The sequence below is a fragment of the Pseudoalteromonas sp. CO109Y genome (assembly GCF_004208935.1).
Taxonomy (GTDB): Bacteria; Pseudomonadota; Gammaproteobacteria; order Enterobacterales; family Alteromonadaceae; genus Pseudoalteromonas; species Pseudoalteromonas shioyasakiensis.
The window spans coordinates 57,672-115,342 of sequence record NZ_SGPD01000039.1; the positions used below are offsets into that span (position 1 = coordinate 57,672).

47 protein-coding genes and 1 pseudogene (1 of these 48 only partly in view) are annotated in these 57,671 nt (G+C 42.6%); 19 read left to right on the top strand and 29 right to left on the bottom strand.

All coding sequences use genetic code 11. The features are described 5' to 3' along the window. The first annotated feature begins 120 nt into the window (after nt 1-120). Nucleotides 121-381 (top strand): hypothetical protein, encoded by a 261-nt coding sequence (locus EXT43_RS16330; protein ID WP_130167452.1) that lies wholly within the window; start codon nt 121-123, stop codon nt 379-381. Between the two features lie 60 nt (nt 382-441). On the opposite strand, the gene EXT43_RS16335 is transcribed toward EXT43_RS16330, so the two are convergent. Continuing rightward, entirely contained in the window at nt 442-1,038 is a 597-nt protein-coding gene (locus EXT43_RS16335) for a class I SAM-dependent methyltransferase (RefSeq protein WP_130167453.1), read from the bottom strand. A gap of 398 nt (nt 1,039-1,436) precedes the next feature. Here EXT43_RS16335 and EXT43_RS16340 point away from each other — a divergent pair, with 398 nt between their 5' ends. The 4 genes from EXT43_RS16340 (at nt 1,437) to EXT43_RS16355 (ending at nt 7,474) form a co-directional block, all read left to right on the top strand. Next, nucleotides 1,437-2,207 carry an EAL domain-containing protein gene (locus EXT43_RS16340; RefSeq protein ID WP_054563209.1) on the top strand — a complete coding sequence of 257 codons (771 nt, stop codon included), beginning with the start codon at nt 1,437-1,439 and terminating at the stop codon, nt 2,205-2,207. A 287-nt stretch (nt 2,208-2,494) separates the two neighbouring features. Continuing rightward, nucleotides 2,495-3,496: an alpha/beta hydrolase gene (locus EXT43_RS16345; RefSeq protein WP_130167454.1), complete on the top strand. Its 1,002-nt coding sequence runs from the start codon at nt 2,495-2,497 to the stop codon at nt 3,494-3,496. Between the two features lie 315 nt (nt 3,497-3,811). Then, the gene (locus EXT43_RS16350; RefSeq protein WP_082710896.1) at nt 3,812-5,410 is read left to right on the top strand and encodes an ABC-F family ATPase; all 1,599 of its coding nucleotides are present in this window, start codon (nt 3,812-3,814) and stop codon (nt 5,408-5,410) included. Nucleotides 5,411-5,548: 138 nt separating this feature from the next. Further along, nucleotides 5,549-7,474, top strand: coding sequence for a hypothetical protein (locus tag EXT43_RS16355; RefSeq protein WP_130167455.1), 1,926 nt, complete (start codon nt 5,549-5,551; stop codon nt 7,472-7,474). 597 nt (nt 7,475-8,071) lie between these two features. Here the strand turns inward: EXT43_RS16355 and katG are convergent. Beyond that, the gene (gene katG / locus EXT43_RS16360; protein WP_130167456.1) at nt 8,072-10,249 is read right to left on the bottom strand and encodes a catalase/peroxidase HPI; all 2,178 of its coding nucleotides are present in this window, start codon (nt 10,247-10,249) and stop codon (nt 8,072-8,074) included. A gap of 263 nt (nt 10,250-10,512) precedes the next feature. On the opposite strand from katG, the gene EXT43_RS16365 reads away from it, so the two are divergent. Next, nucleotides 10,513-10,770: a hypothetical protein gene (locus tag EXT43_RS16365; RefSeq protein ID WP_058584436.1), complete on the top strand. Its 258-nt coding sequence runs from the start codon at nt 10,513-10,515 to the stop codon at nt 10,768-10,770. 63 nt (nt 10,771-10,833) lie between these two features. Here EXT43_RS16365 and EXT43_RS16370 read toward each other — a convergent pair whose 3' ends face one another. Then, the gene (locus EXT43_RS16370; RefSeq protein ID WP_130167457.1) at nt 10,834-12,207 is read right to left on the bottom strand and encodes a GAF domain-containing sensor histidine kinase; all 1,374 of its coding nucleotides are present in this window, start codon (nt 12,205-12,207) and stop codon (nt 10,834-10,836) included. 271 nt (nt 12,208-12,478) lie between these two features. Between EXT43_RS16370 and EXT43_RS16375 the strand changes: the two genes are divergently transcribed. Then, nucleotides 12,479-13,369: a tetratricopeptide repeat protein gene (locus EXT43_RS16375; protein WP_058584434.1), complete on the top strand. Its 891-nt coding sequence runs from the start codon at nt 12,479-12,481 to the stop codon at nt 13,367-13,369. Between the two features lie 567 nt (nt 13,370-13,936). Here the strand turns inward: EXT43_RS16375 and EXT43_RS16380 are convergent. The 4 genes from EXT43_RS16380 to EXT43_RS16395 form a co-directional block, all read right to left on the bottom strand. After that, nucleotides 13,937-14,755: a nuclear transport factor 2 family protein gene (locus EXT43_RS16380; RefSeq protein ID WP_130167458.1), complete on the bottom strand. Its 819-nt coding sequence runs from the start codon at nt 14,753-14,755 to the stop codon at nt 13,937-13,939. Between the two features lie 71 nt (nt 14,756-14,826). Further along, nucleotides 14,827-15,567, bottom strand: a complete 741-nt coding sequence (locus EXT43_RS16385; RefSeq protein ID WP_063529507.1) for a ferredoxin--NADP reductase — start codon at nt 15,565-15,567, stop codon at nt 14,827-14,829. A 210-nt stretch (nt 15,568-15,777) separates the two neighbouring features. After that, nucleotides 15,778-16,479: a purine-nucleoside phosphorylase gene (gene deoD, locus EXT43_RS16390; protein WP_036972525.1), complete on the bottom strand. Its 702-nt coding sequence runs from the start codon at nt 16,477-16,479 to the stop codon at nt 15,778-15,780. Beyond that, nucleotides 16,479-17,708, bottom strand: a complete 1,230-nt coding sequence (locus tag EXT43_RS16395) for a phosphopentomutase (protein WP_063528418.1) — start codon at nt 17,706-17,708, stop codon at nt 16,479-16,481. Before EXT43_RS16395 ends, deoD begins: the two co-directional genes overlap by 1 nt. Before the next feature lie 191 nt (nt 17,709-17,899). Between EXT43_RS16395 and udk the strand changes: the two genes are divergently transcribed. The 3 genes from udk (at nt 17,900) to EXT43_RS16410 (ending at nt 20,660) form a co-directional block, all read left to right on the top strand. Beyond that, nucleotides 17,900-18,529, top strand: a complete 630-nt coding sequence (gene udk / locus EXT43_RS16400) for a uridine kinase (RefSeq protein ID WP_054553619.1) — start codon at nt 17,900-17,902, stop codon at nt 18,527-18,529. An 18-nt stretch (nt 18,530-18,547) separates the two neighbouring features. Continuing rightward, nucleotides 18,548-19,771, top strand: coding sequence for a NupC/NupG family nucleoside CNT transporter (locus EXT43_RS16405; protein WP_054563193.1), 1,224 nt, complete (start codon nt 18,548-18,550; stop codon nt 19,769-19,771). Between the two features lie 157 nt (nt 19,772-19,928). Beyond that, a complete protein-coding gene (locus EXT43_RS16410) occupies nt 19,929-20,660 on the top strand; it encodes a transporter substrate-binding domain-containing protein (RefSeq protein ID WP_063528419.1) in 732 nt (243 codons plus the stop codon). Here the strand turns inward: EXT43_RS16410 and EXT43_RS16415 are convergent. The 15 genes and pseudogenes from EXT43_RS16415 to EXT43_RS16480 all read right to left on the bottom strand — a co-directional run bounded on the left by EXT43_RS16415 (nt 20,657) and on the right by EXT43_RS16480 (nt 34,609). Continuing rightward, entirely contained in the window at nt 20,657-21,352 is a 696-nt protein-coding gene (locus EXT43_RS16415; protein ID WP_240701523.1) for a transporter substrate-binding domain-containing protein, read from the bottom strand. The two genes, EXT43_RS16410 and EXT43_RS16415, sit on opposite strands and share 4 nt — an antisense overlap. A 172-nt stretch (nt 21,353-21,524) precedes the next feature. Continuing rightward, nucleotides 21,525-21,734 carry a cold-shock protein gene (locus EXT43_RS16420; protein ID WP_004587186.1) on the bottom strand — a complete coding sequence of 70 codons (210 nt, stop codon included), beginning with the start codon at nt 21,732-21,734 and terminating at the stop codon, nt 21,525-21,527. A 200-nt stretch (nt 21,735-21,934) separates the two neighbouring features. Then, on the bottom strand, nt 21,935-22,639 hold the full coding sequence (locus EXT43_RS16425) for a hypothetical protein (protein ID WP_130167460.1): 705 nt from the start codon (nt 22,637-22,639) through the stop codon (nt 21,935-21,937). Next, on the bottom strand, nt 22,627-23,376 hold the full coding sequence (locus tag EXT43_RS16430) for an iron transporter (protein WP_240701524.1): 750 nt from the start codon (nt 23,374-23,376) through the stop codon (nt 22,627-22,629). Before EXT43_RS16430 ends, EXT43_RS16425 begins: the two co-directional genes overlap by 13 nt. Further along, nucleotides 23,360-23,686, bottom strand: coding sequence for a cupredoxin domain-containing protein (locus EXT43_RS16435; RefSeq protein ID WP_341860358.1), 327 nt, complete (start codon nt 23,684-23,686; stop codon nt 23,360-23,362). Before EXT43_RS16435 ends, EXT43_RS16430 begins: the two co-directional genes overlap by 17 nt. Nucleotides 23,687-23,699: 13 nt before the next feature. After that, on the bottom strand, nt 23,700-25,010 hold the full coding sequence (locus tag EXT43_RS16440) for an ATP-binding protein (RefSeq protein ID WP_130167461.1): 1,311 nt from the start codon (nt 25,008-25,010) through the stop codon (nt 23,700-23,702). Further along, a complete protein-coding gene (locus tag EXT43_RS16445; RefSeq protein ID WP_063528423.1) occupies nt 25,010-25,669 on the bottom strand; it encodes a response regulator transcription factor in 660 nt (219 codons plus the stop codon). The genes EXT43_RS16440 and EXT43_RS16445 overlap by 1 nt, the downstream gene beginning before the upstream one ends. A gap of 3 nt (nt 25,670-25,672) precedes the next feature. Further along, on the bottom strand, nt 25,673-26,320 hold the full coding sequence (locus EXT43_RS16450; protein WP_062565412.1) for a hypothetical protein: 648 nt from the start codon (nt 26,318-26,320) through the stop codon (nt 25,673-25,675). Nucleotides 26,321-26,340: 20 nt separating this feature from the next. Beyond that, a complete protein-coding gene (locus EXT43_RS16455; RefSeq protein WP_130167462.1) occupies nt 26,341-27,117 on the bottom strand; it encodes an SDR family oxidoreductase in 777 nt (258 codons plus the stop codon). Next, a complete protein-coding gene (locus EXT43_RS20780) occupies nt 27,114-27,803 on the bottom strand; it encodes an iron-containing redox enzyme family protein (protein ID WP_205990968.1) in 690 nt (229 codons plus the stop codon). Before EXT43_RS20780 ends, EXT43_RS16455 begins: the two co-directional genes overlap by 4 nt. A 474-nt stretch (nt 27,804-28,277) precedes the next feature. After that, nucleotides 28,278-29,273 (bottom strand): annotated as a pseudogene (locus tag EXT43_RS16460) (AMP-binding protein); the annotation flags it as partial. Continuing rightward, the gene (locus EXT43_RS16465; RefSeq protein ID WP_062565413.1) at nt 29,270-29,911 is read right to left on the bottom strand and encodes a thermostable hemolysin; all 642 of its coding nucleotides are present in this window, start codon (nt 29,909-29,911) and stop codon (nt 29,270-29,272) included. The pseudogene EXT43_RS16460 and the gene EXT43_RS16465, both read right to left, overlap by 4 nt. 186 nt (nt 29,912-30,097) lie before the next feature. Continuing rightward, nucleotides 30,098-32,257, bottom strand: a complete 2,160-nt coding sequence (locus tag EXT43_RS16470; protein WP_130167464.1) for a S46 family peptidase — start codon at nt 32,255-32,257, stop codon at nt 30,098-30,100. A 124-nt stretch (nt 32,258-32,381) separates the two neighbouring features. Next, the gene (gene folE2, locus EXT43_RS16475; RefSeq protein WP_130167465.1) at nt 32,382-33,266 is read right to left on the bottom strand and encodes a GTP cyclohydrolase FolE2; all 885 of its coding nucleotides are present in this window, start codon (nt 33,264-33,266) and stop codon (nt 32,382-32,384) included. An 11-nt stretch (nt 33,267-33,277) separates the two neighbouring features. Further along, on the bottom strand, nt 33,278-34,609 hold the full coding sequence (locus EXT43_RS16480) for a dihydroorotase (protein WP_130167466.1): 1,332 nt from the start codon (nt 34,607-34,609) through the stop codon (nt 33,278-33,280). 439 nt (nt 34,610-35,048) lie between these two features. Between EXT43_RS16480 and EXT43_RS16485 the strand changes: the two genes are divergently transcribed. Then, nucleotides 35,049-37,214: a M3 family metallopeptidase gene (locus EXT43_RS16485; RefSeq protein ID WP_130167467.1), complete on the top strand. Its 2,166-nt coding sequence runs from the start codon at nt 35,049-35,051 to the stop codon at nt 37,212-37,214. A 354-nt stretch (nt 37,215-37,568) separates the two neighbouring features. On the opposite strand, the gene EXT43_RS16490 is transcribed toward EXT43_RS16485, so the two are convergent. Then, entirely contained in the window at nt 37,569-41,582 is a 4,014-nt protein-coding gene (locus tag EXT43_RS16490) for a rhombosortase-dependent M36 family metallopeptidase (RefSeq protein ID WP_130167468.1), read from the bottom strand. Between the two features lie 127 nt (nt 41,583-41,709). Between EXT43_RS16490 and EXT43_RS16495 the strand changes: the two genes are divergently transcribed. Further along, nucleotides 41,710-42,204: a hypothetical protein gene (locus EXT43_RS16495; RefSeq protein ID WP_130167469.1), complete on the top strand. Its 495-nt coding sequence runs from the start codon at nt 41,710-41,712 to the stop codon at nt 42,202-42,204. A gap of 324 nt (nt 42,205-42,528) precedes the next feature. Here EXT43_RS16495 and EXT43_RS16500 read toward each other — a convergent pair whose 3' ends face one another. Both EXT43_RS16500 and EXT43_RS16505 read right to left on the bottom strand, forming a co-directional pair. Beyond that, on the bottom strand, nt 42,529-43,230 hold the full coding sequence (locus tag EXT43_RS16500) for a M15 family metallopeptidase (RefSeq protein ID WP_130167470.1): 702 nt from the start codon (nt 43,228-43,230) through the stop codon (nt 42,529-42,531). A gap of 51 nt (nt 43,231-43,281) precedes the next feature. After that, nucleotides 43,282-44,937: a sensor domain-containing diguanylate cyclase gene (locus EXT43_RS16505; protein WP_130167471.1), complete on the bottom strand. Its 1,656-nt coding sequence runs from the start codon at nt 44,935-44,937 to the stop codon at nt 43,282-43,284. A gap of 330 nt (nt 44,938-45,267) precedes the next feature. Here EXT43_RS16505 and EXT43_RS16510 point away from each other — a divergent pair, with 330 nt between their 5' ends. Continuing rightward, entirely contained in the window at nt 45,268-46,455 is a 1,188-nt protein-coding gene (locus EXT43_RS16510; RefSeq protein WP_130167472.1) for a heparan-alpha-glucosaminide N-acetyltransferase domain-containing protein, read from the top strand. A gap of 57 nt (nt 46,456-46,512) precedes the next feature. Here EXT43_RS16510 and EXT43_RS16515 read toward each other — a convergent pair whose 3' ends face one another. Beyond that, on the bottom strand, nt 46,513-49,377 hold the full coding sequence (locus EXT43_RS16515; RefSeq protein WP_130167473.1) for an FAD-binding and (Fe-S)-binding domain-containing protein: 2,865 nt from the start codon (nt 49,375-49,377) through the stop codon (nt 46,513-46,515). Nucleotides 49,378-49,727: 350 nt separating this feature from the next. On the opposite strand from EXT43_RS16515, the gene EXT43_RS16520 reads away from it, so the two are divergent. Genes EXT43_RS16520 through EXT43_RS16540 form a run of 5 tightly spaced genes read left to right on the top strand, consistent with a single transcriptional unit; the run spans nt 49,728 to nt 54,828 of the window. Beyond that, nucleotides 49,728-51,536 carry a glycoside hydrolase family 3 protein gene (locus EXT43_RS16520; RefSeq protein ID WP_130167474.1) on the top strand — a complete coding sequence of 603 codons (1,809 nt, stop codon included), beginning with the start codon at nt 49,728-49,730 and terminating at the stop codon, nt 51,534-51,536. 48 nt (nt 51,537-51,584) lie between these two features. Then, a complete protein-coding gene (locus tag EXT43_RS16525) occupies nt 51,585-52,382 on the top strand; it encodes a putative hydro-lyase (protein ID WP_130167475.1) in 798 nt (265 codons plus the stop codon). Nucleotides 52,383-52,388: 6 nt separating this feature from the next. Then, complete coding sequence (locus EXT43_RS16530) at nt 52,389-53,120, top strand: 5-oxoprolinase subunit PxpA (RefSeq protein ID WP_130167482.1); 732 nt, start codon at nt 52,389-52,391, stop codon at nt 53,118-53,120. Continuing rightward, nucleotides 53,105-53,968 carry a glutamate cyclase domain-containing protein gene (locus EXT43_RS16535; protein WP_130167476.1) on the top strand — a complete coding sequence of 288 codons (864 nt, stop codon included), beginning with the start codon at nt 53,105-53,107 and terminating at the stop codon, nt 53,966-53,968. Before EXT43_RS16530 ends, EXT43_RS16535 begins: the two co-directional genes overlap by 16 nt. Before the next feature lie 2 nt (nt 53,969-53,970). Beyond that, a complete protein-coding gene (locus EXT43_RS16540) occupies nt 53,971-54,828 on the top strand; it encodes an aminotransferase class IV (RefSeq protein ID WP_062565426.1) in 858 nt (285 codons plus the stop codon). 56 nt (nt 54,829-54,884) lie between these two features. Here the strand turns inward: EXT43_RS16540 and EXT43_RS16545 are convergent, their stop codons facing one another. The 3 genes from EXT43_RS16545 to EXT43_RS16555 all read right to left on the bottom strand — a co-directional run bounded on the left by EXT43_RS16545 (nt 54,885) and on the right by EXT43_RS16555 (nt 57,218). Then, a complete protein-coding gene (locus tag EXT43_RS16545; protein ID WP_062565427.1) occupies nt 54,885-55,868 on the bottom strand; it encodes a WD40 repeat domain-containing protein in 984 nt (327 codons plus the stop codon). Nucleotides 55,869-56,255: 387 nt separating this feature from the next. Beyond that, nucleotides 56,256-56,570: a hypothetical protein gene (locus EXT43_RS16550; RefSeq protein WP_130167478.1), complete on the bottom strand. Its 315-nt coding sequence runs from the start codon at nt 56,568-56,570 to the stop codon at nt 56,256-56,258. 270 nt (nt 56,571-56,840) lie between these two features. Beyond that, nucleotides 56,841-57,218: a VOC family protein gene (locus EXT43_RS16555; protein WP_130167479.1), complete on the bottom strand. Its 378-nt coding sequence runs from the start codon at nt 57,216-57,218 to the stop codon at nt 56,841-56,843. Nucleotides 57,219-57,380: 162 nt separating this feature from the next. On the opposite strand from EXT43_RS16555, the gene EXT43_RS16560 reads away from it, so the two are divergent. Continuing rightward, nucleotides 57,381-57,671, top strand: the 5' portion of a protein-coding gene (locus EXT43_RS16560; protein ID WP_130167480.1) for a S9 family peptidase. It continues 1,731 nt past the right edge of the window; the window shows 291 of its 2,022 coding nt (coding positions 1-291); it begins with the start codon at nt 57,381-57,383; its stop codon lies off the right edge, out of view.

The window sequence follows — 57,671 nt, forward strand, 5'->3', positions numbered from 1 at the left end:
AACCAAGTGTTATTGAGCTTTTAAGGATATCAAGCTCTATGCAAATACCTAATATTGAATTTCATCTCCCGATTAGGCGGTTACTGGAAGCAGTAGCCACTTCCAACGTGGAGATAAAATATGAAAAAATCGCGCTCACTAAGGCGTCATCATTACGCTAGATTAAAAAATAAAGTTGTAAACCAAACTTACTTTGGTCATAGCAAAAACGATTGGCGTTGTGCACTTAAAAACAAAATTGGTTTTTATGCTAACACTGCAAAGTGCATTACTTCGACACTTAGCTCAAACCCAAGAAACAATAAATGGAATTCAAAAAGACATCAATTAACGCTGCAAGAACGCAGAAGTAAACTTGATGTAAAAGAGTTTAATTACTAAAGCTAAAAGGTCGGCAATTGCCGACCTTTTTGTTATTTGAACTTCGAAAACGCAGCCAAGCTACTTCATCGTTCTTCTGTGCAAAATGGCGTTTAGCCATGTTTCTGTGGCGCGCTCTGGGCGTTGGTCAGCGCTTTGCCAAGACTTGAGGATAAATAGGTCTGTGCCTTTAATAATGCTCTCAAGGGCTTGTTCGTTTAGGTCGGTAAATTCGCGACCGTTGTGTTCGCGCTCGCCGTCGCCGTATTTAAACGATACATACACGATGCCTTGTGGCTTTAATGCTCGGGCAAGGTTATTGAATGCTTCTGTTAAGTCGGTTTTTGCTACGTGAATAAGGCTCGCGCAGCACCAAATGCCGTCGTATTTGGCAACGTCGTTTAGCTCTAGAAAGATGCTTACTGCTACGTCTTGGTTTAAGTATTCTGACGCCAGCTTTGCCATAGCTGGGCTGATATCGAATGCATCTACGCTATAACCACGCTCTTTAAAGATGAAAGCATCGCGGCCAGAGCCACAACCGGCATCGAGTAAAGCGCCTTTTTTTGGGATCAGCGGTAAGAATTCGTCGTAAAGTTCATTAAGGTCTACATCGAGTGTGGCATCGACAAATGCTTGCGCATTTTGGTTGTAGTATTCGACGGTTTTGGATGCCATTTTACTTCCTTTATATTGGCAAGATTGCTTGGCGCTAAAATACCATTAAAGCTAGATAACGCAAAGGATGAAATGTGATTTTAGATGCTAAGAATCAACGATTTTAGAATGGATATTAGAAGTTAGTTGGAGGAAGGAAGAAGGTAGTAGTTACGAGGTGCGAGGGACGAGATGCGAGAGACGAGAGACGAGATGCGAGAGACGAGGTGCGAGAGACGAGATGCGAGAGACGAGAGACGAGGTGAGAGGGACGAGGTGAGAGGGACGAGGTGAGAGGGACGAGATGCGAGAGACGAGATGCGAGATGCGAGATTTTATACTTTTAACTCAACAACATTGCACAATTGGCAATTTACTAGCACTATTATGTATTAAGTAGACTTAAGTCTGAGGTAAGCATGCACGACAAGCAAACTCATTGCCAGCCAACAGGTTGTAATAACTGTAAAGACAAATTAGAACTTGGTTTTGATTTTACAATGGCTTTTCAGCCAATTATTGATTGCACCGATAAACATATTTTTGGCTATGAGGCATTAGTTAGAGGGCCCAATAATGAGTCGGCTTATTCTGTTATCTCACAAGTTAACGATGAGAACCGTTATACCTTCGACCAGCTTTGTCGTATTAAAGCTATTTCGCTTGCAGCTAAGCTGAAGCTTGATTCTATTTTGAGTATTAACTTTTTACCTAACGCGATTTACAAGCCTGAGCGCTGTATTAGAACAACCCTTGAAGCTGCTAAGCAATATGACTTTCCGGTAGAACAAATTATGTTTGAGTTTACCGAAGTTGAAAAGGTTGAAGACAGTACGCACATCAAACGTGTTGTTGAGTATTACCAATCACTCGGGTTTATTACCGCAACCGACGACTTTGGCTCTGGGTATTCTGGTTTAAATTTATTGGCTGATTTTCAGAGCAATATTATTAAGCTCGATATGGAGCTGATACGCGATATTCACCTAAATAAAGCACGCCAAATCATAGTGAACCATTGTATTGCTATGTTTGAAGAGCTCAACATTACCGCCCTTGCCGAAGGCATTGAAACAGTTGAAGAGTATCAATGGTTGCGCCAAGCCGGCGTAAGTTTAATGCAAGGGTATTTCTTCGCTCGCCCAGGGTTTGAGAGCCTACCAGAGGTTGATTTTAGTAAGTTGGGGTAAGTACGAGTAACGAGAATCGAGTTGCGACAAAACAAGAGCGGTCAGCTGTCAGCCGTAAGCCCTCAGACGCATGAAGACATTAGGTGCTAGGCGCTAGGACGCGATGTAAAATCGCTGCTACCTCGAATCTCGTAACTCGTTACTCGCACCTATACTCTTTCCCCTTGTAGCTTGAAACCTATAACTCGTACCTTGCTAACTTCTTCCAGTATTTAATCGTATTTGTATTATAAATTTTTATTTAGGATGCTAGGCTGAATATTCTTTAAGCATATTGAGAAAGGATAATGATGTTTTTACGCATACTGTTAGTCTCAGCACTTGTTTTATGGTCTTCTGCAAACCTAGCCGCTAAAGAGCAGTCTCTTAGTTTTGATGCTGAGTTAAGCAATTATCAATACGACTTACCTGTACAATTTTTTAATTTTTCGTCACAAAATACGCCATTAAAAATGGCTTACTCTTACCTTAAACCAAGTAATAACATGCCTACCATTGTGCTTATGCATGGCAAAAACTTTAACTGCCATTATTGGACTAATACAGCCAAGTACCTTAATAGCAAAGGCTATGGAGTATTGATCCCAGATCAAATTGGTTTTGGTAAATCATCAAAGCCTGCCGATTATCAATTTTCGTTTGCTGTATTAGCCAATAACACTCATCAGCTAGTGTCATCTTTAAATATTGAAAACCCCATTGTACTTGGCCACTCAATGGGCGGCATGCTAGCAAGCCGTTACAGCCTGATGTTTTCCAGCCAAGTTAGTAAACTCATTTTGCTAAACCCAATTGGTTTAGAGAACTATTTAAATTATGTGCAATACAAAGACACTGATTTTTTCTTTAAAAATGAATTAGCTAAAACACCTGAAAAGGTTATTGCTTACCAGAAGAAAAACTATTACGACGGTAAATGGAATAGCTCTTACGAGCAATTAACCCATTTTATTAGTGGTCAAATTCAAGGCCCTGATCATAAGCATATGGCGTGGGTTAATGCTAAAACCTACGATATGATTTTTACACAACCGGTCATAACGGAGTTTGATCAGTTAAGCATGCCTGTGTCTTTAATTATAGGCACCCGCGACAGAACTGGTCCTGGCCGCAATTGGAAAAAAGCAAATGTTGACCATGAGCTTGGCCGTTACGATAAATTAGGCAAAGCCGCGGCAAATATGATCCCAAAATCGCAATTAATTGAATTAGACGATATTGGCCACCTACCTCACATCGAGGATTTTGAACGCTTTAAAGGTGCATTAGACAAAGCATTATCATTTTAATTCTGGTCGCGCGAAACAAGTTTCGCGCCTACGTGTAGCAGCGGGTTTATCCCGCGTCATCAGATGCTAGGCTCTAGGTTCTAAGTTCTAGGTTCTAGGACGCGATGTTAAATCGCTGCTACCTCGTATCTCGCATCTCGTTACTCGCACCTTTCCCCTTTACTCTTTCCCCTCGTAACTTGAAACTTTCCTTTTTTAATAGCGTTATTAGGGGCTGATCTGTATAATCCGCGGCCTATTATTTACCCTATTGCTTGTTTATTTTCGCAGTTGCTGCGCCCATAACCCTGTCAGTATTTTTCTAGGAACAATTCGTTGATTTCAACCGCAAATATCACCATGCAATTTGGTGCAGAGCCTCTGTTTGAGAACATTTCAGCTAAGTTTGGTAACGGTAACCGCTATGGTTTAATTGGTGCGAATGGCTGCGGCAAATCGACCTTTATGAAAATTCTAAGTGGTGCGCTTGTGCCAACGTCTGGCAATGTGTCGATTGCACCGGGTTTAAAGCTAGGTACGCTAAGCCAAGATCAGTTTGCGTTTGAGCAATACACTGTGGTTGATGCGGTGATCATGGGTGATGCAGAGCTTTGGAAAGTTAAACAAGAGCGCGACCGTATCTATTCTCTGCCAGAAATGAGTGAAGAAGACGGCATGAAAGTCGCTGAGCTTGAAAGCGTTTTTGCTGAAATGGATGGCTACACAGCAGAAAGCCGCGCAGAAGAAATTTTGATCCAAGCGGGTATTGAGCAAGAGTTTCATTATGGCTTAATGGCAAACGTTGCGCCGGGCTGGAAACTACGTGTGCTGTTAGCACAAGCGCTGTTTGCAAATCCTGATATTTTGCTGCTTGATGAGCCAACCAATAACCTTGATATTCACACCATCACTTGGCTAGCTAACGAACTTAACCAGCGTAAGTGTACGATGATTATTATCTCGCACGACCGTCACTTCTTAAACTCGGTATGTACACACATGGCCGATATCGATTACGGTGAACTAAGAATTTACCCTGGTAACTATGAAAAGTGGATCGAAGCCTCAAGCTTGCAACGCGAACAGCTACTTGCTGAAAACGCAAAGAAGAGCGCCGAAATTGACGAGCTACAAGAGTTCGTAAACCGCTTTGGTGCCAATGCTTCGAAAGCAAAATTAGCGAGTTCTCGTGCTAAGCGCATGGATAAAATTAAGCTTGATGAGGTAAAAGCGTCAAGCCGTATTAGCCCATCACTTCGTTTTGACGAAGGCAAAAAAATGTATCGCCAAGCATTAGAGCTGACCAAGCTAGGTCATGGCTTTGATGGCGAAACCCTGTTCAGCGGCGGCGAGCTACTACTTGAAGCCGGCGCTAAACTTGCGGTTATTGGTGAAAACGGTGTTGGTAAAACCACCCTATTACGTTGCCTAGTGAATGAATTACAAAGCAACGAAGGTGTGGTTAAGTGGTCTGAAAATGCCAGCATTGGTTATTGCCCGCAAGACAGCAGTAAAGACTTTGATAACGACTTAACTTTATTTGATTGGATGTCGCAGTGGCGCACCGCTAAGCACAACGATTTAATGGTGCGTGCTATGTTAGGCCGTTTATTATTTACTGCAGACGACGCTAACAAAAAAGCTCGTAACTGCTCGGGTGGTGAAAAGAACCGCCTATTGTTTGGTAAGTTAATGATGCAAGACATCAACGTGCTCATTATGGACGAGCCAACCAACCACATGGATATGGAAGCCATTGAAGCACTCAATAACGCATTAAAAGATTATCAAGGCACGCTGATTTTTGTGAGCCACGACCGTGAGTTTGTATCGTCTTTAGCGACTCGGATCATCGATATAAAAGATCAACAGCTTATCGATTTTCAGGGCACGTTTGACGAATATATGGACCATGTTGCGCAACAAGCGCAATAACCCCTTCTTCGAAAAGGTGAGCAAGTTAGCTCACCTTTTTTGTTTACGTTCAGTTACATATTCACTTTACTGAATTACCCATTTTAGGTAACTTAAATTTCTGTGACTTCAATAGAACAATAAATTTAAGGGACCTAAATGAAAAAGCTCCTCAGCGTATCGGCACTGACTCTGGCTCTAACAGCCTGTGGTGGCGGTTCATCTACAGATAAAACGCCAGATGTAAAAGTAGAGCAAAATACTGCACCAACGCTTTCTGGCTCGCTCACTCTCTCAGCCAAAGCGCTTGAATCAACTAATTTAGTTGTTGATTTAAAAGATGAGCAAAACGACAGTGTGACAACAACGATTATTGATAAACCAGAGTGGCTGACTGTAACCACCAGCAGTAATCAAGTAACTTTTAGTGCAGAGCCAAGCTTATTCGAAGTAGCCAACCACGCTTTTACTTTAGAAGTCTCTGATGGTAAAGCGAGTAATCAATATACCCTAATCGTTAATGTCGCCGAAAACCGTGCAGCATGGCAACCTATTGAGCTTAGCAATAGCGAAGTGATGGGGAACTGGCAATCAAGCGATGGTAGTGTGCAGCTTTCGTTTGCCACTGAAGACACTGGTGTGATTGCTCAAAATGGTGAGTTAAGTCGTTTTGATTGGTCGAACCCTGATGTGATTGCATTAAATACCCAAGCGATTGATTGCTTGCATGAATGTAATCAACAAGCCCTTCTTGAAATGGAAGTGTTAGCTAAGCGCGATGATGCTATTCGTGTTGAGCTTTTTAATGTTTCGACCGATAAAGGCGAAGTAGTTACCCTTTATAAATCAAATACGGAGCTTAGCTCTGCGTATTATGTTGATATGGACGACAATACTTTTCACATGGTGAATCATGTAAACACCGAAGGTGAAGAAAGCTATTTTGAAGTATCGATTGCAAGCTATATTCCAACTGCTTCAGGCAGTACCACATCATTCCCTTATGCAGAGTTTTCGGCGACCTTAGAAGGTAAATCGTTAGCGATTAATGGCGACAAATTTATTACGAATAGCTATGCAAATCAGCTAAATAAAGAAGGCTACGAGGTGAATGTAGAGTTTGACCTTAACCTCATTAATGCCGAAGTAGTTGCGCAGTTCGATGATTTTGCGGTGCTAAAACTGCAACATGTTCTTAGCTATCATGATGAAGCTGACGCTGCGAATATTGTTGAGTCAGAAGAGCTAACTGAAGCTATGAAAGTGCAAACATCGGTTGTTGCATTACAAAAACTGACACCGATTGCGGTTCCTGAGCTTGAAGTGGGTAAAACGTATACTGGTCGCTTAAATAATAAAAATTCAGATACAGGTGAAGGCCTAACATTTCGCTATTTACCATCATTTTTCACTATCACTGCCGCCGACACTGCAACGGTAACATTCAATACGCCTATAAGTACCGACTCGTTCAAGTGGCATTACAACTTAGACAATAATGGCGACACCGTTAAGGTATCCGGCAATGGCCTAGATACCAGCTTACAATTTTTCACTCAACCTGATGGTAAAACTCTCATGGTGCGCGAGCGAAATAAAGAAGAGCGTCAGGCTCGCTTAGGGTATGAATTTATTGAAGTGATTGATGATTCAACCATCACTCTTGATGACTATAAGCACCTATTTAGCTACTTACGTCAAGACTACACCAGCGGCAACCTGAAAACATACTGGTTTATAAATGATGATGGTAAAGGTAGCTTCTATTACGCTGACCAATATGGCCTTGAAAACAGAGCTAACTTTACGCCAAATACCTATTGGCAATTTGAAGCTGATAACAGTATTAGTTTTGCAATGATGTCTCAGTGCCCAAGTGCATTTGATTACTCTAGCTGTAAGGATGAGGTGTTAGGCGATGATGAAAATTTATATGCCTCTTTAATTAATTTTAAAATTATTCATAAAGAAGCAGATAAATTCATTTTCGACCGCCTGTTTTGGCAGCGTATCTATAACTACAGCGATAAAGAAGTTGAAGAAAACATATACCAAAACAGTTATTGGTTAGGGATTGAAAAGTAAAGGAGTTTTCAGCTGTCAGATCAGACGCGCGAAACAAGTTTCACGCCTACGAATGAAAACAACAGGCGCTGGGCGCTAGGTTCTGGGTTCTAGGACGCGATGTAAAATCGCTGGTTTCTAGTCGTTAGAGGTCAGATGTTAGATGTCAGTCGATCTGTGGGCTCGGTTAGGTCGAGAGTTTTTCTCTGCTATGAAAGCCCTGACGAGGGATTGTAGGAGGTACTTTAGTGCCGAATCGGACGTCGAAAAGAGCGGTCAGCTTGCAGCGGTCAATCGCGCGAAACAAGTTTCACGCCTACGGTGAAGACATTAGGCGCTAGGTTCTAGGCGCTAGGACGCGATGTAAAATCTCGAACCTCGTATCTCGAACCTCGTATCTCGAACCTCGTATCTCGAACCTCGTATCTCGAACCTCGTATCTCGAACCTCGTTACTCGTAACTTTACTCTTTCCCCTCGTAACTTTCCCCTTTCCCCTCGTAACTTTACTCTTTCCCCTCGTAACTTTCCCCTTTCCCCTTGTAACTCGCTAACTTCTCTAAATAAAAAAGGCCACACAGTTTAACTGTGTGGCCTTTGTACTTAACGGAATTTTAAATTAAATGTCGAAACGGTCGGCATTCATTACTTTCACCCATGCGTCGACAAAGTCTTTTACAAAACGTTCGTTGTTGTCGTCTTGTGCGTAAAACTCTGCGTATGAGCGTAGGATTGAGTTTGAACCAAACACTAAATCAACACGCGTTGCTGTCCATTTAGTTGCACCTGTGTTGCGCTCAACAATATCGTAAAGACCATTGCTTGTTGGCTTCCATGTGTAAGCCATGTCAGTTAGATTTACAAAAAAGTCTGTGCTAAGTGTGCCTACATTATCTGTAAACACGCCATGCTTAGAGCCGCCATGATTAATGCCTAGTACACGCATACCACCAACAAGGGCGGTCATTTCTGGTGCTGTTAAGCCCATTAATTGCGTACGCTCTAACATTAGCTCTTCTGCTGAAACCGCATAGTCTTTCTTCAACCAGTTACGGAATCCATCGTGAATTGGCTCAAGTACGTCGAACGAGTCTGCATCTGTCATCTCGTCTGTGGCATCACCACGACCCGGCGCAAATGGCACGGTTATATCAACACCCGCCGCTTTTGCAGCTTGTTCAACCGCAGCTGAACCACCCAGAACAATTAAATCAGCGAGGCTTACTGGTTTGCTTAAACCCGCTTGTACTGACTCGAGTGCGCTTAATACTTTAGCTAAACGCTCTGGTTCATTACCTTGCCAATCTTTTTGCGGTGCTAGGCGAATACGTGCGCCATTTGCACCACCGCGATGGTCTGAGCCACGGTAAGTGCGGGCGCTATCCCATGCTGTTGCGATTAAGTCAGCTTGGCTTACACCACAGTTAAGTAGCTTGGTTTTAAGTTCGCTAATTTCGCTGTCTGATAAGGTGTAATCCACCGCTGGGATCGGATCTTGCCAGATCAGATCTTCGCTTGGTACATCGGCACCTAAATAACGTGATTTAGGACCTAAGTCACGGTGCGTCAGTTTGAACCATGCACGTGCAAACACATCACTAAAGTATTCAAAATCATCGTTAAAACGCTCGATAATCTTACGATAGGTTGGGTCCATCTTCATCGCCATATCGGCGTCGGTCATAATAGGATTTAAACGAATTGATGGATCTTCTACATCAACTGGCTTGTCTTCTTCTTTAATATCGATTGGTTCCCACTGCCACGCACCTGCAGGGCTCTTCTTAAGTTCCCACTCGTAGTTAAGCAGTAAGTAGCAATAGCCGTTATCCCACTTAGTTGGGTGAGTTGTCCATGCGCCTTCGATGCCCGACGTCATGGTATCGCGACCAATACCGCGTGAGTTGTGGTTGTTCCAGCCAAGGCCTTGCTCAAATACATCAGCTGCTTCTGGCTCAGGGCCTACGTTTTCTTCGCTACCATTACCATGGGTTTTACCCACAGTGTGGCCACCGACTGTAAGCGCTGCAGTTTCTTCGTCATCCATTGCCATACGGGCAAATGTTTCGCGAACTTGTTCAGCCGTTTTAAGCGGATCAGGGTTGCCATTCACCCCTTCTGGGTTTACATAAATTAAGCCCATTTGTACCGCTGCTAATGGGTTTTCCATGGTGTCTGGTTTAGCTACATTTGAATAGCGCTCATCACTAGGTGCTAACCATTCTTTTTCAGCGCCCCAGTAAACGTCTTTTTCTGGGTGCCAAATATCTTCGCGGCCACCGGCAAAGCCAAAGGTTTTTAAACCCATTGATTCATATGCCATATTACCGGCTAAGATCATTAAATCTGCCCAAGAAAGCTTATTACCGTATTTCTTTTTGATTGGCCAAAGTAAGCGACGTGCTTTGTCTAAGTTAGCGTTATCTGGCCATGAATTTAATGGCGCAAAGCGTTGGTTACCTGTACCACCGCCACCACGGCCATCTTCTAAACGGTATGAACCCGCTGAGTGCCATGCCATACGGATCATTAAACCACCGTAATGGCCCCAGTCAGCTGGCCACCACTCTTGGCTTTCGGTCATTAGGTTTTTTAAATCGGTTTTAACGGCTTCAAGGTCAAGAGATTTGAATGCTTCTGCGTAATTAAAGTCTTTGCCGTAAGGATTCGTTTTGCTGTCGTGTTGATGAAGAATGTCGAAATTGAGCGCGTTTGGCCACCAGTCGATATTTGATTGAGCGGTGACAGTGTTACTACCATGCATTACCGGGCACTGGCCCGTTTTTCCATTACTCATTATGTGCTCCTCATAAGCTAAAAATATGACGAAATGCTAAAATGCGCTTTTATCCCTTTCGTCATAAAGAGAGATTTTCTAATAGTTATGAATAACTAATAGCGAATAAGTTCCTGCTGTTTAAAACTATAGGAGTTGTACTTTAATAAAGCTAGATCCAGAACATAGTTTTAAATCGATTGCACCGATAGAAAAATCTGATTTGATTCATTTTATAAAACCGTCCATTTTATAAGGGTATTTTTAAACAGCGAGTAGCCCTTATGAAAACCATTAATCCTGACGTTGCTAGACAACTAAGCATTAACTTTTTTATCGCCAATTTACCTATCTTGATGTTAACAGGGCTGGTAGTCGCATCGCTTGTGGGGCTAACCTTTAGAAGCTCGGTGTTGTTTTGGCTAGCGCTGTTAATCACACCATTGAGCATTAATTATTTATATTCTAAAAAACGTATTAAACAATTTTGCCAAGACAACGAATGCACTGATATTTCTTGCCTTGCTAAGCAAACTGATTAATTTTTAATTTTATTACCCAGTCACCAGATTATTTAGCCAACAACTTGTATAAATATTAATTAGTTATGTGAGCTTTTGCGGCAATTTGAAGGTGACAGTAACGCCGTTATCAGGTTTGCTATCGATGCTCACTTCGCCTTGCAGCGCTTGCGTTGCAAGGTTATAAACTATCGACATACCTAAACCACTGCCGCCATTGCCTCGCTTGGTAGTGAAAAATGGCTCAAACACCTTGTAAATCACATCTTCGGTCATGCCATGACCATTGTCTTGATAGGTTATGGTGTAGCTATTGGTGTCGTTATCGATGCTTACAGCGATATCTATGCGGTTTTGCTCACGGCCAACAAACCCGTGTACACAGCTGTTATTTACAAGATTTAAGAATATTTGGCTGAGCGCCCCCGGAACGGTTATTAGCGAAAAGTCATCAACACAGTTAATGTTTACTTCAACATTATGACTACGTGTAAGTGGCATTAAGCTATGTAAGATATTTTCAAAGTAATCTTTAATATTGGTTTCGAGTAAATTAAGCGATGATTGATCAACCGCCGTTTGTTTAAAGTCACTAATCAGTTTTGCAGCCCGCTCAAGGTTGGTAAACGATATTTTGATACATTCGTTTAAATGATTCATGCCTTCAAGTAAGGTCGCTTTTGTTAAGGTATTTGAATCTATGTGTTTATTAAGTGTGTTTAGCTTATCTTTTGCTGAGCTATTTGCTGTGACAGCTATGCCAATCGGCGTATTAACCTCATGAGCAATCCCCGCAACAAGGTTACCTAGTGAAGCCATTTTTTCGGCTTCAATGAGCTTTTCTTGCATCGCGGTCAGCTCAGATAAAGTTTTTTCAAGCGTACGCGTTCGTTCTGCAACACGTTGTTCTAGATGTTGATTGGCACGCTCAAGTTCTGCATTGATGCGTTCGTTTTCTTGTGCAGACAAGGCTCTGCCATAAAGATCAGCCAAAGCACCGATGAATGAACATTCGTCTTCTGTCCATTGCCTTGTTCCACCTATGTGCTCACAGCAAAATATACCAATCATTTTTCCTTTATAACGAATTGGCGCATCGAGCATTGCACCTATGTTAAGAGGTGTTAAGTAACTTTCGCTAAATTCATACGTAGCAGGGTCGGTATGAGCATCTTCGGCGGTAATCGTACGTTGGGTGTCGAGTGCTTTGAAATAGGCAGGATATGCATCACGAGGGAGCACTAACATTTGGATTTCTTTGCCATTTTCTCTATCAAGTAATAACCGGCATTCAATTGCGGTGTTTTCTTCATTTAACAGCCAGATCCCTGCTCGGCCAATTTCTAGGCCATCAAGTACAGCATTCAGAATTAAGCGTTCAGCTAATTCAACATTGCCACTATCAAGATCAGAAGAAATTGATACTCCATACAGCAGTTGGACTAGTTGTTGGCGCATACTCTCACCTTTTAGTTTTACGACTTCTTAAGTCTAGACGAACATTGTGATTCTGACAGAACGAATATAAGTTTTTAAAAACTCATTAAGTATTAAGTAGTTGTTCAGATTAAAATGGGTATATTGTACCTAACTCCTGTTGATACCCCTTACGACTTTATGTTGTTTAAGCAGTTTGGCCAGCTCTCCCCCGAGCTGGCTTTTTTTTGCCTAGTCCACAATGCTCACGCATGTTACAGTTACCTCAGAAATCACTAAAAATTAATATGTCATGCGTTATACCTTAATTTTAATCACTTTTTTAATGAGCTTTAGTACATTTGCAGCAGCTCAAAATGAGCCAGAAAACCGCCCTGCATTAACCGAAGCAGAGCAACAACAAGCTCTCGATAAGCTTCAAGAACCTATGTATAAGCCATTGTTAGAGCGCTATATTCTTGATGAATTAAAAGCTGTGCGCCAAGACCAACAAAAACTGCGCGAAGATGTAACAAAACAAGTTGCTCATACGCAACTAGATACTGCCGACCGTGCATTAACTTATACAACCGACACCATTAATAATGTGTTTTTCATTATTACGATTACAGCTTCAATTTTGGTTTTAGTCGGTTGGAATTCACTGCGTGATGTGAAAAACAAAGTAGAAGACATAGTAAACTCACGTGTTAGTGCGATCACACAAGAATACGAAGAGCGCCTAAAAGTACTTGAAGAAAAGCTACGTGAGCGATCTGAAGAGATCTTATTAAACCAACAAAAGATCTCAATCACCAATGAAGTTCATTCTTTATGGATGCGTGCCAATTTAGAAAGCGATGTTGCGAACAAGATTGAGATTTTTGACGAGATCTTAAAACGTAAACCAGAAGACGTAGAAGCCATTGCCTACAAAGCAGATGCTCTGTTAGAAATTAACGAAACAGGTGAAGCTATCGAGCTTTGTAATCAAGCATTAGAAATTGATAGCGACTACGGCTACGCATACTGGCAACGTGCTTGTGCATATGCATTACTTCACAAACACGCCGATGCAATGGCTGATATTCGTATGGCCCTTGAGTATTCTCCTAATCTACGTAACGAGCTATTACACGAAAGCGCGTTTGCCAGCCTACACGACAACGACAGCTTTAATTCGTTGCTAAACGAAACGGCTTAGCCGAAACCCATGTAGCAGCGGGTTTATCCCGCGTCATAGGCGAGCTCTGGGTGCTAGGCGCTAGGGTTTAGGTTCTAGGCTCTAGGGTTTAGGTTCTAGGCTCTAGGGTTTAGGCTCTAGGCGCTAGGGTTTAGGCTCTAGGCGCTAGGACGCGATTTGAAATCGCTGGTTTCTAGTCTTTAGAGGTCAGATATTAGATTTCAGCCGATCTGTGGGGTTATTTAGGTCGAGTGTTCTTCTCAGCATTCGACCTATTCACTTTCCAGGTAGGTTGGGTCGAGCGGAGCGACACCCAACATATAGAAGCCTTCAGCGATCAGACGCGCGAAACAAGTTTCACGCCTACATGTAGCAGCCGGTTTATCCCGCGTCATAGGCGAGTTCTGGGTTCTAGGTCCTAGGCGCTAGGACGCGATGTAAAATCGCTGCTACCTCATATCTCGCATCTCGCATCTCGTTACTCGTACCTTTACTCTCGCTGACTTTACTCTCGCTAACTTTACTCTCGCTAACTTGAACCCACTAACTTTCACCCATAAAAAAAGAGCAGCTGGGCTGCTCTTTTTTCTAACGGAAGAATAACACTTTGGTTATTTTGCCATTCTCTATTTTATAGCTGGTGACGAACTCAGAGCGTTTGTCGACGACTTTAGGGTCTTGTGTACAGGTTTCAGACAGTTCGTGATCAATCACGATGTTGCCAAGTACAATGCGTTTAATTGGCGATGATTTAATGCACTTTAGCTTTTTAAACATGATGCCATATCGTGCAATGAGTTTTTCTTTACCGGTGAACATCAACTCATTCGGGAATGTATAAAACTCAACGTTTTCATCGTACATCTTAATAAAAGCATCAATGTTACGAGCATTATAAGCTGCAATCAGCTGTTCAATCACCGCCATCGATTCACGTGACTGACGTGCTTTTTCTTGCTGCTTCGCTGTTAGTGCTTCTTTAGCTTGGTTAACGGCTTTTTCTGCTTCTGCAACGGCTTGCTGTTTTTCGGCAACTGTTTTTGGTTGCTCTGCAGGTGCAGGGGTTTGTGTACCGAGTACTTTGCTATCATCAACTTCTGCAACCGCTTTTAAGGCTGCGGCTGTCGCTTTTTGTTCGTCGCTGCTTGTGGTTGTTTCACTCCTTGCCTTCGCAGCTTCTTCAGCTTTTTCTTCTACTTGAGCGGCTTCTACAGTCGCTTTTTCAGTTTCAGACGCTGATTTTTGCTCTGTAGCTGGCTTTTCTTCAATAAACTCTAAGCTAGGTACGTCCTTCTTTTCGGCTTTTTGTTCATTGCTCGTTTGAGGTTGGGTTTGTTCGGTGGTTTCGTCACTTGCAATTGACTGCCAAGAGAGTAATAAACTGATTGCAAAAAATAACGGTTTCATACTTTTCCTAAATGCATCATTCCTGATTTGAGGCGCTAAGGTAGCAAATTCTAGCTGTTTGGCATAGTTTTTTACCAATATTGCTCTACTGTGATCTGCCCTGGTTCACGGCGTCTGTTGCGGCTAAAACCAAGCTCTAACAAAATTGCCGTAGTATCTTTTACCATTTGTGGGTTACCGCAAATCATAAACTGTGCGGTATCAGGTACAGTTGGGTGCCCTATTACATCAAATAAACGATGATCTTTAATTACGTCTGTGATCCGGCCATTAAAACCGATAGTGGCTGACTCTCGGCTGACTACCGGCGAATAGCAAAGATTTGGGTACTGCTGCTGTAGCGCTTTAATACGCTCTTGATAACTTAAGTCCTCGTTAAGACGAACTCCATGCACTAAATGAACATGCTCAAACTTTTGCCACACTTCTCCCTGCTCTAATATTGAAATAAAAGGCCCAAGCGCAGTACCTGTACTCAGCATATAGAGCTGCTCACTGCTTGGTACTTCATCAAGGGTAAAAAAGCCTGTCGCGCGGCGCTCTATTGTCACAGAGTCACCCGGCTTTAATTGTGCGAGTTGCTGAGAAAGTTGACCGTCTTTGACATTAATAAGATAAAACTCGAGGTCGGGATTGTTCGGCGCATTCACATAAGAATATGCACGAGCTACACGTTTATCACCCACTTGCATCGCAAGCTTTGTAAACTGCCCCGCCGTGAATGGCTCAACATCGGCATTAACGATTAAGCTAAATAATGAGTCGGTCCACCATTTAACGTCTTTTACCTTAGCTTCAACCCAATTAGACATACACATCCTCAATTGTTGTTCCTCTATTAAAAGTGGCAACAATTGGTTGAATTTTCAAGTTTTAAGGGGCGGTTGCGAGATGCGGGCAGGATTTTACGCAGGTAAACTTGTAGCTATAAAAAAAGCCGCATAAATGCGGCTTTGAGGTTAGTCTCACTTCACTTTGGGCGTGTTTCCAAATTTCAGTGAATACGTTACCAAGGAACTTATTTAAATTGATTCTAAAGCAATTTTAACCATTTCGTTAAAGGTGCTTTGACGCTCTTCACTTGGTGTTGCTTCACCAGTGATTACGTGGTCACTTACAGTAAATAGTGCCATCGCTTTTGCGCCGTATTCAGCGGCTACGCCGTACATGCCAGCAGTTTCCATATCAACAGCAAGTACGCCTAGCTTGTCTAATTCTTGATAGAATGTGTTATCTGCTTGGTAGAATGTATCTGTTGTAAATACATTACCTACTTTCGCTTCAATGCCTAATTCTTTTGCTGCGTTTACGCCGTTAAGTAGTAAACCGAAATCAGCAATTGCGGCAAAGTCGTAACCACGTACACGCGCACGGTTTACGTTTGAATCTGTGCTTGCACCTTGTGCAAAGATAACGTCACGAATTTTGATATCACTACCAATACCGCCACAGGTACCAATACGAATTAGATTTTTAACGCCGTAACTAACTATCAATTCACGGGCATAAATTGACATTGATGGAATACCCATCCCAGAACCCATAATACTCACTGGCTTACCTTTGTAGGTACCGGTAAAACCATACATATTACGAACGCCTGTTACTTGTTTTGCGTCATCTAAAAAGTTTTCAGCAATGTATTGAGCGCGAAGCGGATCACCCGGCATTAATACCGTTTCTGCAAATTCGCCTACATTGGCGCTGATATGAGGAGTACTCATTATTGGTTTCCTTTTTTGTTCGCTAATAGCTTGTCGTTAAAACTATCACCGTATTCAAGTGCAGGAAGATTAAACCACTGGGCAAGGGTTTGACCTATGTCTGCAAAACTAGCTCGTTCTCCAAGCGGGGTGTTTGTCATGCCCGGTTGGTATGCAAGTACTGGCACGTATTCACGTGTATGGTCAGTGCCTGCTGCTGTTGGATCACATCCGTGATCGGCTGTGATAATTAATACATCATCACTATTTAGCTGATTTAAAATAGTCGGTAGGTAATCATCAAACTCTTTTAATGCTTTAGCATAGCCAACTGCATTACGGCGATGACCGTACTTTTCATCAAAATCAACTAAGTTTGTAAAAATCAAACTATGGTCAGGTGCGCTTGCAATTACTTCTGAGGTTTTCTCAAGCAAGTTCATTAGCCCTGGCGCTTTGTGTTTTTGGGTGATGCCTTGGTGCGCATAGATATCGGCAATTTTACCAATACTGATCACTTCACCGCCGTCTTGCGATAATTTATCAAGCAAGGTTGGCGACGGTGGCAGCACCGAATAGTCACGACGATTGCCTGTGCGGGCAAAATCGTCACGGCTCGAACCCAAAAATGGCCGCGCAATCACTCTTCCTATGTTCATTTCATCAAGCAGCGCCCGTGCGATTTCGCAAACCTGATAAAGTTTCTCCAGTCCAAATGATTCTTCGTGCGCGGCTATTTGAAACACGCTATCAACTGAGGTGTAGCAAATCGGCATACCGGTTTGCATATGTTCTTCACCTAGCTGTTCTAAAATGGTTGTTCCTGAGGCATAACAGTTACCTAAAATGCCAGGAATACCTGCGCGAGCAATTAGCTCATCAACAAATTCTTGTGGAAAACACGGCTGTGTATTAGGGAAGTAACCCCAATCAAATAACACAGGTACACCGGCCATTTCCCAGTGCCCTGAAGGCGTGTCTTTACCACTAGATAACTCTTTAGCGTAACCCCATGCGCCAATAGGTGCTTGGCGGTCACTAACTAAACAAGGTTCTTTACCTGCGGCTTCGCATGCATCAGCTAAACCTAAACGGGTAAGATTAGGTAGCGATAAGTGCTCACCTGTTTCTTCTGCATAGGCTTTAAGTAAATGAGCAAAGGTATTTGCGCCTACATCACCAAACTTCTCTGCGTCAGGTGCTGCGCCAATTCCTAGGCTATCTGCCATTAAGATGAGTGCTCTTGCCATGGGTACCTCGTTATCAATATGTGAATACTTTATATGCTCTTCGAATTTTTGGTACAGGACATAAGTCCTGTTTCATAAAACAGAAACATTATAAATTTGCATCTCTAAGCGAAGCAAAAGAGATTAATCGTGTCTTTTTTGCTATTGTGATCTACCTAACAATGTTTCCTTCTGTGTGGGCGAGAACTTTAGTGACACGAACAATTATAGCTATTGCTGGCGCATCTGCGTCGGGCAAGTCTCTTTTTAGCAAGACAATTTATAACGAATTAGTCAATGAGCTTGAACCGGGCGCGATCGCAGTGATCGAAGAAGATGCTTATTACAAAGACCAGTCGCATTTGCCGTTTGACCATCGAACGCAAACCAATTACGACCATCCTGATGCTTTCGAGCATGAGCTTTTGCATGAGCACTTACTTCAATTGCGCGCTGGAAAATCAGTAGACGTACCAACTTATGACTATGCAATGCATACCCGTAGCGATGAAACGCGTCGAGTTGCACCTGCAAAAGTACTTATCGTTGAAGGTATTTTGCTATTGAGTGATCCGGCACTTCGAAAAGAATTTGATATTAAGGTGTTCATTGATACACCGTTAGATATCTGCCTTATGCGCCGTATGCAACGAGATATGGAGCAGCGTGGCAGAACATTACAGTCCGTTGTTGATCAATATCAAGCGACAGTGCGACCTATGTTTTATCAGTTTATTGAGCCATCAAAGCACAAAGCTGATCTCGTAGTCACACGCGGCGGTATGAATCGCGTTGCCATTGATATAATTAAAAGTAAAATAAAATATTTACTGCAACAATAACAACGGGAAATAGTCAGTATGACAACATTTATGAGCTTAGTAGGCATTGTTGTGCTACTAGGCATTGCTTTTGCGGCTTCTACGAACCGTAAAGCAATTAATTTAAGAACTGTCGGCATCGCCTTTTTACTTCAAGTGTTAATTGGTGGCTTTGTCTTGTTCTTCGAAGTGGGCAAAAACGTACTGGCAAGTATGTCTCGAGGAGTCTCATCAGTTATTGGTTATGCCAATGACGGGATTAGCTTCTTATTTGGCTCACTGGCATCGCAAGATACCCTAGGGTTTATTTTTGCGATACAAGTATTGCCCGTTATCGTGTTCTTCTCAGCACTCGTTGCTGTGTTGTATCACATCGGGGTGATGGATTGGATAATCAAGATTCTAGGCGGTGGCTTACAAAAGCTATTGAAAACCTCGCGCCCTGAATCGCTTTCTGCGACCGCCAATATTTTCGTTGGCCAAACAGAAGCACCATTGATTGTTAAACCATTTATCGCCAGCATGACTAAGTCAGAGCTATTTGCGGTAATGGTTGGTGGCCTTGCTACTGTAGCCGGTTCTGTTATGGCAGGTTACGTAACAATTGGTGTAGAGCTTAAATACTTAATTGCAGCCAGCTTTATGGCGGCACCAGGTGGTTTCTTAATGGCAAAAATGATTGTGCCAGAGACCGAAACACCGAAAGAAGATTTAGCTGATTTAGACGTACAAGAAGAAAAACCGGTTAACGTAATTGATGCAGCCGCATCAGGTGCCGCAAACGGGATGCAACTAGCACTTAACGTAGGTGCGATGTTACTGGCTTTCGTAGCACTTATTGCACTTCTAAATGGGTTATTAGGCGGTATTGGTGGTTGGTTTGATCATCCAACATTAACGCTACAAGAAATTTTAGGTTACGTATTCGCTCCAGTTGCATGGTTATTAGGTGTACCGTGGAACGAAGCAGTAATCGCAGGCAGTTTTATAGGTCAGAAGGTTGTAGTTAACGAATTTGTTGCTTACCTCGACTTTATTAATTATCGCGATACGTTAAGTGCGCACACACAAGCGATTGTCACATTCGCGTTATGTGGGTTTGCTAACTTATCATCGATAGCAATTTTACTAGGTGGATTAGGCGGTATGGCGCCTAGTCGGCGAAAGGATATCGCACGCTTAGGGCTCAGAGCAGTGTTAGCAGGATCTATGGCTAACCTCATGAGTGCAGCAATTGCAGGTTTTTTCCTCTCGCTAGCTTAGAAACTTAATGAGATGAGCCGTAGTTGCAAAACAATAGGATAGAACTTTAAGGGGTTAAAGGTCTATCTGACTTGAACGATACTTCACCAAGGGCCGCAAGGCCCTTTTATCGTTTTATGTGCTAAGATTTAATTACTAAGTCCTTTTAAGTACATAAATGAACTATTTACGACTTTATTTGCTAATTCTTTTCTTTAGTTGGCCAGCACTGAGTAAGCCGACCCTAACCGTTGTGACTGAACTGTCGCCACCGAATCAAACTCTAATCAATAACCAAGTTGCCGGTGAGAGCACCGAGCTTGTGAAAGCAATTTTTGCTAAAGCTAATTTGAACGCGAATATAGAGCTTTACCCTTGGGCCCGTGCTTACAATATGGCACTGAAGAAACCGAATATCTTTATTTATAGTATGGCGAAAACTGCTGAACGCGAAAAACACTTTCATTGGATTGGTGAAGTGGCAACCTACCAAATGGGCTTTGTGAAGTTGAGCTCTCGCAGCGATATAAACATCACAGCAAACGAGCAAGCAAAACAATATAAGATAGCGGTTCAGCGTCATGATTTAGCGGCGCAGCGCTTAACAGAGCGTGGTTATACTGTGGTATATACCTCTGATATCAATAAGTCGTATCAACTATTGATGTCGGGCAAGGTTGATTTAATCATTGATGATAAGAACTATATTGCGGCTATGGCTGAGCAATTAGCGCTGGATGAAACTCGTTTCAGCTTTGCTCATGCAATCGACTTTTTAACCATGAAAGGCTATCTTGCCGCAAATATTAATACCGACCAACGTTATGTCGATGCCTTAAAGGCTGCGTTTAATGAGGTGGTTATGACACCAAGATACAATGCAGTGATGATGCTCGCGCAGCGACCTTAATTCGCCTTATATTGCTCAATATAAGTCTCTAATAACCCTTGTTTACTGAGCTTGTCATAACTTGCCTGTAATCGGCTTACAAGCTCTTCGGGTAAGGCCTTATTTAACGCTAGAAAGTTACCAACCGTGCCATTAAGTGGCAACTCAACCAACTTAACCACTTCTCTACCTTGGTGACCATACTGCATTAATTGGTATTTAAACGACAGCTCTGAGCCAATAATGAGCTCTATTTTATTTTTGAAAAATAAATTAATACACTCGTAATAGTGACTCACTTTAAGAAGATTTTTATCACCTTCAAAGCCAATGCTTTCTACAAACTTTTCGTAAATACTATCTCTTACTACGCACAGGCTATGATCTTTCACTTGCGATAAGTCGATGGGATTAATGCGGTCATTTGATTGCAAGCGATAAAAAAAGTTACGAGAGGAAGCCATTGGACCAACCCACTTGAATAACTCTTCACGGTCGGGAATACGTGCTGTAGAAACCAGACCTGACAGCGGCTTTTGCTGAGCTAAGTGATATGCCCTAGACCAAGGTAAGAGCTCGAATTGGCATTCAATGTTTGCATCAACGCACATTGCTTTAACAAACTTTAGATTAATGCCTTCTAAATGCCCTTTATTTGAGAAGTTATACGGCGGAAATTGCTCGGTGTAGATGGTGACACTATCTTTTGCCAATACTACAGGTGCAAAGCTTAGGCATGCTAACAACAAATATTTTAAGATAATTAATACACTCTAATGACATAGCTGCATTAAATATAGAAATATTCACTAGCTCAGTCAATTTTTAGGCATAAAAAAAGCAAGCCGTAGCTTGCTTCTTCTTAACTTTTACTAAAAGTAAAAATTATAACGGAGTGATGTTATCCGCTTGAGGACCTTTTTGACCTTGTGAAAGAGTGAACTCTACACGTTGGCCTTCAGCTAAAGTTTTGAAACCTTCGCTTTTGATAGCGCTGAAGTGAGCGAAAACGTCTGGACCATTTTCTTGCTCGATGAAACCAAAACCTTTAGATTCGTTAAACCACTTAACTGTACCTGATACGATGTTAGACATAGTATTATTCCTGATATAAAAAATTAAACATGCCCTAGTGGGCGGGTGTAGCAAAAAATGAGATGGTACTTAAAAACTTCAGGACGGTACTACAAGTATTACTTATACAACAACGAAATAAAGATTTATTAATTACACGCTTTCTTTCTAGCTGGTGCCCACTATATAGAGTTAGTTTGATAAGTCAAACACTATCGACATTAAAATTCAAACTCTAAAGCCAAGCGAAAGCTATGATCTTTGCCTGATTGGCTAAGCTCACTAATAAAACCTGCTTCCCATTTTAACTGGCGTTTAGGGCTAAATCTGTGTAAGCCAGTAAAGCCAGGACCTACTCCAATAAAGTCCTCACCCGCGTATATTTCGATCGATGGTTGAAAAGCCGAACGATAGCGATAACGATACTGTAAGCGAAACTCACTTTCCCACTCGTTTTCAATATCAGCCCCCCATTCATACACTAAAAATGCGTTCATAGTCAGGCTTGTACGGCCAAACTCTTTTTCCCATAAAAAACCTGTCGTCGCTTCGTAAGCATCGAGTGTATGCTGTTTTTCAAGCTCAAATAATGCTCCCCAATCGGCCCATAAACGACCTTGCTCAACCAATTGCCAACGTAACTCCACCTCATATGAAGATAAACCAAAATCACCGTTATCATCGCGCTCGCCAACTAAGTAGCCCTCAAGGCTCATGGTGTCGTTAATTGCGCCGCCTAAGCCTGCACGCTGTGCAAGCACATTGCCGCTATTAGTTTGTCTGGATACCAAACGCCACTCAACTTCGCGCTCAAAAGGCAATACGTAAGGGTGATACACTTTATCAACTACCATGCCATCAGCCTGAGCAACTTGGCTAATACTTAATAAAAACAAGCAACTTAAACTAACTATTAAGAACCGCATACTGGCTCCTTGGTCTTTTTAATTTTTAAAACGTTGGCTAAAGCGATAAACCCCAACGTAGCAATGATATACACCCATAGCGCGGTTTTACTCGGCGTAGCTTCGTAGCCCACTAAGGCTTTTAATACGCGCCCAAGCTCTGAGTTTTCAATTAAAAACCCACGCCAATCTAAATAATTTGAGGTCACATCGAGTAAATCGATCTGACTTGCTAAATCAATAAATATCAATAGCTTTGCTGTTGCATTTAAGGCAAGCAACACAACCAATGGCTGCTCGCCTACGCGCTTAGCAATACTCTCAAGCAAAAAGAACAACAAAACGCCAAAGCTAATACAAATGCCCACACCTAGAGATGTACCCAATATCAATGGCTCAGCAGTATCTTTACTGTGCCAAAAACTGACTAAATAAATCATATAATGGCTTAAATACAACGTCATGGTTGCAATCAAGGCCAGCGCAGCCGCTATGCTTCGTTGCTGACAGCTAATTAATGCAGCGATAAAGATGACAATACACAGTAGCATTTGAATAAACTCTAAGCCTCTGTGATCAAATAACTGACTCAGCCAAGCAGCGCCTTGCACAAACACTAAGCTTAGTAGCGTACCAATCACTGCATAAATACTCAGTTGGCGCTGACTTAAAGGCACAATTAAACTCAAAAGCACGGCTAAAATCACCACAGGCAAAAGCTGATTAATGCTCATTAATAAACTAGTTATCAGCATCATTCACCTCCGTAGCCACGACAGTTCCTCTGGCTGTATTAGGCGAAAATTCACCAAAAAAGTCATAACGCCCAGGGCTGAGCGGTCCGATATAAATGACACTCGTACGACCTGGGTAGAGTACTTTTTCACGGTTTAAGTCAAAGCTATCGAACTCTTCTGGCGTGTCATCTTGGTTTTCGATCAAAAGCCGCAGTTTTTTATTAGCAGGTACTTTTATTTCAGCGGGGTAAAACAAGTGATCTTTTAAAATCAGCTTGTACTCTTTGGCATAGGCAAGCCAAGACGACATATATAGTAACAACATAGAAATTGCCAAAATCCATTTATTCACTGACATCTCCTTGCATAAAAGAGACACTCACCCGCAAGCCACCAAGGTGACTATCTGCTAAAGCAATATCAGCGTTATAAATTGACACTATATGTTCAACAATGGCCATACCAAGCCCGGCTCCTTGTTCACCAGAGGGATGTTTATCGCCACCCACACGGTAAAAACGGTTAAAAATGCGCTGTTTTTGAGCTTCATCAATACCGGGGCCCGAGTCATCTATTTGCCAGATAAAACGATTGTTTTCGGTTTTCAGAGTAATACAAATCTCTCCCGCAGCTGGGGTATATTTTATGGCGTTACTCAGTAAATTGCCAAACAAAGTAACTAAGGTGAATTCGTCACCGGCGATGATAAAATCATCGCCATCAATGCTAATTGTGTGCTCTTTTTCGTCAATACGATCATAAAGTTGAGAGGCAACTTGCTGGCTAATTTCTAACACCGACACAGGGCTAAATTGCGCTTGCCATTGCTCTGGATAGGTACGCCCCAAAATCAGCATTTGTTCAACGATATTGCTTAGTTTATCAACGCCTTTTTCCATTGCATCAAGCTCAACACTCTCAACACCTTGAGCCACTAAATTATGCACATTGATTTTTAAACTACTGAGCGGAGTACGCAGTTCGTGGGCCGCATCAGAGGCAAAAAAGCGCTCTCGTAAATAGGCACTTTCAACCCGTTTGAATAGATCATTTAAGCGGCTAATTACGGGTTTTATTTCTTGCTCTGGGGTTTGCCAAGGAATAGCTGTAAAGTCATTTGCTTGACGATGTTTGAGTTGATTTGATAACCGTGTTAGTGGTGCAAGCCCTTGTTTTACAAATACACTAATAAGAAGGGCAAGGATAGGCACACTCCATAACAGCGGCGTCATGGCCGACAAAATCACGGTTTCGGTTAGTGCCACACGTTTGCTCAAAGGCTCTGCAATAAGCACTCGCTTATTGCCTTCGCTTAAGCGATACACTTTGACTCGTTGCCCAGCCAAGTTCTCAACACTAAACCCGGTTTGCCACTGACTTTGATTACTAAGATTTTGCTGCAATGATTTTGAGCTTGAGGCCAAGCTATCATCAACCCAAACTTGAAACAATAACTGCGGTAAATCACTGGTATAAGCTGGGGTTTCTTTACTGAGTGGCTGCTCGATTAACACATGTGCCAGCGTTACCAGCTCGTTATCGAGCAGTGCTTCAGCCTGATTCATACTTTCACGGTAACCTTTAGTAAATGCCAAAAAGCAGGTTAAGATCACCATAGACAATATAAGTAGAGTCAGCCTTTTACGAATTGACACTAGCGTTTACCCACCACATAACCAATGCCGCGCAAGGTTTTAATAAACTCTTTTGGGAATTTTTTACGCAAGTGATGAATGTGTACTTCGATGGTATTAGACCCCACCTCTTCGCCCCATTCGTACAGTTTACTTTCTAACTGCTGTTTTGATTGCACGCGACCTTGGTTTTCTAGCAAGGCTTTAAGGAGCATAAACTCTTTGCGCGGCAAGTTTACTGGCTCACCTTGAAAGCTCACGGTAAAAGCGGCGGTGTCCATTTCAACATCACCAACTTTTAAAGTGCTGGTTTGTGCTTGGGTCACACGCCTGCTGGCAACCCGAAGACGGGCAAACAGCTCAGCGGGATCAAAGGGCTTTGCTAGGTAGTCATCAGCACCTAAATCAAGCCCCATGACTTTATCATCAATACTGCCCCGAGCAGTTAAAATCACCACGGGCAGGTTTTTACGATGCTTTTTGATGTGTTTTAAAATGTCGATACCATCACCGTCTGGTAGTCCTAAATCAAGAACTACCAGCTCAATTTCATCATTTTGCAGCCATTGCATCGCTGACTTAACGGTCGAACTATGTTCAACACTGTATCCTTGTTGACGTAAAGAACGACACAGGCCTTCTGCCACTAAATGGTCGTCTTCAACGAGCAATAAATGCATAGCTTATCTCTTTATTTTTTTCTCTACCTTAGCCAATAGTTTAGTAATTTCTTGTTGGCGGTAAAGATCTGCTTTGGGTCTTTCAGGGCGCGCTGGCGCTTGCTGTGCAACTAATAAAAACTCTCTAGCTGATTTATACTTGCGCTCGTCATATAGGAATGACGCATATAAATAGTTGCTATCGATACCACGCGGGTTTAGCTCAAGCGCTTGCTTAAACAGTTTTTTCGCTTCATCGTCATCACCAAAACCAATAGGCCAACCTGGTACTTTACCGTATAAGGTTGCAAGGCTTGTGTATGCCGAGCCATCAAGCGCTTTTGGATCTAGGCTTAGCGCTTTTTCAAATTGTGCTTTCGCATCTTTTGCAAGACCTAGCGCGCCTAAGCCCCCTTTTGCACCTGCATAGCTCGATAACACAATACCGTACCAAATATGGCTGGCTGCTTGCTGGTCGTTGGCTTTGCTAAACTCTGCGGTTTCGCTCGCTAACTTTTCGAATGCATCTAACTGCGCATCGTCAACTAATTCGTAATTAACCACTGCCCACTGCTTTTGCACCGAACTTAAATCGCTATTAAAGTCGGCTTTTGCAGGCGCAGCCATGATAACACCTAACATCATTAGGGCTTTTAAATTTAGTTTAGTCATAATCATTCACCTTGATCAATTTAGTTGGCAAAAAAACTTTTAATTTTAGGAAGTTGTTTTGCTATTGCGTTATCAACGAGTGATGGAAATGCGCCGTTAATACGGGCAAATAATGTTTCTGGAAAACCAATAAAACGACGACGTTTTTTTGATTTAATTAAATCTATTAATGCATCAGCCACTTTTTCTGGCGGATCCATGGTGTTACCCAGCTCTTTGTTCATCACGCGTACTTGCGGCGAATTAATCGCGGTATCGGTGGCACGAGGCGCTAAATACAATACTTTCACATCGCTGTGGCTGAGCTCTCTGGCAAGGGCTTCGGTCATCCCTCTTAGGCCAAACTTGCTTGCGCAATACAAGGTTTGATACGGATAACCAATGCTGCCAAACGATGAACCAATATTGACAATCGTGCCTTTATTGCGGGTCACTTGTGGTAAAAACAGCTGACACAATTTAATAGGCACATGTAGGTTAATATTTAACAGATGATCAATTTGCTGTTCGCTAATTTCACTAAACCCCTGCATTACATTAACGCCTGCGTTATTGATTAGTAACGTTGCCCCGCCAATCTGCTGAGCAAACTTAGCTAGGTCATCGCGAGATTCACTGTTACTAAGGTCGGCCTGAAAATACTCAGCATCATTGCCACATTCCAATTGCAGTGCAGCAAGTTGCTTCACATTTCGACCAACGAGTAATAAACGCCAACCTTCTTTTGCAAGGCGAAGGGCAATAGCACGGCCAATGCCCCCTGTTGCACCGGTTAGCACACAAACTGGGCTACTCATGCGCTTTGCTCCAAGTCAGCCTCGCTAAAGAAAGGTTCTGAATCGAGGTCACGGAAAATATTGCCGTACAATTTATAAAAACATTTTGCGGCGTGAATGATGGCTTGCTGGTCGTCCTCGTTATCAATTTTGTTCATGAGGTTTTCGAAAAACTTCACATGCTCAATATCCAGTGCACCGTGCGAAGTAAGGTAGGTAAACGCCTTTTTAGGTAAACCTACAACCTCACGGATTTGCCCTGCTGCATTATCGGCTAATGCAATCGAAGTGCCTTCAAGCACATGAACCATGCCAAAGAATGCCAATGGGTTACCGCGATTAATTGCATCGTAGGCGTACGACACCATTAACTCGGTCGAAAACTGTGGACGAGAATGACGCACTAACTCTTTATCAAAACCACAGGCTGCAATATCGTTTAGCACCCATTCTTGGTGGCCTAACTCTTCTTCGATGTATTCTGCAACAGCTTCGCGCAGCCACTCTTGTTTATCGCTCAGCTTTGCACCAACTGCCATTAGCAGTGGCACGGTGTGTTTAACATGGTGATAAGCTTGCGTTAAGAACGATGCATATTCACTCAGGCTTACTTCACCTTTAAAAACGCGGCTAATAATCGGCGCAGCTAAAAGGTAGTCACGTTCTTTCTGTGTTTCGGCTTGTAATGTATTGAAAAATTGACTCATGCTGGTCGCCTCTTGGTAAAGTGCTGAAATTTCTTTAGCAAAAAATTGATTAATAACATCGCGTTTAGGGCGATTATTGCTGGTTAATAAACCTTGCGTGTGGCTCATAGGCTCTGTCATTCGATGCCACTTTCTGATCTGTGCGTATTCGGGTAGTTGCGCGTTTTGTGCACTAATATGGGCGGCAAGTTCAGCGTCATTCATCGCTTCGTTTGCATAGATAAGCGCGGCTAAAAATGCCTGACCTTCGCCAATCACCACCGCTTGTTGTACCTGGCTGTGGCTAAGCAATAACGACTCTGGCCACTCGGCACTGATATTGCGCCCAAAGCTGGTGATCAGCTGATTTTTCAAGCGGCCCTGAATAACCAAGCGACCTGCTTGCTCAGTAACGAGATCACCGGTTGCATACCAGTCATCAGCATCTTGTGCTGCTTGACCTAAATACCCCAAAAACAATGAGCCTTTGATATAAAGCTGGCCATTTTCAATTTTGTATTGAATGTGCTTAAGTACTCGCCCTGCGGTGTCAATGTCATCATCATCGCGAGTGTTTAAACTCACCACCGATGAAGATTCAGATAAACCATAACCTTGATAAACCGGCAAACCGAGCTCACGAGCTTGCTTAATAAGCGCTTGGCTTACAACTGCGCCACCTACTGCAATAAACTTTAAGCTTTTAGGTGCTTGCCAGCCTTGCTTTGCAAAAGCCACTAAACAAGTCAGTAGCTCAGGCACTAAAATAAGGGTGTTTGGCTCAGTACGTTCAATTGCGGCTATTAATTTATGTGGTTCAAGTAGCTGTGCACCTGAAAAACCAAGTTCAGCTAAAGGCACTAAGTTAACCGTGCCACCCGCTAATAGCGGCGCATACACACCGGCTAAATTCTCAAGCAAAACAGGTAGCGGCAGTAAACATAAATGGTTTGGTTTTTCTAAACCAATGCTTTGATAAAGTGATGTTGCCACCTGCAATTGGCTTTCAAGCGATAAACACACGCCTTTTGGTGTGCCCGTTGAGCCAGACGTAAAGGTAATCTTTTGCGTGTTTGCAAAATATGGCACAGGCTGTGTATTACTCAATTGGTAAACATATAAAGGGTAATGCTTACATACATCTACTAACGCCACTAATTTAGCATGCTCGCCTTCGAAAGCACGGTCACAAACAAATAAACCTGCCCCACTGTTTTGTAAACCAAACGCAATTTGCTGAGCAGTAAAAAACGTTGGTAGCGGAATAGCCACTCTTTTAAGCTCGCTAAGCGCAGCTTCTAATACACACCAAGCAGGTGTGTTATCTAATTGATAAGCCACACCTTGGGCATCAAATTCTGCCAAGGTAGGTAGCAAGCGAGTCACTTGTTCAGTAAATTCTTGTTTAGTTAGTGAGCGCACACCATCGTTTTTGTGGCAAACCATTAAGGTATCGCTATCTTTATGTGGTAACTGTGTTAACCAACTCATAACGCCTCCAAAAATACAGCAAGCTCAAGCGATGACTGTAAACACTGCTGTTTGATATTGAATAAAACGGGGGTATTTAATACACGCTGATGAGCTTCGTTTAGGTCAACCACACAGATGGTTGGTTGATTGTCGTAATAGCTACCCCAGCTTGCTGGATCTTGAAGTGCTTGCGCATTTGCAACACCGATTTCTTTGCAATTGACACCCAGCATTTTTAATAGCGCTCTCACTTTGCGGGTTGCACAAAACACTAAATAATTTGCTCCTGCTTGATAGAGTGCTTCGTTCATTAAAACAAAATGTGCCAAGGTGGCTTTTCGATGCGTTGAGCATAAATTACCTAGCTCAAAAATGTGCTCACGCTTGGCACCAACAAAGTGCTCAATAGACGCAGGGAGGTATTGTTCAATAAACAAAGGTTGTGATGCAGAGCGAAGGCCTAAGGTACATACTTCATCATCAACATTAAGCTCACAAAGAAGCGGCATGAACTGCGAAATTTTCGCGTCATAGGCTGCAGCAAAACCTTGCTTAATATTACGCTCAAGGCGGTCACGAAATTGGCCTCCTTCACGAGTGCAAACAAAGGCAGGCTCTTGAACTTGAGTTTGATGTGATTGTTGAACTGAAAGCATAATTGTTCGCTCCACTTAGGTTATGTGTAAAATTTATCGAGCGAAACTTAAATAAAACTTAAGAAAAATTAATTTTTATAAATATTTTTCAACCTTATGAAATTCAGTACTTTTATTTTTATAAAAAACAAAAATGCCAGTCTGTTAGACTGGCATTTTAATGCTTAAATTAACCTTAAACTTAGATTACTTAACGATAGTCATCTCTTTAAGTAGGTTTTGAGCATTATCAACTTTATCCATCACCCACAGCATATATCGTGAATCAACGTGAATTGAGCGATTTAAATTTTCATCGTAATCCCAATCACCAATAATGCTTTCGTAAACACCATCAAATAACAAACCAACGAGCTCAGCATTACCGTTTAATGTTGGTGAGCCTGAGTTACCACCTGTGGTATCTACATTAGATAAAAAGTTAACCGGAACCGTATTCATACCGCCGGTGTAATCACCATAAAGCTTTTGCTTAATTAACTCGTTTTGTTTCTCTGGTGAGTTGAATGGTTCAACGCCGGTGTTTTTAGCAAGTAGTCCTTCTAAAGATGTAAAGGGGGTTGCCACTAAGCCATCTTGCGGTGAATAGCCGCCTACCGTACCGTAAGTTACACGCAAGGTGCTATTAGCATCAGCATAAACTGGCTTATTAAGTGCCTTGTTATAAGCGATGATTGCTTCCATTAATGCAGGGCGAGCAGCTTGCTGTTTACCAGCCAGTTCTTTTTTCGCATCTTCAATATCTTTTGTGACCGCAAAGATTGCATGCGCATACTGAATGAATGGATCGCTACTTTGCTTTAACTGAGCAAGGTCAAGATCTGCCATCCATAAACGTTTGCTTTCATCTGCAAGAACCGATTTAGCATACATATCATCAAGCAAGGCTTGCTGTTTTTGTTTATCAAAACCGTTTGTTAGACCCAGTGCTTTATCAACCTCTGCAACTCGCTCGTCTTTAGGTAATGCAGCATATTGCTCAATAAAGTACAGTAAAATAGCTTTATCTACGGTTTCATCATAACGACGGCTCATGCTTTTTAAACGAGACTCGAGACGTGGCATATCACGCTCTTGATAACCGCTTTCGCGCTCAGCATCTGGCTTTTTTTTCTCGTAAGCTAAACGGTATAAACGTCGAGCAGTTGAGATCATTTGCGAGCGGTGTACGTAACCTAACATGCGGTCGCGCTGGTTATGCTCTTGCGACTGTGCAACTAGCGCAGATAAATCAGCAAGTACGTGTCCGTATTTGGCTTTGCGCTTACTATCTTCATTGATCCATGCAGTGAGATCTTTTTCGAATTGTTGCTTACGGCTATACATTGACCCTTTATTGAAGCTCTCAATCATTGAGCCATAGTTTTTAATGTAGTTGTTATAACCCGCAATCGTGCTTTCATAAGCGATACGTGCCTCTGAGCCTTCAGGCGCATTTTCTTCAATTAACGAGACATATTTAGAGTTATATTTACGCGCTAATGGGTAAGCTGTGTTAAACACGTAATCAACTTCAGGCGAAATACGGTAACGGTTTGTGCTGCCCGGATAACCGGTAACCATCACAAAATCGCCTTCTTGTACGCCTTTAGCGCTTACTTTTAAAAACGCATCACTTTGGTACGGCACGTTATCTTCTGAATATTCAGCTGGCTTGCCATCTTTGCCAACATAGGCGCGATAGAACGAGAAATCACCCGTGTGGCGCGGCCACATCCAGTTGTCGATATCACCGCCGTATTTACCTACGCCCATAGCAGGGGCATACGCTAAACGTACATCTTTAATTTCTAACGATTTAATAAGGTAATACTCAAGACCACCGTGGAAAGTATACACATTACAGCGATAGCTCTTGTCTTGCTCACACTCACTAACAAGTGCTTTTTCATTTGCTTGGATAGCATCAAAACGAGCTTTACCGGTTAGCTTTTCAGTGCCTTTGTTTACTTTTTCTGTAACGTCGGTTACTTGCTCTGTAACAAAAACACGAGAACCCGGCGCAGCTGGCACTTCTTCGCCCGTTGTTTTAGCTAAAAAGCCATTTTCTAAAATATTGTTTTCGGTAGTCGAGTTATATTGAATCGAACCATAGGCACAGTGATGATTTGTGACAACTAAGCCTTTTGGTGAAACAAACGAAGCTGTACAGCCACCAAGGCTAATTACCGCGTTCATCGGAAACTCTGTTAATTTTGAAATTGACTCTACATCAATGCTCAAGCCTTTCGCTTTTAACACTGATTCAAGCTCTGGTAGCTGGTGAGGTTGCCACATGCCTTCGTCGGCAACAGCAACATTTGCTACAGCGAGACCCACTGCAGCAGCAATAAATTTAAAACGCATAGTCGTCCTTTATATTATTATGTTTATCATTTTTAGCGCTCGTATCATTATCATTGTGAAAATGAATAGCAATATTTTGCGACCGCTAATGTCAAAATTTGTAAACCATTTTAGGTTTATGAACCTAATATTTAGACTCATAAACCACTGCATTGTGGCCATGTAAGCTTTCTTGGTGTTCAACCTTAAATTGGTAATCAGCAATGCTCGGCATGGTTTCGAAGCACTGCTTCAATCGCCTTGCTGCATCTTCGCAAAACAGTAAGTTTTTTGCGTTAAGGGCAGCAAATGCTTGTTCATCTTCACGCTTTACGGCGGTTTGTACTGGGGTGCCTATGGCTTGCTCACATACTGTGATAAAGCCGCTAATATCAGGTAGCTTTTCACTACTAAAAGTGACATCAATATAAGCATAAGAGCGCTGGCTATGGGGAGTTGCAATTGAGCCCTGTTCACTTGCAAGCCAATTGAGTAAAGAGGCTTTATCTATATGCTCATCACTAAATTGCTTATCGACTGCCTCGCTCAAAAGCTGCCTCGATAATGCCGCTGAGCATGGACAGGTGCTGCTGTAGGCAACATCGACTTTTAAGTTAATGGTGAGCGATTGCTGCTTAGTAATCGTTAAAACGACAGGGTAAGCATTGTATCCGGCATGGTCGCTAAGTAGCGCTGGTTTTAGCTGTGGTAAATCAAAATGCAGCACCAGTTTTGCGCCTTTACTTAAGCCTTTTTGTGATGCTAAAACAGCCTGCATAAACTCGTTAACACGTTGACTCGTTAAGCTTTGTTTAGCCAATTGCTGATTAAGTAATAAATATAGACGCGACATATGAATGCCTTTAGCATCACTATCAAGGCTAACAAACACATCAGCTTTGGTATTCAAGTGCACATCAACATGAGTTTGTGCAAGCTTCAAAGGCAATGCTATTTTTTCCATGCCGACCCATTTTAAAGGTGACTGAAAATCTACATTAGAGTGCGAGGTAATATCGGGTAATTGCATATCAACTTCTTTTAACGATTAAATGTTAAGGCCTTAGCGGCCTGCTTGTGAGGGGTTACGTGCTGCCCATCAAAGACACACTCACCATTTACAAAGGTATGTGTTATTCGGTGTGAAAAAGTGGTGCCATTAAATGGCGTCCATTGGCATAAGTAATGCGTGTTTGTATGCTCAACGTGCTTTTCTGCATTTGTATCAACCAGGACTAAATCAGCAAAGTAGCCTTCTCTGATAAACCCCCGCTCTTTGATAGCAAATCGCTTTGCCACGTTATGCGCTGTTTTTTCAACGACTTGCTCAAGGCTCAACGAACCACGTTTTACCTGCTCAAGTAACGACAGTAATGCATGCTCGACTAATGGGAGCCCAGCAGGTGCAGCGCTGTATTGTTGCTGCTTTTCTTGCCAAGTATGAGGGGCATGATCGGTGGCAATAATATCAATGCGACCATCGCGCACTGCTGCGAGTAACGCTTGGCGATCTTGCTCTGATTTTATGGCGGGGTTACATTTAATTTGATTGCCATAGCTTGCGTAATCATCTTGGTTAAACCACAAATGATGCACGCAGGCTTCGGCGGTTATGTGTTTTTGCTCTATGGGTGCGTTACTAAATAGCTCTAGCTCTTTTGCTGTTGTTAGGTGTAAAACATGCAGCTGCGAGCCATAGCGTTTTGCCAGCGATACGGCATACGATGAAGATGCATAACACGCCAACTCATCACGAATTAACGGGTGATGCTCTATTTGTAACTCGCCATAACGTTTTTCTATGTGGCGCTGATTTTGTTGAATAACCTCCCCTTGCTCGCAATGGGTGGCAATGAGTACCGGGCTTTCCCGAAAAATGGCTTCAAGAGCATGAGGGTGTTCAACCAGTAAATCGCCTGTTGATGCTCCCATAAACACTTTAACGCCGCATACCTTTTTAGCATCAAGGGCTTTAATTTCATCGAGGTTGTCTGGGGTTGCGCCAAAGTAAAACGCATAATTCGCAGCGCTCGTTTGCGCTGCTATCGCGTATTTATCAGCAAGTGCTTTTGCTGTGGTAGTCGATGGTGAAACATTAGGCATTTCCATAAAGCTTGTAATACCACCAGCCACTGCGGCGGCGGATTCACTGGCGATCGTGCCTTTGTGGGTAAGGCCTGGCTCTCTAAAGTGAACTTGATCGTCGATCATGCCAGGTAATAGCAACAAACCGCTTGCATCAATTACCTCATCATTGGCCTTGGCACTGATATCTGAGGCAATTTCAGCGATTCGATCACCAACAATTATTACATCATTTAATGCGCGCTGCCCTTCATTAACAACGCAAGCGTGTTTGATTATGATAGCCATATGACTCCTTGCTTATTCAGCAACATTTGCAACTTATCGTAAAAAAATGCACTCCATGGCAAGATTGATTGCAGACTAAATTGTTACAATATAACATACCACAAAGTTTTTATTTGGACACTGTTATGAGTCAAAAAGATCTATTAGGTCAGGCTATTTATATTTAAGCTGCAAAGTAACAATTGGCTTTCCAATCTTAGAGAATTTTAACGGCTTATCGCAGCCAATAATCACCTTATCGCAACGTATGAGGTCAATTGTAATAAGACACAGTATGCTGGGCTCATTGATCACATGGTGATACCTGCCTCATACAAGTTCTTTTTTGTAGCATCTTTTTGTAATTCGTTTTAACCGCTATGCAAATCGAGAGCTTATAAAACGTATGTGCAAGGTTATATCGACACAATTTAATTTTAAAAATGACAAGAGAAAAACTATGAAACACCTAATCGCAACCGCGATCAGTTCTGCGCTGTTACTCACGGCCTGTTCAGAACCGCAAACAACAACATCAACGCCTAAATCAGAGCAATCAACACCGGTTGCTGCAAAAGAGCAAGCTAACCCATTGTTTGTGAAAAGCGTATTACAATACGAAACGCCTGATTTCAGTGCGATTAAAGATGAACATTTCATGCCTGCATTTAATAAAGGCATGACTGAGCAAATGGCTGAAGTGCAAGCTATTATCAACAATCCAGCAAAGCCTGATTTTGCCAATACGATTGTTGCGCTTGAGAAAAGTGGTGAGCTATTAACACGCACACGCAGTATTTTTTATAACTTAGCGGGTACGGATTCAAACCCGGCACGTCGTGAATTACAAAAAGAGTTAGCGCCAAAACTAGCGGCTCATAGCGACAACATTTACTTAAATAAAGCACTCTTTGAGAAAGTAGCGGCTATTCACAGCGAAGCTGACAGCCTTGCCTTAACTGCTGAAGAAAAGCGTTTATTAGACGTTTACTACAAACGTTTTGTGCGTGCTGGTGCAAAATTAAGTGCAGAGCAAAAACAACAAATTCGTGATATCAATACGAAGCACTCAAGCTTAACAACTCAGTTCTCACAAAACTTATTAGCGCTGACTAAAACAAATGTTGTTTTAGTGGATGACAAAGCAGAGCTTGAGGGCTTACCAGCAGGTCAAATTGAGCAGCTTGCCAATGCCGCAGCAGAGGCTGGCCATCCAGGCAAATACCTAATTAAGATCACAAACACCACGCGTCAGCCTATTCTGGCAACACTGAAAAACCGTGATTTACGTGAAAAAGTATGGCGTGCATCGGCTGAGCGTGCATTATCGGGCGAAAATAGTAACCGTGATATCGTGGCAGAACTTGCTCAGTTACGTGCTCAAAAAGCGAAACTATTAGGTTACGACAGCTGGGCTGATTTTGGTTTAGAGTCACAAATGGCGAAAAAACCACAAGCTGTATTTGATATGTTTGCGAGTATGATCCCTGCATTAATGCAGAACGTCAACGCAGAAGCGGCGGCTATTCAAGCTAAGATTGATGAGTCAGGTGAGCAATTCAAATTACAGCCATGGGATTGGTTATTCTACGCAGAGCAGGTACGTAAAGATAAATACAACCTTGACGAAAATGCAGTGAAAGAATACTTCGAATTTAACCGTGTTCTTGAAGATGGCGTATTCTTCACCATGAACCGTTTATACGGCATCACCTTTAAACCACGTAACGATATTCCGGTTTACCACCCTGATGTAAAAGCCTATGAGTTATTTGATGAAAATGGAAAGAGCTTAGCCATTTTCTTTGCTGACTACTTCGCTCGTGAAGGCAAACGTGGCGGTGCATGGATGAGCTCATTCGTTAAACAATCTGGCCTTAAAGAACAAAAGCCGGTTGTCGTAAACGTTATGAACATTCAAAAAGGCGCGAATGGCGAACCTACGCTTATCAGTTATGATGAAGCAACAACAATTTTCCACGAGCTGGGTCATGGCTTACACGGCATGTTCTCAAACGTGAAGTACCCGACTCTATCTGGCACCTCAGTATCACGCGACTTCGTTGAGTTCCCATCAACATTTGAGGAAGATTGGGCCATGTACCCTGAAGTTATCGCTAACTATGCAAAACACCATAAAACTGGCGAGCCGATTCCTGATGAGCTACTGAAAAAAGTAATTCAATCACGTAGCTTCAACCAAGGTTTTGATACCCTAGAGTACGTTGCAGCTGCATTACTTGATATGGAGTGGCATTCACTTTCTGCTGATGCACCATTACAAGACATTGAAAAGTTTGAGCAACAAGCGCTTGCTAAACATGGTGTTGATGTACCATTTGTACCACCACGTTATAAGTCAGCCTTCTTCTCACACTCAATGGGCGGCGGTTACTCAGCGGGTTACTACGCTTATATGTGGAGTGAAATCTTAGCGGCAGACGCCTTTGCATATGTTCAAGAGCAAGGTGGTTTAACTCGCGAAATGGGTGAAAAATACCGTAAAGAAATTTTAGAAGTGGGTAACTCACGTGACCTTATGGAATCGTTCAAAGCATTCCGTGGTCAAGAGCCAGACACCTCAGCGTTATTAAAACGCCGCGGCCTAAAAGCCACGGTTCAATAGTTTACCTTGAGCTTTAAGCTTTAAGCTCTAAGCTGTAAGCTGTAAGCTGTAAGTCAGAAATGTGGGGTTATCGAGTATTGATGACCCCACAAAGATAGTAAAAAGAGCTGTCAGCCGTCAGCTATCAGCGTTCAGCGTTCAGACGCGCGAAACAAGTTTCACGCCTACGAATGAAAACATCAGGCGCTAGGTACTAGGCGCTAGGACGCGATGTAAAATCGCTGCTACCTCGCATCTCGTATCTCGCATCTCGAAACTTTCCCCTTTCCCCTTGCTAACTTTACTCTCGCTAACTTAAAACAAAAAAGCCCTTACAGCGAACTGTAAGGGCTTTGTTATCACTATTTAAAAGTCTTATTTACGTTTACGGCGACGGCCGATAAGCGCTAGTGGTGCAAGTAGTAGTGTTAAGAAACCAAAGCTACCGTTGCTAGATTTAGTTACTTTCTTCTCTTCTACTGGCTCAGCTTCGTTAGTTACGGCAACAGTGAACTGCTCTGATACAGAGTCTGTACCATCGCTTACTGTTACTTCAAATACTAACTCGTCATCGCTTGAGATAGCACCTGGCGTGAAGCCTAGAGTTGCAGTGTCAGCACCTGTAAGTGTTGCTGTTGTGCCGCTTAGTTGCGTCCAGGTGTAGCTTAGCGTGTCATCACTGTTACGGTCTGACGCTGTTGCCGTTAATGTGCCTGAAGCAGACTCAGAAACAGACTCATCGCCCGATACAGAAAGTAATGGTAGTGCGTTATCACATGCTAATGCATCACCAGCAATCACGTTTGAGAAGATTGGTGACGTTACATTGCTAACAGTTACGTTATCAATCCACCAGCCGAACTCACGTACTGCGCTGTCTGATGACATACGGAAACGTAATTTTGCACGGTTACCGTTTAGTTCAGTACCGAAACGAATTGTTTCGTAGTTACCATAAACACCGTTACCATCAACATTGTTACCTGTGAAGGTATCGCGATCTTGTAGTGCTTGCGCGTCATTTTCGATTAGTGGGCCATCGTAACCAACATCAAATGTACCGCCCATTTCAGTAACATCTACCCAGTTACCACCGTTTACGCTGATCTCTACAACACCACCATCCCATTCGTTTTCGATTAGGTAGAAGTGCCAGAATGAAACTTCAAAATCACCAGCAAAACCGATATCAAACTCTCTTGATTCAACCGCAACATCTGACTGGAAGTCATTGTTGTTTAGGTACATGGTTTGCTCGCCAAGACCGAAGCCAAAGCTGTTGAAGAAGTTAACATTACCGCCGGTTGCCATGCTTTGTGTGCCAACTGCTAAGTCATCACCTGTCATTACGTTTTCTTTCCAGTCACGTAATGAAGCGCCTGCTACTTCCATATCGTCAGCAGTTTGTGAGCTAACTGGTGCTTTATCTTCAAAGTCCATGTTCACAAGGTAAGATACTGTATCGCTTGCTGCTTCAACAATCTCGTCATCAGCAGAAAGCTCTGGGAATGACACTTCGATTTCAAGTGTATCAGCAGTGCCTGCATCATTTAGTGTAAACGTGATAGGTGCGCTTGTTTGTGAAGCGTAAGGAGTTGTATCGTCAAAAGTGATTAAACCATCATTTTCGAACGTTACATCGTGACCACTAACAACCGTTAACTGTGCTTGAGTACCAGTTAGTACTTCACTACCTGTGTTCATGATGCTAACAGTTAATGTGCCTGTTTCACCTTTGTCTAGCACGTTATCGTTTGAACAATAACCTAGCTCTGCACCGTTGTAGTTTGGATCCATTGCCACATCTTTGAATGTGAAGCTAGCAAGTTTCATTTTGTCAGATTCAACAACACCTGTTAAATCTTCGCTGAAACGCTCTGGTGCTTTAGCACCTAAGCCCATACCACGCTTAGCAAATGCACCTAAGATTAGTTTGTAATCTTCTGGGTCAACTGCGTACGCTGCAGCTAAGATAGCATCACGTGCTTCTGTGTATAGTGGAGCAACCGGAGTTAGCTTGTATCCAGCAACTAAGTAGTTAGCCATACGGTTTTGAGCTTCTTCAAAGCCGTGCTCATTGATAAGTGCTACATAGCTTTCCCAAAGCATAGTTGCCCAAATTTCACCTGCTGCGTGTGGCGAACCAACATTAGTTGGAGCAATACCTACATCAGCACCTTCATTTTCAGTAATGTGGCGGAAAGACAGCGGGTTTACTTCCATATTTGTTGAATATGGAACACGACGAATACCATAGTAGAAATCTTCTACGAATGTACCGCTACCGTAAGCTTTTTGGAACTTGTCGTTACCTGGGATGTTAATGTCATCAGCTTTAGCAATGAACATCAGTGAGTGGAAATCACCCCAACCTTCGCCCATCGCACGGCCTTGGAAGTTGATAAGACCTGATGAGTTACCCACTAAACGGTTACTGATATAGTGACCCCATTCGTGAGCAATAATACCGTTATCTAACGTACCGTCTTTTAACGTTGCTTTGTTGAACATATTAACAGTAACAGTGTCGCCTGCAGCGATACCATCGTAAAGTGCGTGACCGTCAGCATAGTTCAGACCCATGTTAGGAATGATAACTGCATCGTCTTCACCGCCCATTGGCGCTGGCTCATCTGTATCTGGGTTGTTGTTTACAACGATAGCACCAATTGCACCCGCTTCTTGAGCGTGTAGTACTTTTGCTGTGAAGTTACAAGAACCACGATCGACTAGCGCAATTTTGCCAGCCAGTTCAGCTGCATTTGTTGCAGGTTCACAACCGTCTGTTACGCTACCAGAATCTACATCATTGCCATCAACTAAACGAACAACTTCGCCCGCGATATCAGCAAATTGCATTTGACCAAAGCCAGATACTTTAGAAGACTCAAGTAGACCAATTGTTTCATCTGATGTTACAACCACACCGAAATCTACACCCACTTTCGCATCTTTCGAGTTGTATAAATACATTTGCATGCGAGGGCTTGCACCGTCAGCAGGTGTTGCCATATTAGCGTTGTTTAAACCGCTATTATCTTGCGCTTGTGCTTCGATTGGGTCGCCTTCTACACCACCACGGCCGTAGTTTGATACTTGTGCAACATTTGATGTTTCATCAAAACCATGGTCATAGAAGAAATCGTGTAAGAAGTTGTTCATGTAGAACAAGTTAACAATTGCCGCTTTACGGTTGTCGTAGCTGTTTGCTACTTGATCAACTTGGTAAGGGTAATCGAATGTGTAATCTGAAGTAGTTTCAGCAGTGAAGTCACCTTCAGTGTAACCTTGAGGTGCAATTACATCAGCATAAGCAAATACGTTGTTACCTGATGTTGTTGTAGCGTCATCAGCAAGCCACGGATCCATCGTGCTTAGTTTTTTGTAGTAAGACAGGCTTACAAGTGGTGCATCTAGGATTTCAGTTTCATCAACTTGATCTGGGCCATCAGCTGGGATCACATCACCGTGTGGACCTTCCCATGGGTAACCATCTTCGTCAGCCCATACACGATAGTTAAAGTCTGCCGCGTGTGCTTTTAAGTCTTTCTTGAAATAAACTTTGCTGTTTTGCGCGCCAATAACGTAGCTGAAGTAATCGCTTTCTAGGCTGTTTTTATCAGCAACTTCTACTTCAACATAGTATGCCGATTGCAGCTCACCCGCTACTTCAAAGAATACTTTCTTAGCACGTGGCTGACCTAATACAACTTTGTCACCACTTTGGTTAGACACAGTGTACTTAACATAGTCACCTTGCTCAGTTGATTTAGTTAACGACACATTGATATCAGCAAGTTCTTTAATTGCACGTTTAATGCTTTGCTCAGCACCAACAAACTCAGCAAGTGGCGCGAACGACTGCGTTGCATTTGAACTTGTGTTAGCGAAATAACCAGAACCAGCAACTAGGTTATATTCTTTATCCATGATCAGGTTGTATTCACGGTTGAATACTTCAATGTCATGAACTTTTTGCTTGTATTTAGCTGTGATTGAGCCAAGCTTTTGCTCAGATAAATCTGCTAATACAGCGCTTGATACACCTTTTTTAGCGGTGCTAACACCGGTTAAGGCATTCAAATAAAAATCTGCAGCGTAAGCATTACGTTGCTCAGGAAGCACCATTGCCATATCAGGCTTAGCTTGACCTACTGCATTCCATAAGAACGTAGCTTTACCTAATTGCGCATCGAAAATTGATTTGTGACCCGATACAGTGCGACGCTCAGCTAATGCACGTTGCTGAGATACTTGAGGATTAAATTGTACTTGAGAGCTAACGCTTGAAGCATTATAAAAGCGAGTTTGTTCGCTTGCCTGTACTTGAGATGATGCCAAGATAGCCGTTACCATGGTAGCAACTGCTGTTACTTTAAATTGAGACATTCCTTACGTTCCCTATTGTTATATTTTTATTTTCGGTTAACAATCATAACCGTGGCCAATGTACCCAATATGGCAATTAAAAAACAGAATTAATTGTAAACAAAAGTAACAAACAAGCAGGAACATAATGAACCAAACAATTAAGATACAAGCACTTACACTAGCATTAGTACTAGTATCAGGCTGTCAAAAAAATGAAATAAGCGAGCAAAATACAACACAGCAGCCAACAACCAGTTCACAAAAAGAACAAACTTCAGTTAAAGATGTTAAAAAAGCAGTCGAAATCAACAAGCAAAAATTGACGAACGCTTTTAGTAATAATGGCGAAAAAATTACCTTTGATGCGCCTACTTTAACCAAGGGCACAGAAGTCTTTAATCATGCAATGCAAGAGCGCGGCATCGCAACGGGTGCAATTTACTTAACGCTAAAAGAAAACAGCTTACCAGTAGCGTTTAGCAGCCAATATACGCTGAAAAAAATGACCAACAAAAGCTATCGCTACCTTGCTGAAAAAGACACTGATTTATTAAAAGTGCAAAACGCTTTTAAACAAAATGCCAATGTCGATATTGTTGAAATTAAAGTTGATTATTCACCGATAAAAGAGGTGATGTAGGTTGGGTAGAGCGCAGCGAAACCCAACGTGAAGAAGCTGTCAGCCTTCAGCTATCAGCTGTCAGACGCGCGAAACAAGTTTCACGCCTACTTGTAGCAGCGGGTTTATCCCGCGTCATCATGCGCTTGGTTCTAGAAGGAGCTGTCAGCCTTCAGCTATCAGCCGTCAGACGCGTGAAACAAGTTTCACGCCTACATCAAACCGTAGGCGTCATGCTTGCATGGCGTGTCTAACATTCAACGCCATTTAATCAAGCTAACTCAACATTCAAAAACAACACTTTTCGGCTTAAAACTTACAGCTGAAAGCTTAAAGCTGTTTTACCTACTCCACCACAAAATCAAAATAGGTGGCGGGATATGCTTGCGGTTGGTAGGTAAAATGCCACCATTCCATTGAATAAGGGGCGAAACCGGCCTCTGTCATCAGGCTTTTAAGTTTATATCGATTGGCTTTTTGCTCTGCACTAATGCGCGGGTCGTCGGTGTTAGAAAGAGTGTCGAACATATCAAACGGTGAGCCCATATCAAGATCTTTGCCTTTTACATCAACTAACGTTAAATCAATCGTTGAACCACGACTGTGACCCGATTTAGCGGCGATGTAATCACCAAGCAGCTTGTCTTTGCCTAAGTTTGGATAAAACTCAGCTTTAGTGCGGGTATCTTCTAAATCGTTAACCCAACGTACAAAGTGATCAACGGCGCGCTGCGGGCGATAACAATCAAATATTTTTAAGCTCAGACCTTGGGTTTGCGCTGCTACTTGCACATTTTTAAGCGCGCTTGCAGCACTGCTATGCAATAAACATTTAGGTGCGTTGTAACCATCAACTGGTTTGCCAACAAAGTTGTTATGACCATAATAACGGATATCTAACACAGCATTCGGTAGCAAAGCACCTACATCCACAAATTCGCTACGTTTATCATCGCTTGGGTTGGCATAAGCAGTACTTGCACTCATAAGCGCAATACCTAACAAAGAAGTGGATTTAGTTAAACGAGCCAAAAAAGTGAATGCCATTTTGATTTCCATAAATAACTTAATAGCATCCACTATTGCACATTAAATAACTTATTCCAAGATTGAAGGCTCAGAAACTGGAGCAAGGTCTTGGCTGTATGTGGCATCGACAACTGAGCGGTTACGACCGGTTTTTTTAGCTTGATATAAAGCTTGGTCAGCAAGCTTAAATACTTCATCAATGCTTAATTGCTCAATTGGCCAGCCCGAAATACCAATTGATACATTAATGCAGCCAACCGGGTCAATGTAGCTTTCTGACACCCGCATACGCAAACGCTCAGCCAGCTGATACGCACGTTTTGCTTCCACTCTTGGCATAATCACAATGAATTCTTCACCACCTGTACGAGCAACCACATCACTATCACGAGTAACATCTAACAAAATTTTAGCTAACGACTGTAGAACCACATCACCAATGTCATGACCGAACTCGTCGTTAACCCGTTTAAAGTGATCGATGTCGATAGCCAATACAGCAAAAGGGCAACGTTGAGCTATCAAATGGCTAATTTGCATATCGAGGCTACGGCGATTATGCAGGCAAGTGAGGGGATCAGTTTGCGCTTCTTGGCGCAATAGCCCTATTTTACTTTGTAATAACCCGACCCCTTTTAACATGGCTTTTCTGAGTTCATTACTTTCAAAGTACCATGAGCGAATTTGTGTCAGCTCAAGTGACGTTGAAGGGCGATCTAAAGTATTTGCAGTTTCGGCTAACTGCCTTAAAGGCTGAGCAATTAAACGTGCTAACACCCAAATCAATATAAATGTGAGTACACCTATTGGGGCGGTTTTTACAAACACTTGCCACATTAAATTATCAAGCGGTGCAAGCGTGCTTTCTAGTGGGCGCTGAGTGACGACTCCCCATGGAGCAACTGTCATAGGAGCGTAGCCTGCAAGCATCTCAACGCCTTTGCTGTTGGTAACAAGCTGGGTGCCGGCGTTTCCTTTTAGTACTTCTTCAATTACTTGGTTATCAAACACTTGCTCACCAATACGGCTTTTATCTGGGTGATAGAGTAAGCGATGGTTTTCATCAACCACATACAGATAAGAGCCATCTTGATAATAATGAACTTGCAGCAATTCATTTAAAATGCTGGCACGTTTTAAGTACAAAGTGCCGCCAATATAACCAATGAAGTTACTTTGTTTATCGAATAAAGGCTGCGATATAAAGATCAGTAAATTGCCCGCCATCGAGATATAAGGCTCGCTGATCATTGGAGTACGATACGACAAAGCCGCTTTAGTGCCAAAGCTATCTACTTTACGGTTTTGTAGCTTCAATGACTTTGGTGATACCCCTAAAATATCGCCCTGCGCATTAACAATAATGGTCGAATTAAAACTATTGGTTTGTAGCCTTAGGCGGTCTGCCTCAGAATTAATTAAGCCTTGATTATTAAAATCGTCTTCAAGAATTTTTCCAACATAAGCAAGCTGTTGCTGAGCATTAAGTAAAAAGTTATCGGTCGCCGACACCAACTTAGCGGCGTATGCTTTATGATTATTAAGAGTTTTATCTATTAGTTGTTGCTTTTGAACTTGGTAGCTCGAGTAATAACTATTTAGAAAGGTTATAAGCGTTGCAGAAAACGCTAACACTAAAATTAAGCGGCGTAGGTTTAAACCATGGCTAAGACTATTAAGCACGATATTTCTCACATACAGGCCCAAAGTCCATATCGGGTACATCTAATACCTTTATACTAGCAAGATGTTCTATGTACCTCTATAGAACTTTTGTCATAATTTGATTTAGCGCAAACAAATGAGTGCAATTACTCTAATTAATTAAAGTAACTCTGTTTAATAACTTCAGCTACCAAGCGCTCGTTGAATATGAACGACATCAAAGCCACCTACCAACCCCCTCGTTATTTAACATATTGAATTTAATGAACTATAAACTTAAGACAGTTAAAAGAACGGCTAATACGTACGATTTATATTGTTCAAAAAGCAGCTTGCTTTGATGTAATAATTTATTGCACTATAAAAACAAAATAACAATAAAGTTTTCCTATGCGTCACCACTGTGCTGAAATCATCAATAAACTCCCTTCACATCGCCTCATGGCGTTAGATGTAATGCGGGGCTTGACTATTACCGCCATGATATTAGTGAATAACCCGGGTAGCTGGGGAGCGATGTATTGGCCTTTGAAACATGCACAGTGGCATGGTTGGACGCCCACCGACTTAATTTTTCCGTTTTTTATTTTTATCGTCGGCATGTCTATCACGCTCTCAGTAAATAGCTTGCGTGCTAAAGGGGTCAGTGATCAACACATACTAAAAGCAGGGGTTATTCGTACCATTAAACTCATTGCCCTCGGTTGGTTTTTAGCCTTGTTTTATTACAACTTTCGAGACCCTTCTTTTAGCTGGCTTGATGACAAATTATTGCAGCTGCGTGTGTTGGGCGTGCTGCAACGTATCGGTTTGGTGTATTTAATTGCTCTGTGTTGTTATCTCTATTTATCGCCTAAGAAAATAGCCATTACTTGCATCGCTCTTTTAGTGTTTTATGGCGCTGCCATGCTTTATATCCCCTATACCTTGCCAAATGGCGAGGTAGTCAGTGGCTTATGGTTACATGGCAATAACTTAAGTACCTTCATAGACAATGCCGTATTTGGTAGTCATCACCTGTATTACGCCAATGCTAAGCCACTGCCATTTGACCCTGAAGGGCTGTTCTCAACACTGCCTGCCACTGCAAGTGCGCTTAGCGGCATCTTGGCTGCGGTTTATTTAACTAAGCAACCCGACCTTAAAAAACAAGCTCGTACACTTATCTTACTGGGTACATTAGCTGTTATTGCCGGCTATGCTATTTCGCCATTAACGCCTATCAATAAAGCCTTATGGACGCCGAGCTATGTGCTACTCAGCTCAGGGCTGGCAGCGATTTTCTATGCGCTGTGCAGTGCTATTTTAGATATTTATAAGCTGCGTAGTTGGGGCGCTCCTTTCATTGTATTTGGTGCAAATGCGATATTATTTTTTATGTTTGCAGGCGTGTTCGCACGGCTATTAATTATAATCCCGCTCGGCGATAGCAGTTTAAAAGGCAGTATTTATGGCCTAATACAATTAGTGATCAGCAATGATTACCTCGCTTCTTTTAGCTTTTCACTGCTGTTTTTAGTGGTGTCTTATGGGGTGATGTACAGCTGCTATCGCAAAGGCATTTTTTGGAAAGTGTAGGCTTTTAAATAGATGAGCCAGTCAATCACTGGCTCATCAAATTAGCAATTAAGCCTGTTATATTGCATGGCTTTGTTTATCGAGTAGATACAAAGTTGACTGATAACTAATGCCACTGTGTTCAGTCAAACCAATTTCGCAACTACGGCTATTAGACACACCCCGACTACAGTTTTTTGGTACTTGTTGTTTAAGGGTTTTTAACGCGTTGCTATTGAGTTCTGGTAAGTTAAAGCCCTTATCACCGGCGAAACCACAGCACTCAATATCAGCTGGAATAATCACTTCATTACTACATGCCTTGGCAAGTGATACTAGGCTTTGCTCTTTACCTAATCGCTTAGAACTACAAGTAACATGGAGCATCACCGGCTCATTTACGGGCGTGACTTGCAAATTAGGCAGTAAATGCTGCGCTGCAAAATCAGCACTTTCATAAATTGTGAGTGCCGTATTTTGCGCGGCATTAAGAGTAGTAAGTGCACAAGGGCTGGCATCAAAAATAATGGGGTATTGACCATTATTTGAAAGCGCCTCGAGCTCAGTAAGTAACTGCTCACTTTTGTTTTTAGACTCTTTATTAAAGCCTTTGCTAGCAAATGGCATACCGCAGCAAAGTGAATCTGCCAGTTTCGGAAGTAGCACTTCATAACCTGCTTTGGCAGCGAGAGAATAGATCACATCAAGCAGTGGGCGCTTATCATCGGCAAGTTTATCGGCCGCAAAAATCCGGCTTGCGCAGCTTGGCATATACACCAACTTTTTCGCTTGTTGGGGTTGTTGAAGCTTTCTATTAATTGGTTGCTCGGCTCTTGCCCATGCCGAGTAATACAGCGGTGTACCAAGCAACTTATTAGCAGGTTTACTCAGGCTTCTTAGGTTACTGCTGCCGATTGCTTTTTCGAGCACCTGCATCACGGTTAAACCAAACCGTGCACCCGTAGCAACAACCGCAAAATGCTTGCTAGCAAAGCGTGATAATGACAGCGCAACCTTGCTAGAAGAAGCTTGCTTTGCTCTGAGCGATTTTATAAATTCGCCCGTGTTAATCCCCACCGGGCATTTAAGACCGCAAAGACCCGTTGCCGCGCACGTATCAATTCCAAGGTATTTAAAGTCGGCCTCGATAACACTGAGCTTTTGATTTAACTTCTGTTTGCTTGCTACATCATCGGTTGTTAGCAATTGATTGTGTAGCTCTGTGCGGTGTCGCCATAAAGTAATACGCTGCCTCGGTGTTAAGCTAAGTCCTTTTGATGGACAAACCACTTCGCAAAAGCCACATTCAATACAGGTATCGATAATATCATCACTTTTTGGCATGACTTTTAAATGCTGAGTGTGGGCATTTTTGTCGTGATTAATAATAACCCCAGGGTTAAGAATATTTTGTTTATCGAATAGTGCTTTAAGCGCAACCATCACCGCGAAGCCATCGTCTCCCCATTCGGTGGCAACAAACGGCGCCATGTTACGCCCTGTACCATGCTCAGCTTTTAATGACCCTTTTAGTTCAACCGCCACTAAGTTCGCCACATCGGCCATAAATTGCTCGTATCGGCTTACTTGCTCTGGTGTGTCAAAAGCTTGGGTGAATACAAAGTGTAGATTTCCGGCAAGGGCATGGCCAAAAATAATGGCTTCATCATAAGCATATTTAATAAATAATTGATGCAGCGCATTCACGCCATCAGCTAATTTATCAAGGGCAAAGGCAACATCTTCAATTATCACAGTAGTGCCAGTTTCGCGCACTGCGCCAACCGCAGGAAACGTACCTTTACGGATATTCCAAAGTGCCGCATTACGGGCGCTGTCTGCTGAAAACTCAATCGCTGCCAGTTGGCTTTGCTTAAACTCGGCAAGAAGTTGCTCAGTGCTCTTAGTGAGCGCATCGAGAGCCTGTGCATTTTCAGCTCTTAACTCAATTAACAGTGCCGCTGATTGCTCCGGATAACTAGCCACTTCTTTTGGCATGATGGCATGCTCGGACACCGAGATCAGAGCACGTTTATCTAGTAGCTCAACAGCAGCAACATCAAGCTCACTCAGCCTTTGTACCAGCTCACACACCTTGCTGATATCGTCAAAAATAAAGAAACCTGTGTGTTTGTACTTATGCTCAACCACAGTGTGGTAGGTGATATCGGCGATAAAAGCTAACGTACCTTCAGAGCCAATAATGAGGTGCTTAATGATTTCGATTGGATCAGAAAAATCCAGCAGCGCGTTTAGACCATAGCCTGTGGTATTTTTTAAACGATATTTATGGGCGATGCGCTCACTCAAATCAGGGTTTTGCTTTATGCTATCAACTAGGCTCATTAGCTCATCAACCCAAGGGCTATGGCTTTGCAAAAAGGCATTACAGCTTTGGCTATCAGCCGTATTAAGCACTGTGCCATCGGCAAAAATGAGGGTCATATCTTTTACTGTGTGGTAGCTGTTTTGCGCCACTCCACAACACATGCCTGATGAATTATTTGCCGCCATACCGGCTATTTTGCAGCTATTAATTGAAGCGGGATCTGGGCCAATTTTTTTACCAAACGGGGCTAATACTTGATTTACTCGAGCACCAATGATCGCCGGTTGTAAGCGTATCGCCTCAGCGTCATCAAGGATTTCAAACTTGCTCCAACTATCGCACAGTAAAACCAATACCGAATCGGTAATTGCTTGCCCAGATAAACTCGTTCCAGCGGCGCGAAATGTGATGGGTACCTGTTGCTCGTTGGCAGCAATGATCACTTGTCGTGCTTGATTTTGGTTGCTCACTAATACAATTAACTCAGGGATTAATCGATAAAAGCTGGCGTCTGTTCCGTACGCATAACGGCGCGAGTAATCTTCTATTAATGCTGACTCTGGTAAAAAAGGTTTAATTTGCTGTTTAAATGCGTGTAATCGAGTTAAAGCCATCTCGCCCCCAGGCTTGTCATATTTACGCTGATAATTATGGAATATATTATTACTTTAAATTGTACTAAAAAGCGACCCATTAAATTGATAAATTATCAACTCGCCACGCTTTTTATCAGTATAAAGGTTTGGTTATTTAAGCCTATTAGCCCTATTTGGTGATCTAACTTAGCTTTTTGCAGTCGGACTCAAAAACCGTTAGGGTAGCAAAAAAATACTGTATTTATATTTAAAAACCCATTAACATCAAGAATAATTTATTCTAAAAACTAAATAAGCGTTTTGCTTTGGAGCTTGCTGTGTTAAATAAGTTTGCACTATCGTCACTGGTTATCGGATTAGGATGTTTCATGCCATTACAATCATCATTTGCTGAGTCTGCATTAACTTTAAAACAACAGTTAGGGCAAAAGCTCATGCTTGACCTACGTTATTACTGCGAGCAAGACCCAGGTGAACAAAAATGCCGTACACCGGTGACAGAGCTGCCGGCCGATTTGGCGAATATCATCACTAAACATAATATTGGTGGGGTGATTTTATTTGCAGAAAATATCGATACCGTGCCGCAAGTGATCAAACTTAATAATGACCTACAAAAAGCCGCTGCTAAGTCAGAGTTAGGCTTACCGCTGTTTATTTCGATAGACCAAGAAGGTGGCCGAGTTGCCCGAATTCCTCGTGATGTTGGTACGTCGTTTACCGGTAACATGTCGATTGGCGCCACCTATAAAGAACATGGTACCCACTTCGCAACTGAATCTGCACGCATCATTGCCGACGAGCTATTGGCACTGGGTGTTAATGTTAACTATGCACCCACGGTCGATGTAAACATGAACCCAGATAACCCAGTTATTAACGTGCGCTCTTACGGTGAAGATCCGCAATTGGTGGCAAAACTAGGTGGCGCCCAAGTAGCTGGGTTTGAAAACAACGGCGTTATTTCATCATTGAAGCACTTTCCGGGGCATGGTGATACGAACGTAGATAGCCACACAGGCCTGCCAAAAGTAATGCATGATAAAGAAACCATTTGGCAGCAAGATCTCCCCCCTTTTAAAGAAATTATTAAAAACCAACAACCGGGTATGATCATGACTGCACATATTCAATACCCTGCCCTAGACGACAGCACGTTTGTCAGTAAAGAAGGCAAAACCATGATCAAACCTGCAACGATGTCGCGCAAAATCATCACCGACTTATTACGTGATGAACTTGGTTATCAAGGTGTGGTGATCACAGATGCCCTCGATATGGCGGGGATCAGCCACTTTTTTGAACCAATCGAAGCGGTAGTAAATACCTTTGCAGCGGGTGTTGATATTGCCCTGATGCCAATCGAAATCAGAAGCCCTAAAGACTTAGCAGTACTTGAAGCCCTGATTGAGCGATTAGAGCAAGAAGTACAACGTGGCACGTTAAATGCCAACGAAATGAGTGCTTCTGCAACACGTATTTTAAAACTTAAAGAAAAGTTTAAACTTACCTCTTCACTTGATGACGAAGCAGCCATCAAAAAAGCGCAGCTTCTACTGGGTGATCAAAGCCATAGAAAAGTAGAAGCTGAATTAGCATTAGCTGCTATCACCGAAGTGAAAAACGAGAAAAACACCCTACCGCTTAGCATTAAATCGGGCAGCAAAGTGCATATTATTATGCCAGACACCCGCAAATGCTATGCTCTGCAGCAGGCGTTAATTGATAACACCGATAAGCTAATCAGCTTTAGCTGTACGAGTTTGCAAGGTTATGAGCCGCTTGCAACATTAAAAGAAATTAACGAAGCCGACATTATCATTGCCGCAAATGCGTCACCAAAACAAAGTGCTGTTGAAGTCGGCGGGATGGATGACTTAGCTGATAACCCTGAGTTTGCAATTGCTAAAGCAGATCAATCAGCGGCATTAGAGTCATTGTTAAAACAAGCAAAATTAGCCCATAAAAAGACCGTATTTGTCAGCTTACGAGCCCCTTACGATATTGCCCAATTTGGAAAATTTGGCGATGCTGTACTTGCCACCTATGCTTACAATATAGATGTAGATACAGATGAAAAGATTGCTGGCCCTGCTTTTACAGCGCTGGCAAACGTTTTACTAGGGAAAGCCCCTGCTAAAGGGCAGCTGCCCGTTACTATTAATGACCTGAACTGAGTGTTATTGTAGCAACAATGGGCAAGTATTAATTTCAAGGAGAGTCACATGCAAAAAAATGCATCTTTAACCACTCCAGCGGCTATTCGTAAAATGGTACGCGAGGGTGACTACACTGGCAATACATCGGGCTTTGCACCGGGCTTTGTGCAAGCTAATTTAGTGATTTTACCTAAACAATACGCGTTTGATTTTTTGCAGTTTAGCCAAGCAAACCCGAAAGCTTGCCCAATCATTGCAACTAGCCGCATACCGGGCGTTACCGATATGCCAACTGTTGGTGAAGACATTGATATTCGTAGCGACTTACCTCGTTACCGTGTCTTTAAGCATGGCCAAATGGTTGAAGAGGTTACCGATATTACGAATCACTGGCGCGACGATTTAGTCACCTTTTTAATTGGTTGCTCGTTCTCATTTGAAGAAGCGCTGATTGCCGCGGGTCTTGAGATCAGAAATATCAGCGAACAAAAAAATGTGCCTATGTATGTGACCAATATGGCTTGCCAAAGTGCAGGGATTTTTCACGCCAATATGGTTGTAAGCATGCGCCCAATGAAACCTGCCGATGCCATTCGCGCGATCCAAATTTGCAGCCGTTTTCCAAGTGTACATGGTGCACCTGTGCATTTTGGCGCCCCTGCTGCAATTGGCATTAAAGATATCAACAAACCTGAGTTTGGTGATGCGGTGACCATTAAAGAAGGCGAAGTGCCCGTATTTTGGGCCTGTGGTGTGACTCCACAAGTTGCAATTGCCAACGCGGCACCTGATTTTTGTATCACGCATAGCCCAGGGCATATGCTGATCACCGATATTCCAAATAGTAAAATGGCAGCGTTATAAATGACGATGAAACTAAACTGTGACCTTGGCGAAAGCTTTGGCATGTGGAAAATGGGCTTAGACGAGCGAGTTATGCCACATATTGATATGGCAAATATTGCTTGTGGCTTTCATGCTGGCGATGCCGATGTGATGGCAAACACCCTAGCCCTCGCCAAGCAACACAAAGTAATGGTTGGCGCACATCCAAGTTACCCAGATAAGCAAGGCTTTGGTCGCCGCTCAATGGCTATGAGCGAAAAAGAGCTGACCAATTGCCTGCATTATCAAATTGCTGCAATTGATGGTATGGCTGCAGTACATGGTTTAACGCTTGAATACGTTAAGCCACATGGCGCATTGTATAACGACATGATGAGTGACGAGCAAACGCTGAATATCGTTATGCGCGCAGTGGCAAGTTATGTAAAGCCATTAAAGTTGATGATTTTAGCTACCAACCAAGCAGACAAACACAAAGTACAAGCAAAAGAGCTTGAACTAGAACTCATTTTAGAAGCGTTTGCCGACCGTCAATACACAGACGAAGGTAAACTTGTTGCACGCTCTTTAGCCGGCAGTGTACACGACAAAGCGGCACTAATAGCGCAAGTTAAACAGTTAGTTGCACATGGCACAGTTACAACGCGAAGTGGTCAGCAGCTGGCACTTAATGCCGATAGCCTGTGTGTGCATGGCGATAATGAAGCGGGTATTGCGCTCATTCAAGAGATCAAAGCACTATGTCAGCAAGCCTAAGCGACGCAGCGCTCAGCCGACAAATTGAAACCATGATGGTTGAACAAAACCCGCGTGGTATGCAGCATTTATACGCAAAACAACTAACAGGGACGTATTTACGCGCAGCAAAACACCTTTATAAAGCACAAGGTACTATTTTGATAGGTACGGGCTTTGCGGTCAACAATACCTTCGAGACTGATGGCCCGGTTGGTGCAATTTCACTTTACAAGGTACTCGAAAAGCTTGGTAAACAGCCTATTTTAGTTACTGGCAACCCCCTTTACAGTGCCCTAAAAAATGACTTTAACTGTTTTGAGCTGCCAATTAATAGCATTGATAATGCACACACTTTTAGCATTAAAGCCCTTGCGCAGCTAAAGCCTGAGTGTGTTTTATCAATAGAACGCCCGGGGCTTAACGAACATCAGCGTTATTATAATATGCGCGGTATTGATATTTCTGAGCATTGCGGCTGCTTTGATTTTTTTGTGACAGAAGCACCTTGCCCCACCATAGCGATTGGTGATGGCGGTAACGAAATAGGCATGGGTAACCTTGCACAGCATATGCAAGCGCTAAACATCACTCCTTGTTTAACAACCTGTGATGAGTTGTTACTCGCCGATGTATCTAACTGGGCAGCATACGGGCTAATTGCCTTTTTAAGTCGCTGGCATAACACCGATTTGCTGGCTGATATTGAGCCACTCAACATTTTGCATTACCTAAGTGAGCGCGGTAGTGTCGATGGCGTCACCCATAAAAATGAGCTCACCGAAGACGGCCTGCATGCAATGCATGGTCAACAATTAATAACTCGGCTTCGCCAACTTGGCGGCTTTACGACAGAGAATGAGGTTTAACAATGGGCACGGTATACCTAAACGGTGAATACCTTGGCGCTGATGAAGCAAAGATTTCACCAATGGATCGCGGCTTCTTATTTGGCGATGGCATCTATGAAGTGATCCCATCATACCAAGGCAAAATGCTTGGCTTTGGCGCACATATTGAACGTATGAATAACGGTTTAAACGAACTTGAAATTAAGCTCGATTACAGTGCCGATACATGGCGTAAAATCTGTAATGATTTATGCGAGAAAAACCAAGGTGACAACTTGGGGATTTATTTGCACGTTAGCCGCGGCGCCGACACTAAACGTGCTCACGGTTACCCAACTAATATTACCCCGACCGTATTCGCGTTTGCTTTTGAAATTCCAGCAGAGCCACAAGGCGATATCGACAATGCAACAACTTACACTGTATCGCTTGAGCAAGACCGTCGCTGGCAACGCTGCCATATTAAATCAACAGCACTGCTTGGCAACGTGATCCATTACCAGCACGGTGCAGCAGCAGGTAACAAAGAAACCATTCTATTTAACCGCTTAGAAGAAATTACCGAAGCTAGTTCAAGTAACGTGTTTATTGTTAAAGATGGTGTGATCAGTACGCCACCACTTGATAACCAAATTTTACCGGGGATCACCCGCTGGTTAATCCTCAATATTCTTCACAGTTACAGTGACTTTAAAGTGCAAGAGCGCATTATTAGTAAAGATGAGTTACTTGATGCCGACGAAGTATGGATCACCAGCGCCACTAAAGAAGTTGGCCCAGTTGTAAAAGTAAATGGCAAGTTAGTTGGCGATGGTAAACCTGGTGCAGTTTGGCAACAAGTGCAAAGCTTGTTTACCAAGCATAAGTTTGATTACTAATTTCATCGCCATTTAAAACAAACGCCTACTTAAAGTAGGCGTTTTTGTTTTAGCTGTTATTTAGTGCTTATTTTATCAAATGGCCAAGCTTGCAATAGGCCATCGCTGGTTTCTGAATATAGTTGCTTACCATCGTACGCCACACTCAGTACTGACGTACGTTGGCGCTGTTGTTTAGCTTCGTATTCAGCGATTAATTCACCATCTGCAACGCGATATAAACGCATCTTCATTTTTGGTGATCCCGTTAATAGCCATTTATCTTGATTAATAAATTGCGATGCAGTGAATTCAATAAAGTTAGAGTATGAGGCCACTTCTGATAGCTCTTTTTGATTGGCTAAATCAAAAAATACACGATCATCTACCGAGTCAATTGCAAAGCCCAAGCTTGCTGTTTTATTTAGAGTAACGTGATTTACTCTGGTCGCTAAACGCTCTTCAAAGCGAGTACTACCATCACTTGTTGACCAAAGCTTAACGTATTTGTCGCTTGAGCCGGTAAACGCCCACTGCCCATCAGCCGATAACGCCACGCTATTAATATCTAAACGATGAATATCAAAACGCTTAGTATCACCTGTGCGAGTATTTATTACCTCAGCCTTGCCGCTACGATAAGCGATAACCAAAGTATCGCCTACGGCTGAAATAGCGATGTCTCTAGCGATTTCTTGCCCGGTAAGCCAAGTACCAATACTACGCCCAGTGCGAGTATCGTATAAAGTCACCGATAATCGATTTGAAATGAAAAAACGAGATTTGTTAGCGCTAAAGCCCACAAGCTCAACATGTTCAGCGCCCTGCCCTGTTATACAATCGTATAAACGCGCTTTTAACTGATTATCCCAAACGCACACCTCAGATTGGGTTGCCACTAACGCGTGACTAGCATCTTCGGTTAGCGCCGTGGCACTTAGTAGCTCATTGCCATGGGCAAATTCACTACTAGCAGGAGCAGTAAACACCTCACCTCCACCACAGCCCACAAGGCTTAGTGCAAATACACAGCAAAGAGGTTTAAGCAATTTCGACGTCATGATCATTCTCAATTTTTATAATTATTTTTGTATTGGAGCAGTGTAATGAAAATAAGCGGGAGTTGGTAGAGATTCTAGCTGTCAGCCGTCAGCCGTCAGCCATCAGGTTGAGAGTCGAGATGCGAGGTGCGAGATGCGAGGTGCGAGGTGCGAGATGCGAGGTGCGAGATGCGAGGTGCGAGATGCGAGGTGCGAAATGCGAGGTACGAGATGTGAGGTAGGAGGTGCTTTAGCGCCGAACAACAACTGCCTCATCACTACTTAAGATAACCCCACTACTTTCTTGTAGGCGTGAAATTTATTTCGCGCAACTTTTTGCGAATTGTAGGTCGTGCTTTAGCGCGTTTTCTAAAAAAGCTCGCTTTGCTTACCATGAGATCTATTGTTCTAGTTAGTGCTTGAAACAGATTCACAATTAACAGTCGATTTTTTTGATGTTTTATCTAACTTCCGAGTCACTAAAAGCTCCTCATTTTCAACGGTTAAACTTACATTTTTATACCAATCATCAAAACTGGCTTTGGTTGCACTAGCTGGTAATTCAAATCCAAACGCGGAATCAATCTGCTCTAAGCTTGTTGGAATTTCTTTCTTCAAACACCAGTATAAGCCACTCAAGGCGCCAAAAAGATCGTCAGGTTCTTCTGCGTATACGGGATGCCAAACTAAGCAAGAGACAATGAGATACACTAATTTTTTCATAATTCTGCACATTTACTTTAAATGAATTGCTATCACTAGCATGTATATAAAGCACCGGAGCTTGTCAATTTTGAGCATGCATACTTTACAAAGGTGTAAGAGTTCTACTGATAGCTACCTGAAAACCAGTCTAAATGAGCCATAATGTTCTAAGCTGGTGAAACTTACTCTTTATTATCTAAAACCTCGACTACATAAGCTAGGCCCTGTTTCCTAGAGCCTAGCGCCTGTAAACTTTACTCTTTCTAACTTTCCCCTTGCTAACTTTCTTTACCCATGCGTAAAACAAAACACATTAAGTTTATTACCGTCTAGGTCTCTAAAGTATCCCGCATAAAAGCCGGGCATTTCGCGTGGGCCGGGGGCGCCTTCGTCTGTGCCACCTAGTTCTATGGCCTTCTTATAAAAGGCATCTACTTGGGCTGGGGTTTCGACTGCCAGAGCAATCATAGTGCCATTACCTACTGTGGCTTTTTCATCGTTATAAGGTTTGGTAATCGCAAAACCGGGCTTATCTTGACCTGTGCTCCATGCGACAAAGCGGTCAGTTTCTAAAAAGCGCTCGGCGTTTAGAGTGGCGAACAATTCATCGTAATACTTTACTGCTTTAGCTAGGTTGTTAGTGCCTAACATGATGTAACCTATCATTGTGTGCTCCTTACGTTTAAAAGTGTCTGTACTCAACATAAAAGGGAAATGACCATCTGTCTATTGATTTCTCCATTCATCGCAATGGACTATATTTCTGATGGTTGTTACTTTATAACAGGTTAAAACGCCCTAATTTCTGCTCACTAACAAGGAAATAAAATGAAGTTTAAAACGTCTTTAGCACTGCTTGCAGCAGCCAGCTTTTACAGCCATGCAGGAGCTAGCAATACCTTTCAACTTGAAAATGTTTTTGATCTTGAATACGCCAACCAAATAGAAATGACAAAAAATGGCGATACAATTTACTTCGTGCGTAATCGCATGGATATCAAAAGCGACCGTAAAGTCAGCAATATTTGGTCAGTAAACCCAGATGGTAAAACCATGCTACCGCTAACGTCTGGCGTGCATATGGATTACTCTCCGGTATTGTCACCAGATGAAACTCGT

What these genes read in the sequence shown, in the direction of transcription:
- EXT43_RS16530 (WP_130167482.1), top strand. Translation starts at nt 52,389, where the DNA reads ATGAAACTAAACTGTGACCTTGGCGAAAGCTTTGGCATGTGGAAAATG.
- EXT43_RS16555 (WP_130167479.1), bottom strand. Translation starts at nt 57,218, where the DNA reads ATGATAGGTTACATCATGTTAGGCACTAACAACCTAGCTAAAGCAGTA.
- EXT43_RS16410 (WP_063528419.1), top strand. Translation starts at nt 19,929, where the DNA reads ATGAACTATTTACGACTTTATTTGCTAATTCTTTTCTTTAGTTGGCCA.
- EXT43_RS16500 (WP_130167470.1), bottom strand. Translation starts at nt 43,230, where the DNA reads ATGGCATTCACTTTTTTGGCTCGTTTAACTAAATCCACTTCTTTGTTA.
- EXT43_RS16370 (WP_130167457.1), bottom strand. Translation starts at nt 12,207, where the DNA reads ATGCGCCAACAACTAGTCCAACTGCTGTATGGAGTATCAATTTCTTCT.
- EXT43_RS16550 (WP_130167478.1), bottom strand. Translation starts at nt 56,570, where the DNA reads ATGAAAAAATTAGTGTATCTCATTGTCTCTTGCTTAGTTTGGCATCCC.
- EXT43_RS16420 (WP_004587186.1), bottom strand. Translation starts at nt 21,734, where the DNA reads ATGTCTAACATCGTATCAGGTACAGTTAAGTGGTTTAACGAATCTAAA.
- katG (WP_130167456.1), bottom strand. Translation starts at nt 10,249, where the DNA reads ATGAGTAATGGAAAAACGGGCCAGTGCCCGGTAATGCATGGTAGTAAC.
- EXT43_RS16490 (WP_130167468.1), bottom strand. Translation starts at nt 41,582, where the DNA reads ATGTCTCAATTTAAAGTAACAGCAGTTGCTACCATGGTAACGGCTATC.
- EXT43_RS16380 (WP_130167458.1), bottom strand. Translation starts at nt 14,755, where the DNA reads ATGAAACCGTTATTTTTTGCAATCAGTTTATTACTCTCTTGGCAGTCA.
- EXT43_RS16335 (WP_130167453.1), bottom strand. Translation starts at nt 1,038, where the DNA reads ATGGCATCCAAAACCGTCGAATACTACAACCAAAATGCGCAAGCATTT.
- EXT43_RS16455 (WP_130167462.1), bottom strand. Translation starts at nt 27,117, where the DNA reads ATGAGTAGCCCAGTTTGTGTGCTAACCGGTGCAACAGGGGGCATTGGC.
- EXT43_RS16525 (WP_130167475.1), top strand. Translation starts at nt 51,585, where the DNA reads ATGCAAAAAAATGCATCTTTAACCACTCCAGCGGCTATTCGTAAAATG.
- EXT43_RS20780 (WP_205990968.1), bottom strand. Translation starts at nt 27,803, where the DNA reads ATGAGTCAATTTTTCAATACATTACAAGCCGAAACACAGAAAGAACGT.
- EXT43_RS16365 (WP_058584436.1), top strand. Translation starts at nt 10,513, where the DNA reads ATGAAAACCATTAATCCTGACGTTGCTAGACAACTAAGCATTAACTTT.
- EXT43_RS16405 (WP_054563193.1), top strand. Translation starts at nt 18,548, where the DNA reads ATGACAACATTTATGAGCTTAGTAGGCATTGTTGTGCTACTAGGCATT.
- EXT43_RS16450 (WP_062565412.1), bottom strand. Translation starts at nt 26,320, where the DNA reads ATGACTAAACTAAATTTAAAAGCCCTAATGATGTTAGGTGTTATCATG.
- EXT43_RS16395 (WP_063528418.1), bottom strand. Translation starts at nt 17,708, where the DNA reads ATGGCAAGAGCACTCATCTTAATGGCAGATAGCCTAGGAATTGGCGCA.
- EXT43_RS16545 (WP_062565427.1), bottom strand. Translation starts at nt 55,868, where the DNA reads ATGACGTCGAAATTGCTTAAACCTCTTTGCTGTGTATTTGCACTAAGC.
- EXT43_RS16480 (WP_130167466.1), bottom strand. Translation starts at nt 34,609, where the DNA reads ATGGCTATCATAATCAAACACGCTTGCGTTGTTAATGAAGGGCAGCGC.
- EXT43_RS16535 (WP_130167476.1), top strand. Translation starts at nt 53,105, where the DNA reads ATGTCAGCAAGCCTAAGCGACGCAGCGCTCAGCCGACAAATTGAAACC.
- EXT43_RS16515 (WP_130167473.1), bottom strand. Translation starts at nt 49,377, where the DNA reads ATGGCTTTAACTCGATTACACGCATTTAAACAGCAAATTAAACCTTTT.
- EXT43_RS16345 (WP_130167454.1), top strand. Translation starts at nt 2,495, where the DNA reads ATGATGTTTTTACGCATACTGTTAGTCTCAGCACTTGTTTTATGGTCT.
- EXT43_RS16430 (WP_240701524.1), bottom strand. Translation starts at nt 23,376, where the DNA reads ATGATGCTGATAACTAGTTTATTAATGAGCATTAATCAGCTTTTGCCT.
- EXT43_RS16465 (WP_062565413.1), bottom strand. Translation starts at nt 29,911, where the DNA reads ATGCTTTCAGTTCAACAATCACATCAAACTCAAGTTCAAGAGCCTGCC.
- EXT43_RS16485 (WP_130167467.1), top strand. Translation starts at nt 35,049, where the DNA reads ATGAAACACCTAATCGCAACCGCGATCAGTTCTGCGCTGTTACTCACG.
- deoD (WP_036972525.1), bottom strand. Translation starts at nt 16,479, where the DNA reads ATGAGTACTCCTCATATCAGCGCCAATGTAGGCGAATTTGCAGAAACG.
- EXT43_RS16505 (WP_130167471.1), bottom strand. Translation starts at nt 44,937, where the DNA reads ATGTACCCGATATGGACTTTGGGCCTGTATGTGAGAAATATCGTGCTT.
- EXT43_RS16385 (WP_063529507.1), bottom strand. Translation starts at nt 15,567, where the DNA reads ATGTCTAATTGGGTTGAAGCTAAGGTAAAAGACGTTAAATGGTGGACC.
- EXT43_RS16470 (WP_130167464.1), bottom strand. Translation starts at nt 32,257, where the DNA reads ATGCGTTTTAAATTTATTGCTGCTGCAGTGGGTCTCGCTGTAGCAAAT.
- EXT43_RS16495 (WP_130167469.1), top strand. Translation starts at nt 41,710, where the DNA reads ATGAACCAAACAATTAAGATACAAGCACTTACACTAGCATTAGTACTA.
- EXT43_RS16445 (WP_063528423.1), bottom strand. Translation starts at nt 25,669, where the DNA reads ATGCATTTATTGCTCGTTGAAGACGACCATTTAGTGGCAGAAGGCCTG.
- EXT43_RS16330 (WP_130167452.1), top strand. Translation starts at nt 121, where the DNA reads ATGAAAAAATCGCGCTCACTAAGGCGTCATCATTACGCTAGATTAAAA.
- EXT43_RS16355 (WP_130167455.1), top strand. Translation starts at nt 5,549, where the DNA reads ATGAAAAAGCTCCTCAGCGTATCGGCACTGACTCTGGCTCTAACAGCC.
- EXT43_RS16540 (WP_062565426.1), top strand. Translation starts at nt 53,971, where the DNA reads ATGGGCACGGTATACCTAAACGGTGAATACCTTGGCGCTGATGAAGCA.
- EXT43_RS16520 (WP_130167474.1), top strand. Translation starts at nt 49,728, where the DNA reads ATGCCATTACAATCATCATTTGCTGAGTCTGCATTAACTTTAAAACAA.
- folE2 (WP_130167465.1), bottom strand. Translation starts at nt 33,266, where the DNA reads ATGCAATTACCCGATATTACCTCGCACTCTAATGTAGATTTTCAGTCA.
- EXT43_RS16375 (WP_058584434.1), top strand. Translation starts at nt 12,479, where the DNA reads ATGCGTTATACCTTAATTTTAATCACTTTTTTAATGAGCTTTAGTACA.
- EXT43_RS16340 (WP_054563209.1), top strand. Translation starts at nt 1,437, where the DNA reads ATGCACGACAAGCAAACTCATTGCCAGCCAACAGGTTGTAATAACTGT.
- EXT43_RS16425 (WP_130167460.1), bottom strand. Translation starts at nt 22,639, where the DNA reads ATGCGGTTCTTAATAGTTAGTTTAAGTTGCTTGTTTTTATTAAGTATT.
- EXT43_RS16510 (WP_130167472.1), top strand. Translation starts at nt 45,268, where the DNA reads ATGCGTCACCACTGTGCTGAAATCATCAATAAACTCCCTTCACATCGC.